Annotated in this window: 56 protein-coding genes and 1 pseudogene (1 of these 57 cut by a window edge); 17 read left to right on the top strand and 40 right to left on the bottom strand. The window is 75.2% G+C overall.

Going from position 1 to position 55864, the window contains the following annotated elements; all coding sequences use genetic code 11:
* The 8 genes from dprA to trmD form a co-directional block, all read right to left on the bottom strand.
* Window positions 1–514 carry the start of a DNA-processing protein DprA gene (gene dprA, locus QSK03_RS06010; protein ID WP_285649379.1) on the bottom strand. 701 nt of this gene lie to the left of the window's left edge, so the window shows 514 of its 1215 coding nt (coding positions 1–514); it begins with the start codon at window positions 512–514; the stop codon falls past the left edge of the window.
* Window positions 511–2088, bottom strand: coding sequence for a YifB family Mg chelatase-like AAA ATPase (locus QSK03_RS06005; protein WP_285649378.1), 1578 nt, complete (start codon window positions 2086–2088; stop codon window positions 511–513). Before QSK03_RS06005 ends, dprA begins: the two co-directional genes overlap by 4 nt.
* A 1-nt stretch (window position 2089) precedes the next feature.
* Window positions 2090–2488 carry a YraN family protein gene (locus QSK03_RS06000; protein ID WP_285649377.1) on the bottom strand — a complete coding sequence of 133 codons (399 nt, stop codon included), beginning with the start codon at window positions 2486–2488 and terminating at the stop codon, window positions 2090–2092.
* Window positions 2489–2652: 164 nt separating this feature from the next.
* A complete protein-coding gene (locus tag QSK03_RS05995; RefSeq protein ID WP_285649376.1) occupies window positions 2653–2973 on the bottom strand; it encodes a DUF2469 domain-containing protein in 321 nt (106 codons plus the stop codon).
* Window positions 2970–3776 carry a ribonuclease HII gene (locus QSK03_RS05990; protein WP_285650052.1) on the bottom strand — a complete coding sequence of 269 codons (807 nt, stop codon included), beginning with the start codon at window positions 3774–3776 and terminating at the stop codon, window positions 2970–2972. The genes QSK03_RS05995 and QSK03_RS05990 overlap by 4 nt, the downstream gene beginning before the upstream one ends.
* Before the next feature lie 95 nt (window positions 3777–3871).
* Window positions 3872–4861, bottom strand: coding sequence for a signal peptidase I (gene lepB, locus QSK03_RS05985; RefSeq protein WP_285650050.1), 990 nt, complete (start codon window positions 4859–4861; stop codon window positions 3872–3874).
* A gap of 1169 nt (window positions 4862–6030) precedes the next feature.
* Window positions 6031–6390: a 50S ribosomal protein L19 gene (gene rplS, locus QSK03_RS05980; protein WP_133824914.1), complete on the bottom strand. Its 360-nt coding sequence runs from the start codon at window positions 6388–6390 to the stop codon at window positions 6031–6033.
* 174 nt (window positions 6391–6564) lie between these two features.
* Window positions 6565–7332 carry a tRNA (guanosine(37)-N1)-methyltransferase TrmD gene (gene trmD, locus QSK03_RS05975; RefSeq protein WP_285649375.1) on the bottom strand — a complete coding sequence of 256 codons (768 nt, stop codon included), beginning with the start codon at window positions 7330–7332 and terminating at the stop codon, window positions 6565–6567.
* Window positions 7333–7376: 44 nt separating this feature from the next.
* Between trmD and QSK03_RS05970 the strand changes: the two genes are divergently transcribed.
* Window positions 7377–8099 (top strand): MgtC/SapB family protein, encoded by a 723-nt coding sequence (locus QSK03_RS05970; protein WP_285649374.1) that lies wholly within the window; start codon window positions 7377–7379, stop codon window positions 8097–8099.
* A gap of 3 nt (window positions 8100–8102) precedes the next feature.
* Here the strand turns inward: QSK03_RS05970 and rimM are convergent, their stop codons facing one another.
* The 6 genes and pseudogenes from rimM to QSK03_RS05940 all read right to left on the bottom strand — a co-directional run bounded on the left by rimM (window position 8103) and on the right by QSK03_RS05940 (window position 12627).
* Complete coding sequence (gene rimM, locus QSK03_RS05965; RefSeq protein WP_285649373.1) at window positions 8103–8639, bottom strand: ribosome maturation factor RimM; 537 nt, start codon at window positions 8637–8639, stop codon at window positions 8103–8105.
* A 17-nt stretch (window positions 8640–8656) separates the two neighbouring features.
* Entirely contained in the window at window positions 8657–8896 is a 240-nt protein-coding gene (locus QSK03_RS05960; RefSeq protein ID WP_133824910.1) for an RNA-binding protein, read from the bottom strand.
* Between the two features lie 20 nt (window positions 8897–8916).
* A pseudogene (gene rpsP / locus QSK03_RS05955) lies at window positions 8917–9249 on the bottom strand (30S ribosomal protein S16); the annotation flags it as partial.
* A gap of 146 nt (window positions 9250–9395) precedes the next feature.
* Window positions 9396–10148, bottom strand: a complete 753-nt coding sequence (locus QSK03_RS05950) for a LamB/YcsF family protein (RefSeq protein WP_285649372.1) — start codon at window positions 10146–10148, stop codon at window positions 9396–9398.
* Between the two features lie 85 nt (window positions 10149–10233).
* Window positions 10234–11367, bottom strand: a complete 1134-nt coding sequence (locus QSK03_RS05945) for an amidohydrolase family protein (protein ID WP_285649371.1) — start codon at window positions 11365–11367, stop codon at window positions 10234–10236.
* Between the two features lie 42 nt (window positions 11368–11409).
* Entirely contained in the window at window positions 11410–12627 is a 1218-nt protein-coding gene (locus QSK03_RS05940) for an FAD-dependent monooxygenase (protein WP_285649370.1), read from the bottom strand.
* 114 nt (window positions 12628–12741) lie between these two features.
* Between QSK03_RS05940 and QSK03_RS05935 the strand changes: the two genes are divergently transcribed.
* Window positions 12742–13200, top strand: coding sequence for a MarR family winged helix-turn-helix transcriptional regulator (locus QSK03_RS05935; RefSeq protein WP_285649369.1), 459 nt, complete (start codon window positions 12742–12744; stop codon window positions 13198–13200).
* Entirely contained in the window at window positions 13197–13589 is a 393-nt protein-coding gene (locus QSK03_RS05930) for an MmcQ/YjbR family DNA-binding protein (protein ID WP_285649368.1), read from the top strand. Before QSK03_RS05935 ends, QSK03_RS05930 begins: the two co-directional genes overlap by 4 nt.
* On the opposite strand, the gene ffh is transcribed toward QSK03_RS05930, so the two are convergent.
* From ffh to smc, 8 genes are all read right to left on the bottom strand, one after another.
* The gene (gene ffh / locus QSK03_RS05925) at window positions 13590–15209 is read right to left on the bottom strand and encodes a signal recognition particle protein (RefSeq protein ID WP_285649367.1); all 1620 of its coding nucleotides are present in this window, start codon (window positions 15207–15209) and stop codon (window positions 13590–13592) included. It lies immediately after the preceding gene.
* A 155-nt stretch (window positions 15210–15364) separates the two neighbouring features.
* Window positions 15365–17836: a [protein-PII] uridylyltransferase gene (locus QSK03_RS05920; RefSeq protein WP_285649366.1), complete on the bottom strand. Its 2472-nt coding sequence runs from the start codon at window positions 17834–17836 to the stop codon at window positions 15365–15367.
* Window positions 17837–17944: 108 nt separating this feature from the next.
* Window positions 17945–18283, bottom strand: coding sequence for a P-II family nitrogen regulator (locus QSK03_RS05915; RefSeq protein ID WP_133824904.1), 339 nt, complete (start codon window positions 18281–18283; stop codon window positions 17945–17947).
* Window positions 18280–19581 (bottom strand): ammonium transporter, encoded by a 1302-nt coding sequence (locus QSK03_RS05910; RefSeq protein ID WP_285650049.1) that lies wholly within the window; start codon window positions 19579–19581, stop codon window positions 18280–18282. The genes QSK03_RS05915 and QSK03_RS05910 overlap by 4 nt, the downstream gene beginning before the upstream one ends.
* 300 nt (window positions 19582–19881) lie before the next feature.
* A complete protein-coding gene (locus QSK03_RS05905; RefSeq protein ID WP_285649359.1) occupies window positions 19882–20253 on the bottom strand; it encodes a VOC family protein in 372 nt (123 codons plus the stop codon).
* Between the two features lie 32 nt (window positions 20254–20285).
* On the bottom strand, window positions 20286–22109 hold the full coding sequence (ftsY, locus tag QSK03_RS05900) for a signal recognition particle-docking protein FtsY (protein ID WP_285649357.1): 1824 nt from the start codon (window positions 22107–22109) through the stop codon (window positions 20286–20288).
* A gap of 148 nt (window positions 22110–22257) precedes the next feature.
* Window positions 22258–22923, bottom strand: coding sequence for a hypothetical protein (locus tag QSK03_RS05895; protein ID WP_285649356.1), 666 nt, complete (start codon window positions 22921–22923; stop codon window positions 22258–22260).
* A 144-nt stretch (window positions 22924–23067) separates the two neighbouring features.
* Window positions 23068–26787: a chromosome segregation protein SMC gene (gene smc, locus QSK03_RS05890; protein ID WP_285649354.1), complete on the bottom strand. Its 3720-nt coding sequence runs from the start codon at window positions 26785–26787 to the stop codon at window positions 23068–23070.
* 139 nt (window positions 26788–26926) lie between these two features.
* Here smc and QSK03_RS05885 point away from each other — a divergent pair, with 139 nt between their 5' ends.
* Window positions 26927–27373, top strand: a complete 447-nt coding sequence (locus QSK03_RS05885) for an SRPBCC family protein (RefSeq protein ID WP_285649350.1) — start codon at window positions 26927–26929, stop codon at window positions 27371–27373.
* 87 nt (window positions 27374–27460) lie between these two features.
* Window positions 27461–27685, top strand: coding sequence for a hypothetical protein (locus QSK03_RS05880; RefSeq protein ID WP_285649348.1), 225 nt, complete (start codon window positions 27461–27463; stop codon window positions 27683–27685).
* Window positions 27686–27706: 21 nt separating this feature from the next.
* Here the strand turns inward: QSK03_RS05880 and QSK03_RS05875 are convergent, their stop codons facing one another.
* Window positions 27707–28246, bottom strand: coding sequence for a helix-turn-helix domain-containing protein (locus tag QSK03_RS05875; RefSeq protein WP_285649346.1), 540 nt, complete (start codon window positions 28244–28246; stop codon window positions 27707–27709).
* Between the two features lie 176 nt (window positions 28247–28422).
* Between QSK03_RS05875 and QSK03_RS05870 the strand changes: the two genes are divergently transcribed.
* Window positions 28423–28914: a DUF1059 domain-containing protein gene (locus QSK03_RS05870; protein WP_285649344.1), complete on the top strand. Its 492-nt coding sequence runs from the start codon at window positions 28423–28425 to the stop codon at window positions 28912–28914.
* A gap of 54 nt (window positions 28915–28968) precedes the next feature.
* Here QSK03_RS05870 and mutM read toward each other — a convergent pair whose 3' ends face one another.
* The 6 genes from mutM to coaD all read right to left on the bottom strand — a co-directional run bounded on the left by mutM (window position 28969) and on the right by coaD (window position 32827).
* Window positions 28969–29838, bottom strand: coding sequence for a bifunctional DNA-formamidopyrimidine glycosylase/DNA-(apurinic or apyrimidinic site) lyase (mutM, locus tag QSK03_RS05865; RefSeq protein WP_285649342.1), 870 nt, complete (start codon window positions 29836–29838; stop codon window positions 28969–28971).
* The gene (rnc, locus tag QSK03_RS05860) at window positions 29831–30610 is read right to left on the bottom strand and encodes a ribonuclease III (RefSeq protein WP_285649340.1); all 780 of its coding nucleotides are present in this window, start codon (window positions 30608–30610) and stop codon (window positions 29831–29833) included. Before rnc ends, mutM begins: the two co-directional genes overlap by 8 nt.
* A gap of 25 nt (window positions 30611–30635) precedes the next feature.
* Window positions 30636–30818, bottom strand: a complete 183-nt coding sequence (gene rpmF / locus QSK03_RS05855; protein WP_285649338.1) for a 50S ribosomal protein L32 — start codon at window positions 30816–30818, stop codon at window positions 30636–30638.
* Between the two features lie 15 nt (window positions 30819–30833).
* Window positions 30834–31418, bottom strand: a complete 585-nt coding sequence (locus QSK03_RS05850) for a YceD family protein (protein WP_285649336.1) — start codon at window positions 31416–31418, stop codon at window positions 30834–30836.
* A 66-nt stretch (window positions 31419–31484) separates the two neighbouring features.
* The gene (locus tag QSK03_RS05845) at window positions 31485–32258 is read right to left on the bottom strand and encodes a DivIVA domain-containing protein (RefSeq protein ID WP_285649334.1); all 774 of its coding nucleotides are present in this window, start codon (window positions 32256–32258) and stop codon (window positions 31485–31487) included.
* Window positions 32259–32353: 95 nt separating this feature from the next.
* The gene (coaD, locus tag QSK03_RS05840) at window positions 32354–32827 is read right to left on the bottom strand and encodes a pantetheine-phosphate adenylyltransferase (protein WP_285649332.1); all 474 of its coding nucleotides are present in this window, start codon (window positions 32825–32827) and stop codon (window positions 32354–32356) included.
* A gap of 36 nt (window positions 32828–32863) precedes the next feature.
* On the opposite strand from coaD, the gene QSK03_RS05835 reads away from it, so the two are divergent.
* The 3 genes from QSK03_RS05835 to QSK03_RS05825 all read left to right on the top strand — a co-directional run bounded on the left by QSK03_RS05835 (window position 32864) and on the right by QSK03_RS05825 (window position 34948).
* The gene (locus QSK03_RS05835) at window positions 32864–33526 is read left to right on the top strand and encodes a GNAT family N-acetyltransferase (protein WP_285649330.1); all 663 of its coding nucleotides are present in this window, start codon (window positions 32864–32866) and stop codon (window positions 33524–33526) included.
* 220 nt (window positions 33527–33746) lie between these two features.
* Window positions 33747–34730: a hypothetical protein gene (locus QSK03_RS05830; RefSeq protein ID WP_285649328.1), complete on the top strand. Its 984-nt coding sequence runs from the start codon at window positions 33747–33749 to the stop codon at window positions 34728–34730.
* The gene (locus tag QSK03_RS05825; RefSeq protein ID WP_285649326.1) at window positions 34727–34948 is read left to right on the top strand and encodes a hypothetical protein; all 222 of its coding nucleotides are present in this window, start codon (window positions 34727–34729) and stop codon (window positions 34946–34948) included. Before QSK03_RS05830 ends, QSK03_RS05825 begins: the two co-directional genes overlap by 4 nt.
* Window positions 34949–35001: 53 nt before the next feature.
* On the opposite strand, the gene QSK03_RS05820 is transcribed toward QSK03_RS05825, so the two are convergent.
* From QSK03_RS05820 to QSK03_RS05805, 4 genes are all read right to left on the bottom strand, one after another.
* Window positions 35002–35490, bottom strand: a complete 489-nt coding sequence (locus QSK03_RS05820; RefSeq protein WP_285649323.1) for a hypothetical protein — start codon at window positions 35488–35490, stop codon at window positions 35002–35004.
* 283 nt (window positions 35491–35773) lie between these two features.
* The gene (locus QSK03_RS05815) at window positions 35774–36178 is read right to left on the bottom strand and encodes a hypothetical protein (protein WP_285649321.1); all 405 of its coding nucleotides are present in this window, start codon (window positions 36176–36178) and stop codon (window positions 35774–35776) included.
* 182 nt (window positions 36179–36360) lie between these two features.
* The gene (gene rsmD, locus QSK03_RS05810; protein ID WP_285649319.1) at window positions 36361–36897 is read right to left on the bottom strand and encodes a 16S rRNA (guanine(966)-N(2))-methyltransferase RsmD; all 537 of its coding nucleotides are present in this window, start codon (window positions 36895–36897) and stop codon (window positions 36361–36363) included.
* On the bottom strand, window positions 36897–40274 hold the full coding sequence (locus QSK03_RS05805; protein ID WP_285649317.1) for a pyruvate carboxylase: 3378 nt from the start codon (window positions 40272–40274) through the stop codon (window positions 36897–36899). The genes rsmD and QSK03_RS05805 overlap by 1 nt, the downstream gene beginning before the upstream one ends.
* Window positions 40275–40460: 186 nt before the next feature.
* Here QSK03_RS05805 and QSK03_RS05800 point away from each other — a divergent pair, with 186 nt between their 5' ends.
* Window positions 40461–41195 (top strand): hypothetical protein, encoded by a 735-nt coding sequence (locus tag QSK03_RS05800; protein ID WP_285649315.1) that lies wholly within the window; start codon window positions 40461–40463, stop codon window positions 41193–41195.
* A 97-nt stretch (window positions 41196–41292) separates the two neighbouring features.
* On the opposite strand, the gene QSK03_RS05795 is transcribed toward QSK03_RS05800, so the two are convergent.
* The 3 genes from QSK03_RS05795 to recG form a co-directional block, all read right to left on the bottom strand.
* Window positions 41293–42078, bottom strand: a complete 786-nt coding sequence (locus QSK03_RS05795; protein ID WP_285649313.1) for an alpha/beta fold hydrolase — start codon at window positions 42076–42078, stop codon at window positions 41293–41295.
* Window positions 42079–42429: 351 nt separating this feature from the next.
* On the bottom strand, window positions 42430–43374 hold the full coding sequence (locus QSK03_RS05790) for a C40 family peptidase (protein ID WP_285649311.1): 945 nt from the start codon (window positions 43372–43374) through the stop codon (window positions 42430–42432).
* Window positions 43375–43785: 411 nt separating this feature from the next.
* Entirely contained in the window at window positions 43786–46026 is a 2241-nt protein-coding gene (recG, locus tag QSK03_RS05785) for an ATP-dependent DNA helicase RecG (RefSeq protein ID WP_285650046.1), read from the bottom strand.
* Window positions 46027–46199: 173 nt separating this feature from the next.
* Between recG and rpmB the strand changes: the two genes are divergently transcribed.
* Complete coding sequence (rpmB, locus tag QSK03_RS05780) at window positions 46200–46388, top strand: 50S ribosomal protein L28 (RefSeq protein ID WP_116706373.1); 189 nt, start codon at window positions 46200–46202, stop codon at window positions 46386–46388.
* Here the strand turns inward: rpmB and QSK03_RS05775 are convergent.
* Window positions 46385–47320 (bottom strand): Sco1979 family transcriptional regulator, encoded by a 936-nt coding sequence (locus QSK03_RS05775; RefSeq protein WP_285649306.1) that lies wholly within the window; start codon window positions 47318–47320, stop codon window positions 46385–46387. The two genes, rpmB and QSK03_RS05775, sit on opposite strands and share 4 nt — an antisense overlap.
* 149 nt (window positions 47321–47469) lie before the next feature.
* On the bottom strand, window positions 47470–47712 hold the full coding sequence (locus QSK03_RS05770) for a DUF397 domain-containing protein (protein ID WP_285649304.1): 243 nt from the start codon (window positions 47710–47712) through the stop codon (window positions 47470–47472).
* A gap of 176 nt (window positions 47713–47888) precedes the next feature.
* On the opposite strand from QSK03_RS05770, the gene QSK03_RS05765 reads away from it, so the two are divergent.
* The gene (locus tag QSK03_RS05765) at window positions 47889–48275 is read left to right on the top strand and encodes a hypothetical protein (RefSeq protein ID WP_285649302.1); all 387 of its coding nucleotides are present in this window, start codon (window positions 47889–47891) and stop codon (window positions 48273–48275) included.
* 6 nt (window positions 48276–48281) lie between these two features.
* Here the strand turns inward: QSK03_RS05765 and QSK03_RS05760 are convergent, their stop codons facing one another.
* A complete protein-coding gene (locus tag QSK03_RS05760; RefSeq protein WP_285649300.1) occupies window positions 48282–48962 on the bottom strand; it encodes a uracil-DNA glycosylase in 681 nt (226 codons plus the stop codon).
* A 526-nt stretch (window positions 48963–49488) separates the two neighbouring features.
* Between QSK03_RS05760 and QSK03_RS05755 the strand changes: the two genes are divergently transcribed.
* The 4 genes from QSK03_RS05755 to QSK03_RS05740 are packed head-to-tail and all read left to right on the top strand — an operon-like array spanning window position 49489 to window position 54227.
* Window positions 49489–50244 carry an HAD family hydrolase gene (locus tag QSK03_RS05755; protein WP_285649298.1) on the top strand — a complete coding sequence of 252 codons (756 nt, stop codon included), beginning with the start codon at window positions 49489–49491 and terminating at the stop codon, window positions 50242–50244.
* A gap of 4 nt (window positions 50245–50248) precedes the next feature.
* Window positions 50249–51700 carry an FAD-binding oxidoreductase gene (locus tag QSK03_RS05750; protein WP_285649296.1) on the top strand — a complete coding sequence of 484 codons (1452 nt, stop codon included), beginning with the start codon at window positions 50249–50251 and terminating at the stop codon, window positions 51698–51700.
* The gene (locus QSK03_RS05745; protein ID WP_285649294.1) at window positions 51697–52833 is read left to right on the top strand and encodes an FAD-binding oxidoreductase; all 1137 of its coding nucleotides are present in this window, start codon (window positions 51697–51699) and stop codon (window positions 52831–52833) included. Before QSK03_RS05750 ends, QSK03_RS05745 begins: the two co-directional genes overlap by 4 nt.
* The gene (locus QSK03_RS05740) at window positions 52830–54227 is read left to right on the top strand and encodes a (Fe-S)-binding protein (protein WP_285649292.1); all 1398 of its coding nucleotides are present in this window, start codon (window positions 52830–52832) and stop codon (window positions 54225–54227) included. Before QSK03_RS05745 ends, QSK03_RS05740 begins: the two co-directional genes overlap by 4 nt.
* 41 nt (window positions 54228–54268) lie before the next feature.
* Here the strand turns inward: QSK03_RS05740 and QSK03_RS05735 are convergent, their stop codons facing one another.
* Window positions 54269–55207 carry a helix-turn-helix transcriptional regulator gene (locus tag QSK03_RS05735; RefSeq protein WP_285649290.1) on the bottom strand — a complete coding sequence of 313 codons (939 nt, stop codon included), beginning with the start codon at window positions 55205–55207 and terminating at the stop codon, window positions 54269–54271.
* 87 nt (window positions 55208–55294) lie between these two features.
* Between QSK03_RS05735 and QSK03_RS05730 the strand changes: the two genes are divergently transcribed.
* Window positions 55295–55711: a VOC family protein gene (locus QSK03_RS05730; RefSeq protein ID WP_285649288.1), complete on the top strand. Its 417-nt coding sequence runs from the start codon at window positions 55295–55297 to the stop codon at window positions 55709–55711.
* Window positions 55712–55864: the final 153 nt, after the last annotated feature.

Below are 55864 nucleotides of genomic sequence, written 5' to 3'. Positions count from 1 at the left end.
CCCAGTCGCGGGCGACCCACAGCCCGTACTCGCTCGCCGCGCGGGCCCCCACGAGCGCGACCCGGCCGCGCGGGGCGTCGTCGAGCCGTCCGGGTCCGCGGGCCCACAGCGCCAGCGGCTCGGCGGGTCCCTCGCGGGCCGGCGCGCCCTCCATCCCGCCGCCGCCGTCCGGCCCCGCGACGAGCCCCAGGCCCGCGAGCGCGACGGCGGGCCACTCCGGGTCCTCGGGGACGATCAGCCGGCCGCCACGGGCCCGGAGCAGCGTCAGGTCGGCCTCGGCGCGGTCGGTGTCGCGCCGGGCCGCGGTCTCGCGGGCGACCGCAGGCGGCAGGGCACCCGGCCCGTCCGTCGCACCCGCCCGCACCCGCCGTGCCGCGGTGACCGGCCCGACCTCGGCGACCCAGGCCGCGAGGGCCGCGGCGGGCGGCTCGGCCACCCGGGACAGGTAGGCGCGAGCCAGCAGGACCTCGCGGTCGACCGGCGAGGCGTCCACGGGCGCGGGGCCCGCGCTCACGCCGCCTCCTCGTCGGGACCGCCGGAGCCGTCGGGGTCACCCGAGGACACGAACCCCTTGAACCCGACGGCCTCGACGATGTCGGCGCGCTCGGGCCCGACCGCGCCCCGCAGGTCGGCGATGGTCCACGCGACCCGCAGTGCACGGTCCGCACCCCGGGCCGTCATCGCGCCGGTGCGCAGCTGGCGCTCGAGCACCTCCCCGGCGTCGCGGGGCAGGCGACCGCGGCGGCGCAGCTCCGGGCCCGGGACCTCGGCGTTGGTGCGCCATCCCGCCTCGCGCCATCGGTCCCGCGCCGCCGCCCGTGCCGCGAGGACGCGCGCCCGGACCGACGCCGTGTCCTCCGGGACCTCCTCGATGCTCTCGGTGTCACCGCCGTCCCACGAGAGCGCCTCGACCGCCCGCAGCGACACCTGCAGGTCGACGCGGTCGAGCATCGGCCCCGACAGCCGGTTCGTGTAGCGCCGCCTCTCGAGGCTGGAACAGGAGCAGTCGGTGGGCCGCGGCGGGGCGCAGGGGCAGGGGTTCGCCGCCATCACCAGCTGGAAGCGCGCCGGGTAGCGCACGACGCCGTCGGTGCGCGCCAGCCGGACCTCGCCCTCCTCGAGCGGCGTGCGCAGCATCTCGAGCACGTGCGGACCGAACTCGTAGATCTCGTCCAGGAAGAGCACCCCGCGGTGGGCCAGCGACACGGCGCCGGGCCGGGCCAGCCCGCTGCCGCCGCCGACGAGCGCGGCCGACGACACCGAGTGGTGCGGCGCGACGAACGGCGGCGCGGCGGGCAGCGCCTCCTGCGGGTCGATGACCCCGGCCAGCGACCGCACGGCAGCCACCTGGAGGGCGGCGTCGACGTCGAGGTCGGGCAGCAGGCCGGTCATCCGCCGGGCCAGCATCGTCTTGCCCGATCCCGGCGGCCCGACCATCAGCAGGTGGTGCCCGCCCGCCGCGGCCACCTCGACCGCCCGCCGCGCCGCCTGCTGACCCACGACGTCGGCGAGATCCTCGCGCGGGCCGCCGCCCGACGGACGCGCCGCGGCCCGCACGCCGAGCAGCCGTCCGCGCTCGCCCCGCAGCCACGCCAGCACGTCCGCGAGGTGCTCGGCGCCCAGGACCTCCATCCCCTCGACCAGACCCGCCTCGATCGCGGCCCCAGCGGGGACGATCGCGCGTTCGACACCGAGCCGGCGCGCCGCGAGCAGCGCCGGCAGCACGCCGCGGACCGCCCGCACCCGGCCGTCGAGCGCGAGCTCGCCGAGCAGCACGACGTCCCGCAGGGCGGCCACGGGCACCGACTTCGCCGCGGCCAGCACCGAGCACGCGAGCGCGACGTCGTACCCGCTGCCCTGCTTGGGCAGGGTCGCCGGGGAGAGCGCGAGCGTGATCCGCCGGGCCGGCCACGTCTCGCCGGAGTTGACCACGGCGGCCCGGACACGGTCGCGCGACTCGGCGAGGGCGGCGTCGGGCAGCCCGACCAGCGACACGGCGGGCAGGCCCTGCCCGATGTCGGCCTCGATCTCGACGACCTCGCCGTCGACCCCGCGCAGCCCGATCGACCACGCGCACGCGAGGGCCACGTCAGAACGCCCCCTCGTAGTGCTCGACGCGGGCCTCGGCGCCACGGACGAGGAGCACGGCGACGACGTCGAAGCGCACCTCGTCGAACCCCGACCCGCCGGCCGCGTGCCGGTCGGCGAGCCAGCGCTGCGCCAGGCGCCGGATCCGGGCGGCCTTCTCGTGGGTGACGGCCTCGGCCGAGCCGAACCCGATGCCCGAGCGGGTCTTGACCTCCACGACCACGAGGCGCTCGCCGTCGGCGGCGACGACGTCGAGCTCGCCCTCGCGGCAGCGCCAGTTGCGGTCGAGCACCACCAGGCCGCGCGCCGTGAGGTGGGCGGCGGCCACGTCCTCGCCGCGCTGCCCGAGCAGGCGCCGATCGTCGGGCGGCCGTCCCGGTGTGTCCCGCGTGGTGACCATGCCCAGCCCCTCGTCCCCGCCGCCGGGCGGTCCGGCGGCGGCTCCGAGCGTGGCGGGGACGGGGACCGGGGCTCCAGCAGCGATGTCGCGCCTGGGGACAACCGGACGGGCTGGGGACGGAGCGATGCCGTGGTGGCGGCCGCGCACAGCCGGCCGGGGCAGCGTCAGCCGCTGAACGGGCCCTCGTCGAGGCGGAGGTCGGGCTTCTCCAGCTCCTCGACGTTCACGTCCTTGAACGTCACGACGCGGACGTTCTTGACGAAGCGCGCGGGTCGGTACATGTCCCAGACCCAGGCGTCGGCCATGGTGACCTCGAAGTAGACCTCGCCGTCGGCGTTGCGCACCGCGACGTCCACCGAGTTCGCCAGGTAGAAGCGCCGCTCGGTCTCCACGACGTAGGAGAACTGGGCGACGATGTCGCGGTACTCGCGGTAGAGCGACAGCTCCATGTCGGTCTCGTACTTCTCGAGATCCTCCGCGCTCATCGCTCTCCCCCCTCCGGCGCGTCCCCCGGGTACTCCTCGGGGCCGAGCGCCGCCTCCAGGTCCACCAGCTCGTCGGCCTCCCCGCTCTCCGCGGACGCCTCGTCGACGGTCACGGCTCCATTGTGGCGCACGCCGGCCACCGTCCCGTCCAGGCTCCGGCCCCGCGCCGCCGCGGCGACGTTGACGAAGCTGAAGCGGTGGTCCTCGCTGGGCCCGTGCTCGGTGAGCGCTGCGTTGTGCGTCGGCGTGCAGTAGCCCTTGTGGAGGTCGAAGCCGTACTCCGGACGCTTCTGGTGGAGGTCGGCCATCAGGTGGTCCCGGGTGGTCTTCGCCAGCACCGACGCCGCCGCCACGCACGCGGCGGCGAGGTCGCCCTTGGGCACCGCCAGGGCCGGCACGCCGAAGCCCGACACCGGGAACCCGTCCGTGAGGACGTAGCCGGGACGCACGTCGAGGCGGGCGACGGCGCGGCGCATCCCGTCGATGTTGGCCGCGTGCACGCCCCGGCGGTCGACCTCGGGCGGGTCGACGAGCACGACGTGCCAGTCGAGCGCGCGCCGCCGGATGATCGTCGCGAAGCGCTCCCGCTCGTCGTGGGTGAGCAGCTTCGAGTCGGTCAGGCCCTCGAAACGCTTGGCGTCCCCCGGCCGCAGGATGCAGGCCGCGACCGCCAGCGGGCCGGCACACGCCCCGCGCCCGGCCTCGTCGACACCGACGACCGGACCGAGCCCGTGGCGCTCCAGCGCCGACTGCAGCGCCCAGCTCTCGGTGCTGCGGCGCACGATCGCCCGCGGCGGCTGCACGCCGGTGCGCGGCGGCAGCGGAGCCCGCCGACGGGCGGGGCGCCGCCCCGTCGGCCGGCCGCTGCCGCGCCGACGACCCGCGTCGTGTCCGGCCGTCACCGGCCGGTCTGGTCGGGCCGTGGCGGACCGTCGCGGTCACCGGGGCCGAGCGGATCCGGGTCGTCCGGGGCCCGCGAGCCGCCGTGGTAGGCCGACCAGCGACGTCGCAGGCGTCGGGACCCCCCGACGAGCGGGACCCCGACGAGCACACCCGCCGCCAGCGGGGCACCCGAGGTCCACGCCGGGGCGCCGAGCGCGGACGGCTGGGCCTGCGGGTCGGTGTCGGGCACACCACCCCACCGGCCGACGGGCAGCACGATGACGCGCGCCTTGCCGATGACGTCGGTGACCCCGATCGGTCCGTGCACGCGGGCGTCCGCGGAGTTGTTGCGGTTGTCGCCCATGACCCACAGCTGGCCGTCGGGCACCCGCACGGGCGCGAAGTCGGCCTGCGTCCGGCCCAGGTTGGGCTGGTAGTAGATGTACGGCTCGTTGAGCGGGCGGCCGTCGACGGTCACCCGGTTCTGCGCGTCGCAGCAGGCGACGGTCTGGCCACCGGTCGCGATGACGCGCTTGACGAAGTCCTTCTCGTTCGGCGGCGCGAGACCGACCAGCGACAGCCCGCTCTGCAGGCCGCGGACCAGCGCGTTGCCCGAGGGCTCCTCGCCCGAGACCTCGTCGTTGGCGCCCCAGGAGGGCGGGCCGCGGAACACGACGACATCGCCCGGCGACGGGCCCGAGAACCGGTAGGTGATCTTGTCGACGGCGACGCGGTCGTTGGCGCAGCCGTTGCACCCGTGCAGCGTGCGCTCCATCGACGCCGACGGGATCACGTAGATCCGCGCCAGGAACGTCTGGATGACGAACGTCAGCACCACCGCGACGACGATGAGCAACGGCAGCTCGCGCCAGAACGAGCCCTTGCGCTTCTTCTTCTTGGTCGTCCGCCCGGGGCCGCTGCTCCCGTGGCGCCCGGACCGACCCGGACCGCTCTCGGGCTCGTCGCCGTCCTCCGGGCCGTCCCCGTCGTGGCCGGCGTCCGCCAGACCCCGCCGGTGCCGCCCGGGGCTCGCTCCGGCGGTCTGGGTGACGGTCGTGGTGGCCGTGCTGCCGGTGGTCGCGGGATCCCGCGGCTTGGGGGGCCGGGAGGCGAAGCCGTCGGCGCCCGCGAGGCCGCTGTCGGACGCGCTCCCCGTGGCGGACGAGGACGAGTCGGCGTCCCCGCCGGGGCTGGGACCACCCGCGGCCGCCGGCCCCGCGGGGCCGGACGGGCGCGCCGGACCCGCCTGACCCGGACCGCCGGGACCGCCGGGACCGCCCGGACCGCCCTGACCGCCCTGACCGCCCTGGCCGCCCTGGCCGTAGGGCGCCGCGCCGTTCGCGCCGCCGGGCGCCGCGCCGTTCATGCCGCCGGGGCCCGCACCGTTCGCGCCGTTCATGCCGCCGGGCGCCGCACCGTTCACGCCGCCGGGGCCCGCGCCGTTCGCCGCCCCACTGTGCGGGGGAGGACCCTGCGGCGGCGGGTACGGCACGCCCGCGGGCGGGCCGGGCGGTCGGGGACCGCCCTGAGCCGGAGCCGCCGGGACGCCGCTGGGAGCCCCCCACGGCGGGCCGGAGGGAGCCCGCGACGGCTCGTCCGGCCGCGAGGGCCCGCCCGGCTCGGGAGCGCCGTACCTCGGGCCCGGTGCGCCGGGGGCGGCCCGGCGCCCGTCGTCCGGACCGGTGCCGTACCCGTTGCTCGGACCGTGTCCGCCGCCGTAGCCGGGGTCGTAGCCGCCGCCCAGGCCGGTCCCGTGACCCGCTCCGTGGCCGCCACCGGACCCGCTGCCGCCGTAGCCGTTGCTCTCGGAGAAGGAGGATCCGGCGGAGTACTCGCCCGACAGCCCCGACGTCTCGTAGCTCGGCCCGCCGTACGGGGGCAGGTCGGGGGTGCCGTAGCCGTCGCCCGGCGCGTCCGATCCCGACCAGCCGGAGGCGCCGTAGGGCGCCTGCCCGCCGCGGGTGGGCGCCGGGATGTCGCCGTAGGGGTCGTCCGGACCCTGGTCGTCGTCCGGTCGCGCGTGGGCCGGCGCACGCCCGCCGTAGCCGTCGACACCGCCCGGGCCCGACCGGCCGTCACGGCTCGGATCGGTGCCCGCGCCGGAACTCCGGTACGGGGGCACGGAGGGCTCCTGGGGGCGCACGCGCTTCAGGTTAGGAGACCGGGGCCGTCGGCTCAGGAAGCCGGCGTGGTCTCGCGCTTCTCGCGAATCTTCGCGGCCTTGCCCCGACGCTCACGGAGGTAGTAGAGCTTGGCGCGTCGGACGTCACCGCGCGTGACGACCTCGATCTCCGCGATGTTCGGGGAGTGCACCGGGAAGGTGCGCTCCACCCCGACGCCGAAGGAGACCTTGCGGACGGTGAACGTCTCGCGCAGGCCGCCACCGTGGCGGCGGATCACGACACCCTGGAAGACCTGTACACGAGAGCGTGAACCCTCGATGACCCGGACGTGCACCTTCACGGTGTCCCCGGCACGGAAGTCCGGGATGTCGGAGCGCAGCGACTTGGCGTCGAGCTCGTCCAGGGCGTTCATCGTCAGCGTCCTCGCGGTCTCACGGGCCGGCGCGACGGACCCCGCGGGGCGGGCGTCCGTGTGCTGCCGACCGGGATGGCTTCTCGGGCAGCGGACCGGCGCTCACCGACCCCGATCGGGCCGTGCGCCGTCCGCGGCAACCTCCCCAGTCTGCCATGCCGCCCGTCGCGCTCCTCAGGGCGGGTCGTACCCGCTCGCCGCGAGCACCTCGCGGTCGCGGGCGTCGAAGGCGCGCGGCCCGTGGCGGGCGAGCAGCGCGTCGAGGAGGTCGGGCCGCACGGCGGCGGTGCGCTCCAGCGAGCGGTCCCGGCGCCACCGCGCGACGGCGGCGTGGTTGCCGCCCCGGAGCACCTCGGGGACGTCGCGCGCGCGCCAGGTCTCGGGGCGCGTGTACGCGGGCGCCTCCAACAGGCCGTCCGAGAAGCTGTCCAGCTCCGCCGACTCCGGGTTCCCGAGCACGCCCGGCACCAGGCGCGAGACCGCCTCGACGACGACGAGCGCGGCCACCTCCCCGCCCGCGAGCACGTAGTCGCCGAGCGAGACCTCCTCGACGGGCATCCGGGTCGCGGCGTCGTCGAGCACCCGGGCGTCGATGCCCTCGTAGCGTCCGCACGCGATCACCAGCCACGGCTCCCCCGCCCACCCGGCGACGCGCGCCTGGGTCAGCGGCGCCCCCGCCGGGGTCGGCACGAGCAGCCGCGGGGAGCCCTCCCCCGACCCGGTGACCTCGTCGAGCGCCGCCCCCCACACCGGTGCCGTCATGAGCATCCCCGGGCCGCCGCCGTAGGGTGCATCGTCCACGGCCTTGTGGACCCCGCTGGCCCATCGCCGCAGGTCGTGGACGCGCACGTCGAGCAGGCCGGCCCGCCGCGCCCGGCCGACGAGGGCCTCGTCGAGCGGCGCGAGGTAGCCCGGGAAGATCGTGACGACGTCGATGCGCATCGGGCACGATCCTGCCCCGGCCGGACGCGAAGGGGGTGGCGAGGGTGGAGCAGTTCCTGTCCTACCCGCAGGAGTGGCGCCTGCTCGCGCCCCTGGGCCTCGCGCTCGTGCTGTGCACCCTCATCGGCCTCGAGCGCGAGCGTGCCGCGAAGAGCGCCGGCCTGCGCACCCACACGCTCGTCGGCGTCGGGTCGGCGGCGTTCATGCTCATCTCGAAGTACGGCTTCTCCGACCTGCTCGGGATGGAGCACATCTCCCTCGACCCCTCGCGCGTCGCGGCGCAGATCGTGTCCGGGATCGGGTTCATCGGGGGCGGGCTGATCTTCGTGCGCCGCGACGCCGTCCGCGGGCTCACCACGGCGGCGACGGTCTGGGCGGCCGCCGCGGTCGGCACCGCGTGCGGTGCGGGCCTGCCGCTGCTCGCCGTCGCCGGGACCGCCGTGCACTACCTCGTCACCCGCGGGTACCGCCCGCTCGCGCGCCTCGTCACGGAGTCCTCGACGATCCCGCGGGACGTCACGATCTCCTACCACGACGGCCGGGGTGTGCTCCGCGCGGTGCTCACGGTGTGCACCGAGCGGGGGTTCGCCGTCGCCGGCATGCACGTCGACCGCGAGGACGGTGGGGCTCCTGACGACCCGGCCGGGACGCGCACCGCCTCGGTGACGCTCTCGCTGACCGGGCACGGGGGGCTGGACACGCTGTCCGGTGAGCTCTCCGAACTGCCCGGTGTGCTGGCGGTGGGCGTGCCGACCGAGGAGGAGTGAGCCCTACCCGTCGTCGGCGGAGCCGTCGAGGAGCCCCTCGGGCGGGTCGAGGACGAGCCGGCCGCCGGGGACGTCGACCTCGGTGACGATCGCGGCCACGAACGGCACGAGCGCCTCCTCGGCATCCGGGCGCTCGATCGCCAGCAGTTCCCCGCCGGCGCCGTGCAGGACCGCGGTGACGGTGCCGACGGTCGTGCCGTCGGCGAGCACCGCCGTGAGCCCCTCGAGCTGGTGGTCGTGGAACTCGTCGGGGTCGTCGGGGTCGTCGTCCAGCGCGGGGGCGGTGAGCTCGGCGCTGCGCAGTGCCTCGGCACCGTCACGGTCGCCGACCCCTTCGACGGTCACGAGCAGGCGGTCACCGTGACGGCGCGCGGCGACCACGGTGACCCGGGAGTGCCGCGAGCCCCGCACCGACAGCACCGTGCCCGGGGCGAACCGGGCCTCGACGTTGTCGGTACGGGGCTCGACGACGAGCTCTCCGCGCAGGCCGTGGGCCTTGAGGACCCGACCGACGATGCGGTCGTCGGACGGCGCGGTCACGGTGTCGACGCTCGGGGTCAGCGGTCGGTGTCGACCACGTCGACGCGCACGCCGCGCCCGCCGATGCCGCCCACGACCGTGCGCAGGGCGGTGGCCGTGCGGCCGTTGCGGCCGATCACCTTCCCGAGGTCGTCGGGGTGCACCCGGACCTCGAGCGTGCGGCCACGGCGGTTGGTGACGAGGTCGACCGCGACCTCGTCGGGGTGGGCGACGATGCCGCGCACGAGGTGCTCGAGCGCCTCGGCGAGCTCGCTCACTCCGCGGAGCCGGAAACCTTGGCCAGCTCCTCGTTGAAGCGGGCCTGCTTGTCGACCTTCTCCGGCTGCGGCTTCAGCTTGCCCTCGGCGCCCGGGAGGCCCTTGAACTTCTGCCAGTCGCCGGTGACCTTGAGCAGGCCGTGCACCGGCTCGGTGGGGATCGCGCCGACCCCGAGCCAGTACTGCGCGCGCTCCGAGTCGATCTTGATGACGCTCGGGTCGCTCTTCGGGTGGTACTCGCCGATCGTCTCGATGACGCGACCGTCGCGACGGTTCTTCGCGTCGGCGATGACGACGCGGTAGTGCGGCTCGCGGATCTTGCCGATGCGGGCGAGCTTGATCTTGACAGCCACTGCTGGGGAACTCCTCGGTCGATGCGTTCGGGGCCGCCCCGCCGAGGAGGAACCTCCGGGACGGCGTGCCCGCTCGTGCGCGGTCGTGGCTCCGCGCCCCGGGAGGGCGCGGTCACGGCAGCTCGTCGATTGTGCCAGACGGCAGGTCAGGCGAACGGCGCCAGGGTGACGCCGGCGTCGCGCAGGGCCTCGGCCACGCGGCGCGCCGAGGCCACCGCGCCGGGGCTGTCGCCGTGCAGGCACAGGGAGGCGGCCCGGGTGGGGATCTCGGTGCCGTCGACCGCCACGACGACGCCGTCGGTGGCGAGACGGCGAGCGCGCTCGACGACGGCGTCGGCGTCCGGGAGCAGGGCCCCGGGCTCGCGGCGCGGCACGAGGGTGCCCTCCGGGGTGTAGCCGCGGTCGCCGAACGCCTCGGCGTGGGTGGTGAGCCCGGCCTCCTGCGCGCGGGCGAGGAACCGCGAGCCCGGCAGCCCCAGCACCGGCAGCCCCGCGAGACCCGCGGCCTCGACCACGGCGCCGGCCTGGGCGTCGTGGTGCACGACGGCGTTGTAGAGGGCGCCGTGGGGCTTGAGGTAGGCCACCTCTCCCCCGGCCGCGCGGGCGAACTCACGCAGCGCGCCGACCTGGTAGAGCAGGTCCGCGGCGAGCTCGGTCGGGTCGGCGTCGACGAAGCGGCGGCCGAACCCGGCGAGGTCGCGGTACGACACCTGGGCGCCGATCGTCACACCGCGCTCCACGGCGCGCTCGCAGACGCGGCGCATGGTCGCGGGATCGCCCGCGTGGAAGCCGCACGCCACGTTCGCCGAGGTCACGACGTCGAGCAGGGCGTCGTCGTCGGTGAGCGCCCAGATGCCGAAGCCCTCGGCGAGGTCGGCGTTGAGGTCGAGGGTCGCCACGGCGCCCACCCTAGGACCGGCCGGGTCGGCGATGCTGCTCAGCGCCGTGACCTTCGTGGTGGGCGTGTCCCTCGCGTCGATCACCTCACCGCTGATCTCTCGCGCCGGCTGCCCGCGCGGACCTGAGCCACGACAGCGCGGTGCCCGCCCGCAGGACCAGCGACGGGCGCCGCAGCACGTCGAGGTCGGCGCGCGGGTCGTCGTCGACGACGATCAGGTCGGCGGGCGCGCCGTCGGTCAGCCCCGGCCGGCGCAACCAGTCACGGGCCGCGCCGCAGGCCGCCGCCACGGCGCGCGCGGGCCCGAGACCGACGTCCGCCAGCGCCGCGATCTCGTCGACGATGCGCCCGTGCTCGACGCCGCCGCCGGCGTCGGTGCCCGCGAAGACCGGGACGCCGGCCTCGATCGCCGCGGCGATCGTCCGGGGCGCGCGGGCGTGGAGCTCCCGCATGTGGGCGCCGTAGCGCGGGAACTTGTCGCCGGCCGCCTCGGCGAACAGCGGGAAGTTGTCGAGATTGATCATCGTCGGGACGAGGACCGTGCCCCGCTCGGCCATCATCGCGATCGTGTCGTCGGTCAGGCCGGTGCCGTGCTCGATCCCGTCGATCCCGGCGCCGATGAGCCCGGGCAGCGCGTCCTCGCCGAAGACGTGGGCGGTGACCCGCGCCCCCACCGCGTGCGCCGCGTCGATCGCGGCGCGCAGGACGTCCTCGGGCCAGAGCGGGGCGAGGTCGCCGGCGCCGCGCTCGATCCAGTCGCCGACGAGCTTCACCCACGGGTTCGCGCGTGCCTGTTCGGCGACCGCGGCCGGGAGCTCGTCGGGCTCGACGTCGACCGGCAGTCCGCGGATGTAGCGCTTCGGGCGCGCGAGGTGGCGCCCGGCGCGGACGATCTCGGGCATGCGCGGGTCGTCGTCGAGCGGGCGGGTGTCGATCGGGCTGCCGCAGTCGCGCAGCAGCAGCGCGCCGGCGGCGGCGTCGGTGTGGCCCTGCTCGCGCGCCTCCTCGAGCTCGGCCGGCCCGTCGGCCCCGATGCCGACGTGACAGTGGGCGTCGACGAGGCCCGGCAGGATCCAGGCGCCGTCGGCGACGGTCTGCGCGTCGGGCACCGGGTCGAGGCTGACGCGCCCGTCGGTGGTGACCCACAGCTCGCCGACGTGCTCGCCCTCCGCGGTGCCGTCGAGCAGCACGCCGCGCAGGTGCAGCGGGGGTTGCGACATGCCGCGGAGGGTAGCGACGACCCGCCCGCGTCGCCGCCGGCCTCAGGCCGCGCCGTCGACGGCTCCGGGGTACACCGGCAGCTCGAGAGCGGTCGCGGCCCGGTCGACCGCGTCGCCGGTGGGGATCCGGGTCCGGTCGGGCTCCCGCAGCGCCGCGTCACGACGGGCGACGTCGGACTCCGTGCGCGGGACGATCACGCTGCGCCCGCCGTCGGCCAGCGCCTGGTTCTGCGCCACGAAGTCGCGCAGGCGGCGCTCGTAGCGCGCGAAGCCCTCGCGATACGTCGGCGCCGCGGCCAGCTCGCCCGCGAGCACGTACCCGCCCACCAGCGCCAGACTCGAGCCCTGGCCGGACAGGAACGACGGCGCGTGGGCCGCGTCCCCGACCAGCCCGACCCGGCCGGTCGACCACCGCGGCATGTGAATCTGGCTGACGACGTCGAAGAACACGTCGTCGGCCTCCTGCATCGCGGCGACCAGGCGCGGCACCTCCCAGACGTCGTCGCCGGCGAACCGCGCGGCCACCAGCTCGCGCTGCGCGCGGGGATCGCGGAACGCATCGAGCGGCGGGTCGTCGCGGGTGAAGCTGAGGAACCCGTGCACCTGGTCGGTGCCGCCCACCGCGTAGATCACCGCCGCCCGCCCGGGGACGCTCCAGATCACGCCCTCGTGGTCGAGCCCGAACTCGTTCGGCATGGTCCACCCGGCGAAGCAGTAGCCGAGGTAGCGGTGGAACTGCTCCTCCGGACCGAAGGCGAGCGCGCGGGTGTGCGAGTGCAGCCCGTCGGCCCCGACGACGAGGTCGAACCGGCGCCGCTCCCCGCTCACGAACGTCACGTCGACCCCGTCGCCGTCGTCGTGGAGCGTCGCGATCGTGTCGCCGAAGCGGAAGTCGACGTCGTCCTGCACGGCGGCGTGGAGCACCTCGGTGAGGGCGCCCCGGGGCAGCTCGACGTCCCCGCCGGTGCCGCCCGACACCGACTCGGGCGACACGGCGCCCACGGCCGATCCGTCGGCGTCGAGGAACGTGATCCGCCGCGAGTCGACGTGGGCGGCGCGGACGGCGGGCAGCAGGCCCATCCGGTCGACGACCCCGAGAGCGGCGCCGCGGATGTCGATGGGGTAGCCGCCGCCGCGCACGGCCCCGGCCTTCTCGACGACGGTGACCTCGAAGCCCCGCCGGTGCAGCCAGTAGGCCAGTGTCGGCCCGGCGATGCTCGCGCCCGAGACGAGGACGCGTCGGAACGGTGCTGTGGTCATGCTGCGCTCCTTTACCTACCTTTGGTATCTTTCTCGGGACCGACGACGGCCGTCTGGACGCCGTCGACCCGACCAACAATATACCTAACGTAGGTATCTGTCGAAGGAGGCGTGGTGCCCTCCGAGTCCGACCTGCTCGGCGAGCTGCTCCCGCGGCTCACCCAGCTCTCGGCCGTGCTCACCCGCAGCCGGGTCGTCGACGACGCCCAGAAGGCGGCGGGCGCCTCGATCGACCGCCCGGGCATCGGGATCCTGACCGCGCTGCGGCTCGCCGGGCGCCCGATGCGCATCGGGGAGATCGCCGAGCGCCAGCAGGTCGCCGGCCCGCACGTCACCCGGACCGTCGCGGGTCTCGAGCAGCGCGGCATGGTCCACCGGGTCACCGACCCCGACGACCTGCGCGCCCGCCTCGTCGAGCTCACCGACGAGGGGGCGGCCGCCGCCGACCGCTACGTACAGACCGTCTTCGGGTTCTTCGCCGACGTGCTCGGGGACTGGTCCGACGACGACCGCCGGATGCTCGGGGCCCTGCTGTCGCGTCTCGTCGACGACATCACCGCGAGGCTCGCGTGAGCACTATCGACGACGTCCACGCCCTCGCCGCCGCGATGCCGCACGTCACCACGGTCGAGGGCCCGAAGGGCAACACCGTCTACCAGGTCGGCGGGAAGTCGTTCGTGTTCTTCCGGACGCCCCAGCCCGACGCGCGCGACCCCGACACCGGCGAGAAGTACCCCGACGTGATCATGTTCTGGGTCGAGTCGGAGGAGGACAAGGACGCGCTCGTCCACGACACGTCCACGCCGTTCTTCACGACACCGCGCTTCGACGGGCACCTCTCGGTGCTGCTCCGGGCGGCCCACCTCGATCGGCTCAGCCGCGAGGAGCTGACCGAGATCGTGCAGGACGCCTGGCTCGCGCGGGCGTCGCACCGCCGGCGGGAGAGGTGGCTGAACGGCTGACTACTTGCGCTTCTTCTTGTTGCCCTTCTTGCCACCGCCGTTGCCGCGCGAGCCACCGCCGCCGCTGGTGCCCGGGAAGGTCAGCGCGCCCGGGTCGAAGCCGGCCGGCAGCTCGTTCATGCCCGCGAGCGCCGGCGGGAGCTGGTTGAGGCCCGGGGTCTGGTAGCTGCCCACCGAGCGCTCCTGGGTGCGCTCGCCGGTGGACTCCTGCGCGATGCCCGCGATCGCCGGCATCGACTTCGGCCCCTTGCGGGCCCTGGTGGCGGCCTTCGCGGCCTGGCGCTTGCCCTTGCGGCCCCCGCCCATGCCCGGCAGACCGAACTGGCCGGCCATCGACTTCATCATCTTGCGGGCCTCGAAGAACCGCTCGACGAGCTGGTTGACGTCGGAGACGCCGACGCCGGAGCCGTTCGCGATCCGCAGGCGGCGGGACCCGTTGATGATCTTCGGGTCGTCGCGCTCGGCGGGGGTCATGCCGCGGATGATCGCCTGGACGCGGTCGAGGTGCTTCTCGTCGAGGCCCGCGAGCTGGTCCTTCATCTGCGCGGCGCCCGGCAGCATGCCGAGCACGTTGGCGATCGGGCCCATCTTGCGGACGGCCATCATCTGCTCGAGGAAGTCCTCGAGGGTCAGCTCGCCCTCGGACATCTTCTGGGCGGCCTTCTCGGCCTGCCCCTCCTCGAAGGCCTGCTCGGCCTGCTCGATGAGGGTCAGGACGTCGCCCATCCCGAGGATGCGCGAGGCCATGCGGTCGGGGTGGAACACGTCGAACTCGTCGAGCTTCTCGCCGTTGGAGGCGAAGAGGATCGGCTCGCCGGTGACCTCGCGGACCGAGAGCGCCGCCCCGCCGCGCGCGTCGCCGTCGAGCTTGGTGAGCACCACGCCGGAGAAGCCGACGCCGTCGCGGAACGCCTCGGCCGTGGTGACGGCGTCCTGGCCGACCATGGCATCGAGGACGAACAGCGTCTCGTCGGGCGTCACCGCGTCGCGGATGTCCGCGGCCTGGCGCATCAGCTCCTCGTCGACGCCGAGGCGGCCGGCGGTGTCGACGACGAGCACGTCGTACTGGCGGGACTTCGCGTCCGCGACCGCGCGGCGGGCGACATCGACCGGGTCGCCCACGCCGTTGCCGGGCTCGGGGGCGAAGACCTCGACACCGGCGCGCTCGCCGACGATCTGGAGCTGGTTGACGGCGTTCGGGCGCTGGAGGTCGCAGGCCGCGAGCATGGGCGTGTGCCCCTGGCTCTTGAGCCAGTGCGCGAGCTTGCCGGCCAGCGTCGTCTTCCCGGAGCCCTGCAGGCCCGCCAGCATGATCACCGTCGGCGGGTTCTTGGCGAAGCGCAGCCGGCGGGTCTCGCCACCGAGGATGCCGACGAGCTCCTCGTTGACGATCTTGACGACCTGCTGCGCCGGGTTCAGCGCCTCGGAGACCTCGGCGCCGCGGGCACGCTCCTTGACCTGCTTGACGAACCCGCGCACCACGGGCAGCGCGACGTCGGCCTCGAGCAGCGCGATCCGGATCTCACGACACGTCGTGTCGATGTCGGTCTCGGAGAGTCGCCCCTTGCCGCGCAGGTCGGACAGGACCGACGTGAGGCGGTCGGACAGGGTGTCGAACACGGCGCTCGCACTCCTCGGGTCTCGCTGGCGGCGCAGGGAAGCCTCGACGTCGCGGTCAGCGCCGTCGGGGACGAACCCCCAGCCTAACGGGCGCGTCCCGGCAGCCCCGGCGTGAGCCCGGCGTCAGCCCGTGCCAGCCCGCGTCAGCTCGGTTGTCAGCTCGGTGCGGTGGGCTCCGGCGCGGCGTAGCCGCCCGCCGCCGCGGCCAGCACGACCTCCTCGACCTCGCGGCGGCGCTCCGGGTCGGGCCCGGAGTGCTCGGCGGTCTCCAGACAGAAGGCGTCGAGCACCGAGCTGCCCAGGGTCGACACCCGTGCCCAGCGGACGTCCAGCCCCTCGCCCTCGAGCGCGGCGGCCACCCGGTGCAGGAGGCCGATCCGGTCGGTGGTGCGCAGCTCGAGGACGACGGCACCGGTGGCCTCGTCGTCGAACCACACCACGCGGCTGGGCGCGGGCGGCGGGCCCGGGCGGTCGTAGTCGCGCTCCTTCGCCTCCAGGCGGGCGGGCAGGTCGAGCGACCCGCGCAGCACCCGCACGAGGTCCTCGCGCAGCAGCGACGCCTCGGGCAGGCGCCCGAAGCGCGGGGACACCGTGAACGCGTCGACGGCGACGCCGTCGTGCTCGCCGAGGTCGGCGGTGTGGACCTGCAGCGAGTGCAGCGCCAGTACCCCGGCCGCGCGGGAGAGCAGGCCCGGCCGGTCGGGGGCCGCGACGGTCATCGTGATCGTCGTCAGCTCGCCCTCGCCGTGGATCGACACCTCGGGCCGCCCGCTCTCGGCGACGGCCTTCGCGAGCGCGAGCGCGTCCTCGGACAGGGGCGACGGTCCGGGGACCGGGCCGCCGGACATGACGACGCGGCAGCGGCGTACCAGGTCGCCCATGAGCGTCGCCCGCCACGGCGTCCAGACGCCCGGCCCGGTGCCCAGGGAGTCGGCCTCGGCGAGCGCGTGGAGCAGCTCGAGCAGCACCGGGTCGGCGTCGAGCGTCTCGACGACGCGCTCCACGGTCGCCGGGTCCTCCGGGTCGCGGCGGGACGCGGTGTGGGGCAGCAGCAGGTGGTGACGCACCATCGCGGCGAGGAGGTCGACGTCGGCGGGCCAGAGCCCGAGACGCCGGCCGATGTTGCCGGCGAGGCGCTCGCCCACCACGGAGTGGTCCTCCTCGCGCCCCTTGCCGATGTCGTGCACCAGGGCGCCGAGCAGCAGCAGGTCGGGCCGGGCGACGCGGGTGGTCAGCTCGGCCGCCCGACGGGTGACCTCGATGAGGTGGCGGTCCACGGTCCAGACGTGCTGGCGGTCGCGGGGCGGCAGGTCGCGGACCGCGCCCCACTCGGGGAAGAGCCGCCCCCACAGGCCGGTGCGGTCGAGGGACTCGATTACGTCGACCATGCCCTCGCCGGCACCCAGGAGGGCGAGCAGCTCGGACAGCGCCGCCCGCGGCCACGGCTCCCGCAGCTCGGGCGCTGCCTCGGCCAGACGGTGCAGGGTGCTGGCGGAGATCGGCAGCCGGGTGCGCGCCGCCGCGGCGGCGAGGCGCAGCACCAGCGCCGGGTCCCGCGAGACCTGCGCCTCGCGGGCGAGCACGACCTCGCCCCCGTGCTCCACGACGCCGTCGTCGAGGGGCCGGCGCGCCGGGGTGCGGCGCAGCGCGGCCAGGCCCCGGCGGGGCAGCGCGGCCCGCGCCGAGCGCAGGGCGGTGTCGGTGGCGAAGACGACGGTGCGCGCGGCGCCGGAGAGGGCACGCGCGAGGTCGAAACGGTCGGTGACGCCGAGCTCGCCCGCGGCGGCGGCGACCACCTCGTGGGCGTCCTCGGCCTGCAGCACGTCGCGGGCGCGGCCGGCGCGGCGGTGCAGCTCGACGCGCAGGTCGAGCATGAGGCGGCGGGCGTCCTGGACGTCGACGGTCGGTCGGTCGACCAGCTGCGCCGCGGACAGCGCGTCGAGCAGCTGGATGTCGCGCAGGCCCCCGTGGCCGTTCTTGAGGTCGGGCTCGATGCGGTGGGCGACCTCGCCGGACCGCTCCCACCGGGTCTCGGTGGCGGCGACGAGGTCGTCGAAGCGGTTGCGGATGCCGGCGCGCCACGCCTGGCGGGCGGTCGCGGCCAGACGTTCGGCCAGCTCGGGGTCGCCGGCCAGGAAGCGGACCTCGAGCAGGCCCAGGGCCACGCGCAGGTCGGTGGTGGCCACCTCGATCGCCTCGCCGACCGTCCGGACCGAGTGGTCGAGCCCGACCCCGGCGTCCCAGAGCGGGTACCAGAGCGCGTCGGCCATGCGGGAGATCTGCTCGCGTCCGCCCCGGCGGCTGCGCCCGTCGTGGATCAGGACCAGGTCCAGGTCCGAGTACGGGGCCAGTTCGCGGCGACCGAGCGCGCCGACGGCGACCAGCGCCGAGCCCTCGCCGACGCCGACGGCGGCGGCGCGGGACGACAGCCAGAAGTCGTGCAGCTCGACCAGCGCCTCCCGCAGCGCGGCCGGCCCGAGCCGCCGCGCCCCTGCCGGCGGGTCGAGCAGCGCACCCCGCGCGCGGACGAGGTCGGCCGCGTCACCGCGGGCGCCGTGGGCGTTGCCCCGCCCGTCGCCCGGGCCCGCCGGCCCCTCCCCCGGCGCCGCGCTCGCCTCCGTGGCCATCCGTCCCCCACGTCCTCTCCGGCACGTCACGACGACGGCCTTCTCCCGGCCCGTGTGACGACGGCGCCGGGCTCCCGAGGGAACCCGGCGCCGTCGTCGTCGCGGTGACTACAGGGCGTCGGCCCCGCGCTCACCGGTGCGCACGCGCACCACGGTCTCGACGGGGGTCACCCAGACCTTGCCGTCACCGATCTTGCCGGTGCGGGCGGTCTCGGCGATCGCGTCGACGACCTTCTCCGCCGCGGTGTCGTCGGTGACGACCTCGATGCGGACCTTCGGCACGAAGTCCACGGAGTACTCCGCACCCCGGTAGACCTCGGTGTGGCCCTTCTGGCGGCCGTAGCCCTGGACCTCGCTCACGGTCATGCCCAGGACCCCGAGCTGCTCGAGGGCGCCCTTGACGTCCTCCAACACGAACGGCTTGATGATCGCGGTCACCATCTTCACGGTGCGGAACCCTCCCTCGGGGTGGCGGCGACGCGGTCGCCGGCGGCGGAGGACTCGAACACCGAGCTGCTGGCGCCACCGATACGCAGACCGGAGTAGTCGTACCCGGACTCCGCGTGCTGGGACTCGTCGATACCGGAGCTCTCGTCCTCGTCAGTGACACGGAAGCCCATCGTGGCCTTGATGATAAGGGCCAGAATGGCGGTGACCACGAACGAGTAGATCATGACGGAGAACGCCGCGATGGCCTGGATGCCCAGCTGGCTGAAGCCACCGCCGTAGAACAGGCCGTCGGCGCTGGACGAGTTGAGCGACGTGGTGCCGAAGAACCCGATCAGGAGCGTCCCGACGAGGCCGCCGACGAGGTGGACAGCGACCACGTCGAGCGAGTCGTCGAAGCCGAGGCGGAACTTGATGGACACGCAGAGCGCGCACACCGCACCGGCGATGACGCCGACCGCGAGGGCACCGACCGGGTTGACGTACGCACACGCCGGAGTGATCGCCACGAGGCCGGCGACGGCGCCGGACGCCGCTCCCAGGGTGGTCGGCTTGCCGTCCCGCGCCTGCTCGACGATCAGCCAGCCGATGGTCGCGGCACACGTCGCGAGCATCGTGTTGGTGAAGGCGATCCCCGCGACGTCGTTGGCACCCAGAGCGGAGCCGGCGTTGAACCCGAACCAGCCGAACCACAGCAGGCTCGCGCCGAGGAGCACGAACGGGATGCTGTGCGGACGGCCCGGGTCGCGCGGCCAGCCGCGGCGCTTGCCGATGACCAGCGCCAGGGCGAGGCCCGCCGCACCGGCGTTGATGTGGACCGCGGTCCCGCCGGCGAAGTCGAGCGCGCCGAGCTGGTTGGCGATCCAGCCGCCCGTCTCGGCGGAGTTGCCGCCGTCGAAGTCGAAGACCCAGTGGGCGACCGGGAAGTAGACGATCGTGGCCCAGAGCGCGACGAACACGCTCCAGCTCCAGAACTTGACGCGGTCGGGGATCGCGCCGGAGATGAGCGCCGGCGTGATGACGGCGAACATCAGCTGGAACATCGCGAACGCGTAGAGCGGGATGTAGTCCGGGTCGGCCCCCGTCGGGTCCGTCGGGAAGTTGCCCAGCCCGAGGTACTGGAAGTTCCCGATCAGCCCGCCGAACGAGTCGTTACCGAAGGCGAGCGAGAAGCCGTACAGACACCACAGCACCCCGACGATCGCCAGGCACATGAAGTTCATCATGAGCATGTTGAGGACGCTGCGGGAGCGGACCATGCCGCCGTAGAAGAAGGCGAGCCCTGGGGTCATCAGCATCACCAGCGCGGCGCTGGTGAGCACCCAGGCGGTACTGCCCGAATTGATCGTTGGTGGCACGGTCCTTCGTCCCTCCTGACACGTACGCGGTCACTGGGACAGAAGGATGCGGAGGACGTGTTTCGTCCACCCACGCCGCACGTTTCACTGCAGTTAACAGCCCCCGGGCGCACATGACGGTCGTGTTTCACGGGCCGACAATCGGGAGCGTTACCGCCCTGCGGGAGACGTACGTCATGACTCTGCGCTATCAGCGGGTCCTCGAACGGGCACGACCGGGCCCGTTCGGACCACACGCTCTCACGCGGACCCCGCGGCCCGCACGAGGCAGAACGGGTTGCCGTCGGGGTCGAGGTAGACCCGGAACGTCTCGCCCGGCTGGTGCTCGCTCTTCCGCGCGCCGGCGGCGAGGACCGCTGCCTCGCCGGCGTCGAGATCGTCGACCTCGAGGTCCAGGTGCATCTGCAGCGCGCCCTCCTCCGGCCACGCGGGCGCGCGGCGTGACGGCGCGAGCTGGAACGCCAGCGTCGGGCCGCCGTCCCCCTCGAGCTCGACCCAGTCGGGCTCCGTCGACCCCACCGCCACGCCGAGGACCTCGGCGTAGAAGCGCGCGAGGGCGAGCGGGTCGGGGGTGTCGACGGCGGTCAGCTGCAGGCGGGCGATGCCGGTCATGGGGCGCAGGCTAGGGCCGCCCCCCGACAGCCCTACTTCAGCAGCGCGTCGACGAACGCCCCGGGCTCGAACGGCGCGAGGTCGTCGGGGCCCTCGCCGAGGCCGACGAGCTTGACCGGGACGCCCAGTTCGCGCTGCACCTGGAACACGATTCCGCCCTTGGCGGTGCCGTCGAGCTTGGTGAGCACGACGCCGGTGACGTCGACGACCTCGCTGAACACCCGGGCCTGGGTCAGCCCGTTCTGCCCGGTGGTGGCGTCGAGGACGAGGAGGACCTCGTCGACCTCGGCCTGGCGCTCGACGACCCGCTTGACCTTGCCCAGCTCGTCCATCAGCCCGGTCTTGGTGTGCAGCCGGCCGGCGGTGTCGAGCAGGACGGCGTCGACCCCGGCGTCGGTGCCGCGCTTCACGGCGTCGAACGCGACGCTCGCGGGGTCGGCGCCCTCCTTGCCGCGCACGGTCTCCGCGCCCGCGCGCTCACCCCACGTCGAGAGCTGCTCGGCCGCGGCGGCCCGGAAGGTGTCCGCGGCGCCGAGGAGCACCACGAAGCCGTCGGCGACGAGGACCCGGGCGAGCTTGCCGGTGGTCGTGGTCTTGCCGGTGCCGTTGACCCCGGCCACCAGCACCACCGCGGGCCGCCCGTCGTGCGACAGCGCCCGCACCGAGCGCTCCATCTGCGGCCCGAGCTCCTCGACCAGCACCTCGCGGAGCAGGTCCCGCGCCTGCTCCGGGGTGCGGATCCCCCGTGACGCGATCCGCTCGCGGAGCTTGCCGACGACCTGCTGCGTCGTCGACGAGCCGAGGTCGGCCATCAGCAGCGTGTCCTCGACCTCCTCCCACGAGTCCTCGTCGAGGTCGCCGGCGCCGAGCAGGCCGAGCAGGCCCTGGCCGAGCGTCGACCGGGAACGGCCCAGCCGGCTGCGGAGACGCTCGAGCCGGCCCTCGGTCGGCGCGATCTCCTCCGTCGGCGCGCCGGGCGCCACGGGCGTGTCGGTCACCGTGGCGGCGGACTCCGTGGCGGCGGACTCCGTGGCGGGGGTGGGCGTCTCCGGCGCGGCGGGGGCCTCGGGCTCGGCGGTCGGCGCGCTCGCGGCGGCGGGACGTGCGTCGGTCGTCGGCTCGACGGGCTCGACGGGCTCGACGGGCTCGACGGGCTCGACGGGCTCGGCGGTCGGCGTGCTCGCGTCGGCGGCGGGCTCGCCGGCGGCCTCCGGCGGCGCCGTGGCCTGGGGACCGGCGGCGACCTGGGGCCCGGCGGTCGTGCCGGGGCCCGCGGTGTCCGGCTCCGGCTCCGGCTCGGGCGTCGGCTCCGCCTCGGGCGTCAGCTCCGGCCCCGGCTCCGGCTCCGGCTCCGGCCCCGGTTCGGGTTCGGGTTCGGGTTCGGGCGTCGGCTGCGGCGCCGCCGTCGGCTCGGGCGCCGGGGTGGGTTCGGCGGGGGCAGCAGCCGGGGGCCCGTCGGCGGCCCCGGGCGGCGCGGTGCCCTGGGGCCCGGCGATCTCCGGGCGCTCCGCGGGCGTCTCGGGCTCGGGTGTCGGCTCGGGCTCCGGCTCCGGGCGCCGGGGCGGCGCGGCCGTCGCACCGCCCGTGCCCGCGCTGAAGGCGAACCCGCCGCCGGCCTGGTAGGAGCCCTTCGTCGGCTTGGCCGGCTCCTCCGGCTCGGGCTCGGCGAGCGAGACCTGCCGGCGCCGGCGCAGGTAGAGCCCGACGCCCAGCACGATGAGCAGGACGACGATCACCGCGACCACGACGATCGTGGCGATCAGCCCGGTCGAGAGGGTCCCCGACCCGGCCGCCGCGAGCGGGGCGTCCGTGGCGGGGAGGTCGAGCGGGGAGGTCAGCAGGGAGCTCCGGGACACGGCGGCCAGTGTCCCAGCAGTGCGCGGGCCGGGCGCGCGGCCGGGGTGACGAGATCAGGAGGGCGCTGTCCACCCGACAAGGACGACCCGGGTGCACGGCGCGCTCCTGATCACGCGCGCCGCCCGGGCGATCCGCGCGTCCCGGAGATCAGGAGAGCGCCGTCCACCCCAGCAGCACGACCGCCAGGACCACGAGCGCGAGCGCCACTGCGCCGCCCAGCGCCAGGAGCAGGGCGCAGAGGGAGAAGCCCGCGGTCCGCTGGCGATCGGGGCCCAGCGAGCCGGCGAGGCGGGGCAGGGCGGGCGCGCGGTAGAAGACCTCGACGGTGTTGCCCGCGCAGACCGGCACCGCGTCGGCGACGTGCCCCCAGGAGCGACGGCCGGTGCGGCCGTGCTCGACCTCGATCTCCACGAGGTGGCGCCCGGCGGGCAGGTCGATGGGGGTCCGGCCCCAGGCGAAGCGCCAGGGCAGCCCGTCCACGCTCACCGCGACCTTCCGCGCACCGAGGTAGGGCGTCAGGCGGCAGTAGGAGCTGTCGATGACGAGGCGTCCGGCGTCCGGCTCGGCGAGGGCGGGCACCGCGGCGCGCTGCGGGACCACCGACCGCTGCCGGATCGCGGTCCGGGGCGGGCTGACGGTCAGCGCGACCAGGGGCCCGGACGGGGTGCCGGAGCCGACGCGGGCGTGCCGGCCGGTCGATCCCGCCGCGGCGGTGGCCAGCGCCACGGATGACGTCTCCACGGTGCGGACCGCGTCGCCCGGGCAGGCGTGGGACGGGGAGGCGTGGGCCGGTCCGTGTCGCACCGCCGTCATGTCTGCTCCCCCCGGTCCCTCGCAGCGCTCTGACCAGCACGGTAGAGCGGCCGCCAACGGCTCGGGAGGCCACGACAGCGTCGTCCTGGCCCCCCGATCCGGGCCGTCGTGATACTCAGCGCAACGTAGCAGTACGCAGAGTGATCACGTTGGGGTGGTCTCCGCGAAGGGTCCCGGCGCGTCGGCACCCCGGAGGCGCTGCGATATGACAGCGGTGATGCCGTCGCCGCGCATGCTCACGCCGTAGAGGGCGTCGGCGATCTCCATCGTCGGCTTCTGGTGCGTGATGATGACGAGCTGCGAGCTGCGGCGCAGATCGGCGAGCAGGCCGATGAGGCGGCGGAGGTTGGCGTCGTCGAGGGCGGCCTCGACCTCGTCGAGCACGTAGAACGGCGACGGGCGGGCCCGGAAGATCGCCACGAGCATCGCCACGGCGGTCAGGGACTTCTCCCCGCCCGAGAGCAGCGAGAGGCGCTTGACCTTCTTGCCGGGCGGGCGGGCCTCGACCTCGACGCCGGTGGCCAGCAGGTCGTCGGGGTCGGTGAGCACGAGCCGTCCGTCGCCGCCGGGGAAGAGCACCGGGAACACGGCCTCGAACTCGCGGGCCACGTCGGCGAACGCCGTCGCGAAGACCTCGAGGATCGTCGCGTCGACCTGCGAGACGACCTCGAGGAGGTCCTTGCGGCTGTTCTTCACGTCCTCGAGCTGGGTGGAGAGGAACCGGTAGCGCTCCTCGAGCGCGGCGTACTCCTCGAGCGCGAGGGGGTTGACCTTGCCGAGCGTCCCGAGCTCCTTCTCCGCCCGGGCGGCCCGGCGCTCCTGCGTCGCGCGGTCGTAGGCCTCGGGCGGCGGCATGACGACCTGCTCGCCGCGCTCGCGGGCCGCCTCGACCTCGGCCACCTCGCCGGCCGGCGGCGGGATGCCGACGTCCGGCCCGTACTCGGCGACGAGGTCCTCCAGCCCGATGCCGAAGCGCTCGCCGATCCCCGCCTCCATCTGCTGGAGCCGGGTGCGTTGCTCGGCGCGCACGACCTCGTCGCGGTGCACCGTGTCGGTGAGGCGCTCCAGCGAGGCCTGGAGCTCGCGCTGCCGCTCGCGGGCGGTGTCGAGCTCGCCGGCCCGGGCCGTGCGCACCGCCGCCGCCGCGTCGCGGGCCTCGGCGGCGCGGGCCAGGGAGCCCTCCAGGCGGGAGAGCGCGTCGCGTCCGTGGCGGACCGCCTCCTCGGTGAGCGCCGCCGCCCGGGCCCGTTGCGCCGCGCGTTCCTCGGCCCGGGCACGCGCCTCGCGCTCGCCCTCGGCCCGGCGCCGCAGGCCCTCGGCGCGCCCGGCGACCGCACGCAGCCGCTCCTCGGCGGTGCGCAGGGCGAGGCGGGCGTCGACCTCCGCGGCGCGCGCCGCGGTCAGGGCCGCCGACGCCTGGTCGCGGGCGGCGGCGTGCTCGTCGGTGTCGTCGCCCGCGGCGTCGTCGGCTGCCTGGTCCTGGGCCATGGCGAGGCGCTCGGTGAGGTCGTCGAGCTCGGCGCGCCGCTCGTCGCGAGTCTGCTCGACCGCCGCCCGGCGCGCGGTGAGCCGCTCGGCCTCGGCCTCGGCGCCCCGCACGGTCTCCCCGAGGCGCCCGAGCCGCCGGGCGGCCTCGGCGCGGGCGGCGTCGTCGGCGGCCCGCCGCGCGTCGGCGGCCCGGCGCGCCTCGGCGTCGGCACGCCGGCGGTCGTCGCGGACCTGGCGGGCGACCCCTACCTCGGCCCGGGCGGCCGACTCGGCCTCGCGCGCGGTCCCGAGGGCGGCGTCGGCCTCGCGGAGGTGCCGCTCGGCGGCGGCCAGCCGGTCGCCGGCCTCGTCGGCGGCGGCCTGCATCTCGAGGAAGCTCTGGTTGCCCGACGGGCCGCCGGACGCCCAGTCGGCGCCGAGCAGGTCGCCGGCGCGGGTCACCGCCCGCAGGTGCGGGTGGTCCCGGACGACGGCGCGGGCGGCGGCGAGGTCGTCGACGACGACGATCCCGGCGAGCACCCGGGCCACCGCGCCCGCGAGGCCGGCGGGCACCTGCACGAGGTCGGCGGCCCAGCGCGCGCCGGGCGGGGGCGCGTCCGGCGGCGGCTCGGCCTCGGCTCCCCCGCCCACCAGCAGCCCGGCGCGCCCGCCCTCGGAGGCGTGCAGCTCGGCCAGCGCGTCGGCGGCGTCGTCCGGGCCGCGCACGGCGACCGCGTCGGCCGCGGGGCCGAGCGCGGCGGTCACGGCGTCCTCGTCGCCCGCCGTGACCCGCACCAGGGCAGTGACCGACCCCATGATCCCCGGCACGCGGTCGGTGGCAGCGAGCAGCGCGCCGGCGCCGTCGCGGCGCGTGAGCCCGAGGGCGAGGGCATCGGTGCGCGCCTGCCAGTGCGCCCTGTCGCGCTCGGCGTCGCGGTGGGCCGCGCCCGCCGCGTCGACCCCGCTGCGGGCGGCCTCGTGGCGCTCGACGGCGGCGTCGAGAGCGGCCTCGGGGTCGATGTCCCCGTCGCCGGCCGCGTGCTCCTCGACCGGTGTGTCCTCGGCCGTCGCCTCGATCGGCCCGCTCCCCTCCTCCTCGGCAACGAGCTCCTCGCGCGCGGTGGTGGCGCGCTCGCGGGCCTCGGTGAGCGAGGCGTCGATCTGCTCGAGCTCCTCGGTCGACGACGCGAGCCGTCCGCGCAACGTCTCGACCTGCCCGGCGAGGCGGGCGACGCCCTCGCGGCGGTCGGCGGCGGCGCGCGTCGCGGCCGCGAGGCGCCGCTCGGCGGTGGTCAGCGCGTCCTCGGCGCCCTCGCGGCTCTCGGCGTGCCCCTCGAGCACGGCGCGGGCCTCGGCCACCTCGGCGTCCAGCGTGGCCTCGTGCCCCTCGGCCTCGTCGGCCTGGCGCCGGAGGTCGGCGGGGTCCGGGCCGGTGGGCGCCTCCTCGGGTGTCGCGACGTGGCGGTGGCGCTCGGCGGCCAGCGCGACGGTGCCCCGCAGACGCTCCTGCAGGGCGGAGAGCCGATACCAGCCCTCCTGGGCGCGCGTGTGCGCCGGCGTCGCGGCCTCGACCGCCGCCTCCAGCGACGTCACCTGCGCCCCGACCTCGGCCAGCGCGCGCTCGGCCTCGTCGCGGCGCCGCCGCGCCTCGTCCTCGTCGGCCTGCTCGCGGGAGATCGTCGACCGCAGCGTGACGAGGTCGTCGGCGGCGAGGCGCAGGCGGGCGTCCCGCAGGTCGGCCTGGATGGTCTGCGCCCGGCGGGCGATCTCGGCCTGGCGTCCGAGGGGCTTGAGCTGGCGGCGCAGCTCGGTGGTGAGGTCGGACAGGCGCGTGAGGTTGGCCTGCATCGCCTCGAGCTTGCGGAGCGCCTTCTCCTTGCGCTTGCGGTGCTTGAGGACCCCGGCGGCCTCCTCGATGAAGGCCCGCCGCTCCTCGGGGCGCGACTGCAGGATCGTGTCGAGCTGGCCCTGGCCGACGAGGACGTGCAGCTCGCGGCCGATGCCCGAGTCGGAGAGCAGCTCCTGGACGTCGAGCAGCCGGCAGCTGCTGCCGTTGATCTCGTACTCGCCGGCGCCGGAGCGGAACACCCGCCGTGTGATCGACACCTCGGCGTAGGAGATGGGCAGGGCGCCGTCGGCGTTGTCGATGGTCAGCGTGACCTCGGCCCGGCCCAGCGGGGCGCGCCCCGACGTGCCGGCGAAGATGACGTCCTCCATCTTGCCGCCGCGCAGCGCCTTGGCTCCCTGCTCGCCGAGGACCCAGCTGATCGCGTCGACGACGTTGGACTTCCCGGAGCCGTTGGGACCGACCACGCAGGTGATGCCCGGCTCGAAGCGCAGCGTCGTCGACGACGCGAAGGACTTGAAGCCCTTCAGCGTGAGGCTCTTCAGGTGCACGCCCGGTCCTCCTCCCCCGCCCCGGGTGGGAGATGACGCTACGCGAGAGCCGAAACGTCGACGGGATCGGTCGAGCGCGTGCGTCGTGTCGCACCGACGGGCCCGTTTCGGTCCGGTCACGGGCCGTCAACCCCCCACCATGGCTACAGCGACGCATTACCTCGAGATCAACGCCCCGGCGGCGCAGTGCTACCAGTGGTGGCGGCCGCTGACCCACCTGCCGCAGATCCTCGACGACGTGCAGTCGGTGGAACCGAAGAGCGGCCAGGCCGGCATCACGCACTGGGTGGTCGACGGCCCGCTCGGCAGGCCGGTCGAGTGGGACGCGAAGATCATCGACGAGGAGACCGACCGCAAGATCGCGTGGAAGTCGCTCGAGGAGAGCAACAACCACGTCGAGACGGGCGGCGCGGTGCGCTTCGACCCGCACGGCGACAGCACCGGCGTCGAGGTCAGCCTCCACGTCGAGACCCCCGGCGGCGCGGCCGGTGACGCGGTGGCGAAGCTCTTCGCCGACCCGCAGAAGAAGATCGAGAAGGCGCTCCAGGAGTTCAAGGACCTCATGGAGTCCGCGCCGCGCAACTGAGCGTTCCCACCGTGCAGGCCCCGCACCCGTCGCGGTGCGGGGCCTGACGTGTTCCCGGGGGCGTCACCGCCGCCGTAACCTGGCGGCATGACCGAGCCGGAGGACCCGAGCGGCTGGACCGAGGACGGCGTGCCGACCTTCGAGCACGTCCGCGAGACCATCGAGCGCCGGGCGTCGACGGCGATGGGCGCCGAGGAGCTGGCGAACGAGAGCGCCGCCGGGCAGGCCCGCGCCGAGCGCGAGGCGAAGCACGACGCCGCCGCACGGGACAAGCTCGAGGAGATCCGCCGCGCGGTCCGCGGCGAGGGCTGACGGCGAGGGCAGGCTCGATGGCTAGCTCGACGAGAGCCGGACGACCGCCGACGTGCGGTCGTGCACGCCGAGGGCGGCGTAGGCGTTCTCGAGGTGCTTGCCGACGGTCCGGCGGCTGATGCCCAGCTCGTGGGCGATCGCGGCGTCGGTGGCGCCGCGTGCGACGCGGGCGACCACCGCGAGCTCGCGCGTGGTCAGACGCCGTGGCGCCGGTCCGTGCGCGGCGCGCCAGAGCGCGTCGGCGAGGTGGGGGCGGACGAGCCGCAGGAGGGCGAGGTCGCGGTCGCCGAACTCGCGGTCGCCCCGGCGCAGCGCGACGCACGCCTCGGCCCCCTCGCGGTGGATGACCAGCGTCGCCCGGTGTCCCGCTCCCGACGCCCCGCGCCGCGCCCACGCCAGCGGCCGGCCGTCGAAGCCCGTGGCCGCGAGGCTGTCGCCGCCGACGAGGGAGGCGAGGCCCGGCCAGACACCCCGGTCGAGGTCGGCGGCGGTGCGCACGGCGGCCGCCGCCGCGGCGAGGTCGAGCGCCACGGTGAGGACACGGTCGGCGGTCAGCGGCACGCGTTCCTCCTCGGAGGACCGGCGGGTCACCGAGTGTCGACCTCTCCGGCGTCACTGACCAGCGTCGACCGGGCCGTTGTCACCCGGACGGTCTACGGAGTCCTCCGTATCGAACACGGAGACCGCACGGGCCTTCACTGGAGGACCGCCATCCGCCCGACGCCGAGGAGGCCGCCGTGCCGCGCAAGATGCTGGACTGCCGCGAGGTCCCGAGCGACACCGACTGCACGCTCACCCTGACCGGCGAGGAGGGCGAGGTCCTCGACGCCGGCACCGCCCACGCGGTCGCGGTGCACGGGCACACCGACGGCACGGAGCTGCGCGACGGGCTCCGCGCGGCCCTGCGCGACGCCCCCCAGGCGACCGGGCCGGGCTCGTTCGTGCAGATCATCGAGTTCCGCACGCAGGCCTACGACGAGATGGACGCGCTCATCGACGGCTGGGCGTCCGAGATCGGCGCGGACCGCACGGCGGAGTGGATGGTCATGAGCCGCGACCGCGACCGCCCCGACACCTACCTCGAGGTCGTCGAGTTCCCCAGCGCCGACGCCGCCCAGAAGAACTCCGACAGCCCCGTGACCAGCGCCTTCGCCGGCAAGATGACGGCACTCTGCGACGGCCCGGTCACCTTCCGGAACCTCGACGTGATCCGCGCGGAGACGCCGTAGTCCGTATGTGAGCGAAATTCCCGGCCATAACCGGGAATTTCGCTCACATAGGAGTCACGGGTGGCGGCGGCGCGGGCGGGGCTGGCAGGTCGGGCACCAGTACGACGAGCGGTTCATGAACGGGGCCCGCCGCACCGGCGTCCCGCACCGCGGGCACGGGCGGTCCTCCTGCCCGTACACCGCCAGCGCCCGGTCGAAGTAGCCCGCGTCGCCGTTGACGTCGACGTAGAGCGCGTCGAACGACGTGCCGCCGGCCTCCAGCGCCTCGCCCATGACCTCGGTCGCCGCCGCCAGCAGCCGCCGGCCCTCGGGGCGGGTCAGCGTCGCGGTCGGGCGCTCGTAGTGCAGCTTCGCGCGCCACAGCGACTCGTCGGCGTAGATGTTGCCGATCCCCGAGACCAGCGTCTGGTCCAGCAGCGCGCGCTTGACGCCGGTGCGGCGTCGCCGCAGGCCACCGACCGCGGCCTCGGCGTCGAACGCGGGATCCATCGGGTCGCGTCCGATGTGCGCGACCGGCACGGGCAGGGCGTCGGGACCGGTCACGTCGACGACCGTCAGCCCGCCGAACGTGCGCTGGTCGACGAACCGCAGCTCCGGACCGTCGTCGTCGAACCGCACCCGGATCCGCAGGTGCAGCTCGTCGAGGCGCTCGGCGGGCTGCACGAGCAGCTGCCCGCTCATGCCCAGGTGCGCGAGCAGAGCGGCCTCGGGCCCGTCCTCGCCCAGCTCGGCCCACAGGTACTTCCCGCGCCGGCGCACCGCGCGCAGCACCTGGCCGGACAGCCGCTCGCCGAACTCGACGGCCCCGCCGTCCTGGCGGCGCACCGACCGCGGGTGGAGGACCTGCACGGACGTCACCCGGCGGCCGGTGACGTGGTCGGCGAGCCCCCGCCGGACGACCTCGACCTCGGGGAGCTCAGGCACTACCCGACGGTCCGGCTCCGCTGCGCTGCGCGTCCTGGCCCGCGGCAGAGCCGTCCGAGCCGTCGAGGTACTGGTAGGCCGAGCGCGCCGCCTTCTGCTCGGCCTCCTTCTTCGTGCGCCCGACCCCCGTGCCGCGCTCCTCGCCCGCGACGACGACGGTCGCCGTGAACTCCTTGAGGTGGTCCGGGCCCTCCTCCTCCATCCGGTACTCGGGCACGCCGAGGTCGGAGGCGGCCGTGAGCTCCTGGAGGCTGGTCTTCCAGTCGAGCCCGGCGCCGAGGAGCGGCGCGGTGCGCAGCAGCTCGCCGAACAGGCGCTCGACGAGCGACCGCGAGGTCTCGATGCCGTGCTGGAGGTGGACCGCGCCGAGGACGGCCTCGACGGCGTCGCCGAGGATGCTCGGCTTGTCGCGCCCGCCGGTGAGCTCCTCGCCGCGCCCGAGGTACAGGCGGTCGCCGAGGCCCAGCTCGCGGGCGACGCCGGCGAGGGCGTGCATGTTGACGACGCTCGCGCGCAGCTTCGCGAGCTGCCCTTCCGGCAGGTCGGGGTGCTCGCGGTAGAGCCGCTCGGTGACGATGATGCCCAGCACCGCGTCGCCCAGGAACTCCAGGCGCTCGTTGGTGGGCAGCCCGCCGTGCTCGTACGCGTAGGAGCGGTGGGTGAGGGCGAGCTCGACCAGCTCGGGTTCGAGATCGACCTGCAGGACGTCCCCGAGCGTCGGCTCGGTGGGGGGCTGGGCCTGCTGGGCCTGCTGGGCGCTCGTCGCCGTCATGCCACCGTCACGTCCGGACGGGGCGTCAGGCTGGGGTGACGGCCCGGCGGCCGGCGTACTGGCCGCAGTGCGGGCAGGCGACGTGCGGCGGCTTCGGCTTCGCGCAGGCCTTGTTCTGGCACGCCACCAGCTGCGGCACGGACGCCTTCCACTGCGAGCGGCGGGCGTGGGTGTTCGCGCGCGACATCCGGCGCTTCGGGACGGCCACGGTGTTTCCTTCTCCCTAGTTCTCGGTGCGGCCGGTGCCGCCGTACTTCTCCTGCAGCGCGGCCCAGCGAGGATCGATTGTCTCACGAGCCTCCCCGGCCGGGACGAAGGCCCATGCCTCGGGGTCGGGCGACTCCGGACCCGGGCAGTCCTCGCGGCACAGCGGGGTGACCGGCAGCTCCAGCAGCACCGCGTCGCGCACGGCCGGCTCGAGGTCGATGCGCTCGTCGACGATGCGGCTGACCTCGCCCTCCTCGGCCGTCTCGTCGGTGACCGAGTCGGGGTAGGCGTAGAGCTCGGTGAGGTCGACGTCGACGTGGTCGGTGAACGGCTCGAGGCACCGGGAGCACTCGCCCGCGACGTCCGCCTCGACGGTGCCGGAGGCCAGCACGCCCTCCATCACCGACTCCAGGCGCAGGTCGAGGTGGATCGGCGCCCCGACGGGCACGCCGACCATCTCGAGGCCGAAGCCCTCGGGTGCCGGCACGTCGCGGCGCAGCGTCTTCATCTGGCCGGGACGGCGCAGGAGCTCGCGCGCGACGTCGACCGCCCACGGGCTGGTGGCGTCGACCTGGGACTCGGGGTTCTTCTTCTCGCTCATCTCGCCGCTCGGTGACGGGGTGCGGCCGCAGAGCACGGCCCGACGGGCCAGTCTACGCGAGCGGGATCAGGCGCCGAGCCGCTCGCTCAGTCGCTCGCTCCAGCGCGGGCGGCGGCCCTCGCGGCCGTCCTCGCGCGGGTCGTGCTCGTCGTCCTCCCGCGACCGCGGCGGCCCGGCCGCGGACGGCCCGTTGGGCGCGCTCATCCGCAGCTGGTGGCGGTGGCGCCCGACGGTGTCGAGCACGGACTCGAGGGTCTCGGAGAAGTCCGCGAGCGTGCCGTCGACGTAGTGGTCGCACTCGGCCCGGCGCCGCTCGGCCTCGTCGGTGGCGGCGTCGACGATGCGCTCGGCCTCGGTGTGGGCGGCGCGGGTGACCTCGTGGGCCTCCACGAGACGGGCCTGCTCGGCGCGTCCGTCGGCGACGGAGCGCTCGTAGTGCTGGCGGCCGGCCTCCACCATCCGCTCGGACTCGGCCTCGGCGCGCTCGGTGAGCTCGGCGTACTCGCGGCGGCCGCGCCCCACGGTGCGCTCGGCCTCGTGCTCGGCCTCGGCGATCATCTGCTGGGCCTGCTCGCGGGCCTCGGCCAGCAGCCGGTCGGCCTCGGCCCGCGCGTCGGCGCGGGCCTTCTCGGCCTCGTCGGTCGCGTCGGCGACCAGCTTGTCACGGTGGTCGAGGACGTCCTGGGCGTCGTCCAGCTCGCCGGGGATGGCCTCGCGCACGTCGTCGAGCAGCTCGAGCACATCGCCGCGCGGGACGACGCAGCTGGTCGTCATCGGCAACCCGCGAGCCTCTTCGCAGAGGGTCACGAGCTCGTCGAGCGCCTCGAACACGCGGTACACGCCGATCAGTGTGCCGCCGCCGCGCGTGGGCCTCGGGGATTGCGCGCGTCCGTCGGCGTGTCGCGAGCCCGTGGGGCCGGACCCTTCGGACGGCCCTAGCCGATCCGGGCCTGCAGGCGCCGGTGGACCTCCGGGTGCAGGAACGCGCTGACGTCGCCGCCTCCGCGGGCGACCTCCTTGACCAGCGAGCTGGAGACGAAGGAGTACCGCGGGTCGGTGATGAGGAAGGTCGTGTCGACGCCGGTCTGGTGGCGGTTCATCTGCGCCATGGGCTCCTCGAACCCGTAGTCGACGGCCGTGCGCAGGCCCTTGACCAGGGTCGCGGCGCCGATCGAGGTGCAGTAGTCCACGACGAGGCCGGAGAACGCGTCGGTGCGGACGTTGTCGACGCCCTCGAGCGCGGTGGCCAGCAGGTCGCGGCGCTCGTCGACGGTGAACAGGCCCTGCTTGTTCGGGTTGACGGCGACGGCCACGACCACCTCGTCGAACAGCGCGGCCGCCCGCCTCACGACGTCGACGTGCCCGAGCGTGACGGGGTCGAACGAGCCGGGGCAGACCGCGATCGCCATGGCGCCTGATCATTCCAGAGCGGGACCATCACCGGCGTGGACGCCGACCTCCTGCGCTCCGACCTCGCCGCGCTCTACCCCCAGTTCGGGCTGCGGGTGGCCCACGCGGGCACGGTGCTCGTCGCGCCCACCGACGAGGAGCTGCTGGAGCTCGCCGAGATCGTCGGCGAGCCCGGCGGGATCGTCGAGCCGGGTCGCGAGGGCGAGCTGCTGGGGTGGCCGTCCGACACGGGTCGCGACGCGGCCCGGCGGTTCGTCGAGTGGGCCTGGCGGCTGCGCGAGGCGCCGGGCGCCGCGCGCTGGCGGGCGCCGCTCGCCGTCCTCGACGGGGGCCGCGCGCTCGGGCTGGCGGTGCTGGCCCACGAGCTCGACGACCCCGCGGGCACCGTCCGCACCTCCTCCTGGCTCGCCCGCGCCGACCAGGGTCGCGGCCTCGGTCGGCGCGTCCGCCTGATGCTGCTGGAGCTGGCGTTCGGCCACCTCCACGCGACCCGCGCGGTCACCGGCGCCGCCGAGGGCAACGGCGCCTCCCGCCGCGTCACGGCCCGCTGCGGCTACCGGGAGACGCACCGGGAGACCGGCGCCGACGGGGTCGTCGAGGTGCACGCGGCGATCACCCCCGCGGCCTGGCGGAAGCGCCGCCTGACCGACGTCGACGTCGAGGGCGTCGACGCGTTCCTGGCGGCGCTGGACGGCTGAGGCTGTGCGAGCGATGCGGCTTTCCTGGCGTGTGACGCCAGGATCGCCACAGCGTCGCGGCGCGACACGCCGGCGCGCCCCTGCCCCGTGTCGCCCGCCCATCGGACGCGGTCGGACGCGTCGACGCGCGGCAGGAGGCCGCGCACCAGCGGCTGACCGGAGCCGTTTCCCCGCCGAGCTCGGGCGGCCACCCTCCTCCGATCCCCGCGAAGGAGGCCCCATGGCCACAGGAGAAGCCCGGCGCCGCAACGGCGGCCACGTCCGGAGCGGCGCGGAGGGCGGCTCCCGGCGCCGTGCCGAGGACGGCGACGAGACGCCCCGCGCCCGACGTTCCCCCGAGCAGCGCTCCACGGCGCAGCGCGGCGGCGGCGAGGCCGCCTCCCGCCCGGACGTCTACCTCGACGTCCCGAAGCTCGAGGTGGACCACATCGGGCTGAAGGTCGAGGACCTGCGGGCGAAGGTCTCCCTGCAGGCCGAGGTGCTCGACCTGCTCAAGCTCAACGTCGGCGTCGACGCCCAGCTGGGCTCGGTGGAGCTGGAGATCGACGGCGTCTCGGCCGAGGCGACGCTGAAGGTCCGCCTCGACGAGGTCGCGGCGATCATCGACAGGGTCCTGACCACCATCGATCGCAACCCCGCGATCCTCGAGACGATCGCGCGGACCGCGCAGGACGCCGTGCGCGAGGTCGGGTCGGGCGTCGGCGAGGCGGTCGGCGAGGTCGGGAGCGCGGCCGGCTCGGCGGTGGAGGAGCTCGGCGGACAGGCCGGGTCGGCGGTCGGCGAGCTCGGGACCTCCGTCGGTGACGCGGCCGGCGAGCTCGGCGGCTCCGTCGGTGACGCGGCCGGTGATGCCGTCGACGCGGTCGGCAGCGTCGGTGAGACCGCGGCGGACGCCGCCGCAGGCGAGGTGGGGAGCGCGGCGGGTGACGTGGCCGGTGAGGTCGCCGCGACGGCGGACGAGACGGCGTCCGTTACCGGCGACGGGTCCAGCGGGTCCGGCGGGTCCGGGGGCGCGTCGGGGAACGCAGCACCGAAGGGCGCCCGTCGACGCCGGTCCGCCCCGAAGGCCTCCGGGGACGACGAGGGCACCGGTGGGTCGACCGGTGGGTCGACCGGCGACTCCTCCGGCGACTCCGCGCCGAAGGGCACCTCACGCCGCAGCTCGTCCACCCGCCCCCGACCGGCGCGGCGGGCGACCGGGTGAGCGACGACCGCGCGCCCGACGTCGAGGTCCGCGCCGCGGTGCGCGCCCGGCGCCTGCGCTTCCACGCCGAACCGCAGGTCCGCATCGACGCCACCCGTCACGGGAGCCGGCGGACGAACCTCCCGGACGAGGTGGCGCCCCACGTGACCCACGAGGACGTCCGGATCGACGCGGCGATCCTGTCCTGGCTCGAGGCGCCCGGCGACGACCCGTCCTGAGTGCCGCCCGGACCGGTGTCCCCGGCCGGTGACCCACCACCCGCCGACAGCGATCAGCCGCGTGATGCGGCCTTCGTCCGCCGGCCCCGCCGCCGCGGCTTCTCCGCCGCGGCCTCGGCCCTGTCGTCCGCGGGCTCCTTGTCGTCGAGCTCGCTCTCCGCGGGCTCGTCGTCCTCGGGTTCGTCCTCGATGTCGTCGTCCTCGAGCTCGTCCTCGAGCTCGTCCTCGACCTCGTCGTCGAGCTCGTCGTCCTCGGCCTCGTCGTCGAGTTCGTCGTCCTCGGCCTCGCCCTCCGCGAGATCGTCCTCGACGTCGTCGGCGACGAGGTCGTCGTCCACGACCTCGTCCCGAGGCCCGTCGTCGCGCCCCTCGTCCACGAGCTCGTCGTCGAGATCGTCGTCGAGCTCGTTGGCGGGCGGAGCGTCCGCGTCTCGCCCGTGCGGCGACTCGCTCTCGGTCGTGATGTCGATCCGCACGGTGCGGCCACCGATGACGATCGTCCCGTGGAGGTCGATGGACTCGAGGCCGAGCGGTTCGGTCATGGGTGCTGGTCCTTCCCGGGGCATCCGGACGCCGGCGTCCGGTCGGTGCGCGGTCCGGTCGGGTGATCGATCCGCCGCGCGGGAGCCCGATATTCCCTGGTCACGGTCGTTCGACGCCGCGCGTCGGGACGTCCGGGCGAAGTGGCTCCGACCGGCCCATCCGGTGCGCCCCACCACCGCACCGTGATCCGCCCACCGTCACGCCGGCGTCCGTCCGTCCGCCGCGCGGCGCCGGCGTGGCCCGACCCAAGGCGGACGTCGGCGGCGCGGGCGCCGTCCGCGATCAGGCGAGGACGACGAGGACGTAGGTCCACCACACCGCGCAGGACCCGCCCCACACCGTCCACGCCGCGTACGCCCAGCCGTGCCCGCCGCCGCGACGGGCCAGCACGAGCCCGGTGATCGCCAGCGCCGCGCCGAGGACGACGGCCGCAGGCGAGACCACGAGGTTCAGCCACCAGGCCGTCACCGAGCAGTCCGGGGAGCCCGACCCCCACGCCCAGCCGTGGCGCGTGCAGTCGTCGGCCATCAGCAGACCCACGATCATCGCGAGCAGCGCGCCGACGCCGCCGAGCCCGAGGATCACGCCGAGCGCGGTGATCGCGTGCGCCCGGACGGCCCGCTCGCGGCGGTCCGCGCGGACGACCGGGTACGGGGGCTGCCACAGAGGTGCCGGCTGGGCGTTCATCGAGGGCCTCCGAGGGATCGGGTGCTCCTCAGACGCTCCCCGCGGCCCGGGATGTTCCGTCCCGGCGTGTCGCGGCAGCGAGGATGTGGCGATCCTGGCGTCAGACGCCAGCAACGCCGCATTGCTCGAACACACCCCGGCCCCGCACCCACGCCCATCATCGGCAGGCGCGCGCCGGGGGCTCAGGTGGCGGTCGCGAGGTGGAGCGTCGTCTCGCCGTAGGTCCGCGGGTCCTCGGGCTCGAGGCCGTCGGGCCACACGGGGGCCGGGGAGCGGGTGTCGCGCTCCAGGACGACGACGCCGCCGGCGCGCACCCAGCGCGGCAGGAGGGCGAGGACGTCGTCGACGGGGTCGGCGTAGGGCGGGTCGACGAAGACGAGGTCGACCGGGCCCGGAGTCTTCCGGAGGTAGGCCAGCACCGCCGAGCGCCGGACGAGCGCCCCGTGCACCCCGGCCACGCCGACGTTGCTCTGGATGACCGCGCACGCCCGCGGGTCGCGTTCCACCAGGATCGCCGTGGACGCCCCCCGCGACAGCGCCTCGATGCCGAGCGCCCCGGAGCCGGCGAAGAGGTCGAGCACCTCGGCGTCCTCGATCGCCCCCCGCGCCTCCAGGGCCGAGAACACCGCCTCGCGGACGCGGTCGGCCGTCGGGCGGGTGCCCGTCGGCGGCACGCTGATCGTCCGCCCACCGGCCACGCCGCCGATGATGCGGGTCATCAGCTCAGCACCACGACCAGGTCGCCGCCCTCGACCTGCTGCACCGACCCGATGGCGACCCGCTCGACCGTCCCGGCCTTGGGCGCGGTGATCGAGGCCTCCATCTTCATGGCCTCGATCGTGGCGACGGTGGCCCCGGCCTCGACGCGGTCACCCTCGCCGACCTGCAGCGTCACGACCCCCGCGAACGGCGCCGGGACGTGGTCGGCGTTGCCGCGGTCGGCCTTCTCGGCGGCCTTGACGTCGGTGTCGACGGCCCGGTCGCGGACCTGCAGCGGGCGCAGCTGGCCGTTGAGCGACATCAGCACGGTGCGCATGCCGCGCTCGTCGGGCTCGGAGATCGCCTCGAGCTCGATGAGCAGCTGGACACCGGTGTCGATGTCGACGGCGTACTCCCGCTCGGGCTCCAGCCCGTAGAAGAACTCCTGGCTGCGCAGCACCGAGGTGTCGCCGTAGGCGTGGCGGTGCTCGCGGAAGTCCTTGGTCGGACCGGGGAAGAGCAGGTCGTTGAGCGTCGGGGCACGGTCGGACTCGAGGCCCTTGCGGTCGTCGTCGGTGAGCTCCGCGAGGCCCGGGCGTTCCGTGCGGCCCTCGAGGGCCCGTGTGCGCAGCGGCTCGGGCCAGCCGCCAGGCGGGTCGCCCAGCTCGCCGCGCAGGAAGCCGATCACCGAATCGGGGATGTCGAACTTCGAGGGCTCCGCCTCGAACGCCGCCGGGTCGACGCCGGCCCCGACGAAGTGCAGGGCGAGGTCGCCGACGACCTTCGACGACGGCGTCACCTTCACCAGGTGCCCGAGCATCCGGTCGGCCGCGGCGTAGGCGTCCTCGACCTGCTCGAAGCGGTCGCCGAGCCCCAGCGCGACGGCCTGCTGGCGCAGGTTCGACAGCTGCCCGCCCGGGATCTCGTGGGTGTAGACGCGGCCGGTCGGCGACGCGAGGCCGGCCTCGAACGGCGCGTAGACCTTGCGCACCAGCTCCCAGTACGGCTCGAGCGCGTTGACCGCGTCGAGCGAGAGACCCGTCGGCCGCGCCGAGTGGTCGGTGGCGGCGACCAACGCGGACAACGAGGGCTGCGAGGTCGTCCCGGCCATCGAGGCGACCGCTGCGTCGACGGCGTCGACCCCGGCGTCGATCGCCGCGGTCAGTGTCGCGAGCTGACCGCCCGCGGTGTCGTGGGTGTGCAGGTGCACCGGCAGGTCGAAGCGCTCCCGCAGGGCGGTGACGAGCGTGCGCGCGGCCGGCGGGCGCAGCAGGCCCGCCATGTCCTTGATCGCGAGCACGTGCGCCCCGGCCTCGACGATCTGCTCGGCGAGCCGGAAGTAGTAGTCGAGGGTGTAGAGGTCCTCGGCCGGGTTCATCAGGTCGCTCGTGTAGCAGAGCGCGACCTCGGCGACGGCGCCGCCCGAGGCCCGCACCGCGTCGATCGCCGGCCGCATCTGCCCGACGTCGTTGAGCGCGTCGAAGATCCGGAAGATGTCGATGCCGACGCGGGCGGCCTCGGCGACGAACGCGTCGGTCACCTCGGTCGGATAGGGCGTGTAGCCGACGGTGTTCCGCCCGCGCAGCAGCATCTGCAGGCACAGGTTCGGCGCGGCTTCGCGCAGCCGGGCCAGGCGCTCCCACGGGTCCTCGGCGAGGAAGCGCAGGGCGACGTCGTACGTCGCGCCGCCCCAGCACTCGAGGGAGAGCAGCTCCGGGGTGGTGCGCGCGACGTACGGGGCGACGTCGAGCAGGTCGCGGGTGCGCACCCGCGTGGCCAGCAGCGACTGGTGCGCGTCGCGGAACGTGGTGTCGGTGACCGGCACCGTCGTCTGCGCCCGCAGCCACGACGCGAAGCCCTCGGGACCGAGCTCCGCGAGGCGCTGGCGCGACCCGTCCGGCGGCGCGACCGACAGGTCCGCCGCGGGCAGCTTGCCCCGCGGGTCGGCGAGCCGCGGCGGCTCCCCGTAGGGCTTGTTGACGGTGACGTCGGCGAGGTAGGTCATCAGGCGCGTGCCGCGGTCGGCGGGCGCGCGGGCGGCGAGCAGCTCGGGGTGCTCGGCGATGAAGCTCGTCGTCACCCGGCCCTCGCGGAAGTCCGGCTCGTCGAGCAGGGCCATGAGGAACGGGATGTTCGTCGCGACACCGCGGACGCGGAACTCCGCGAGCGCCCGGCGGGCCCGACGCACCGCGGTGGTGAAGTCCCGCCCGCGGCACGTGACCTTGACCAGCAGCGAGTCGAAGTGCGCGCTGATCTCCGCGCCGGCGTAGGCCGTGCCGCCGTCGAGCCGCACGCCCGAGCCCGAGGCCGAGCGGTAGGCCGAGATCATCCCGATGTCGGGGCGGAACTCGTTGGCCGGGTCCTCGGTGGTGATGCGGCACTGCACCGCGAACCCGTGCAGGGCCACCGAGTCCTGCGAGAGCTCGAGGTCGGCCAGCGTCGCCCCGGACGCGATGCGCATCTGGGCCGCGACGAGGTCGACGTCGGCGACCTCCTCGGTGACCGTGTGCTCCACCTGGATGCGCGGGTTCATCTCGATGAAGTGGTGGTTGCCCTCGCCGTCGAGCAGGAACTCGACGGTGCCGGCGTTCACGTAGCCGATCTGCTCGGCGAACTTCACGGCGTCCGCGCAGATCCGCTCGCGCGTCTCGCTCGAGAGGTGGGGCGCGGGGGCGATCTCGACGACCTTCTGGTGACGCCGCTGCACCGAGCAGTCGCGCTCGAAGAGGTGCATGACGTGGCCGTCGCCGTCGGCGAGGATCTGCACCTCGATGTGCCGCGGGTCGACGACGGCCTGCTCGAGGATCACCGTGGCGTCGCCGAAGGCGCTCGAGGCCTCGTTCATCGCCGCCTGCAGCGCGTCGCGCAGGCCGCCGGGCTCGTGCACCAGCCGCATGCCGCGCCCGCCGCCGCCCGCGACCGCCTTGACGAACACGGGGAACGACATCGACTCCGAGGCCGCGAGCAGCGTCTCGAGGTCGTCGGAGGGGTCGCTGGAGTCCAGCACCGGGACACCGGCGTCGCGCGCCGCGGCGACGGCGCGGTGCTTGTTGCCCGCCATCGCCAGCACGCGCGGCGGCGGGCCGATGAAGGTGATGCCGGCCTCCTGGCAGGCGGTGGCGAGGTGCGGGTTCTCCGAGAGGAAGCCGTAGCCGGGGTAGACGGCGTCCGCTCCGGACCGCCGCGCGGCGGCGACGATCTCCTCGACCGACAGGTAGGCGCGGACCGGGTGGCCGACCTCGCCGATCTGGTACGCCTCGTCGGCCTTGAGCCGGTGCTCGGAGTTGCGGTCCTCGTGCGGGAACACGGCCACGGTGGCCGCCCCGAGCTCGTAGGCGGCTCGGAAGGCCCGGATCGCGATCTCGCCACGGTTGGCGACGAGCACCTTGCGGAACATCGACGGACACCCTCCTGCCGGCACCACCCGGGACACGGGCCGGCGCAACCTACCGTGCTGATCGTTCTGGCCGGGAGACGCAGCGCAGCGGAGCTCGACCATCGACACGGCACCGTCACGACAGGCGACGCGTGCCATGACTGTGCGGTATCAAGGGAGGAGGACGCACCTGCCCAGGAGGACACCGTGGACCGACCGAGGCGTTCCGCCGCTCCCTGGCTGTTCGGTGTCGCGATCCTGCTGGCCCTGCTCTCGCCCGTGGTGTTCCTGGCGGTCTGGGTCGGTGCGGGCGACCTCGAGGGCCTCGGCGCCGCGCTGCTGGCCGCGGTCGCCGACCTCGTCGCCGCGGCCATCGCCGCGATCGTCGCCACGGTCATCGCCCTGCGCCGCGGCATCACCCGGGTGCGCACGGTCGTCCACGGCCACCCGCAGGGCCGGATGGGCCGCCTCGACGAGCACGACACCGCCCGCTGGCACCTCGCGAAGAAGCGCTTCGCCGCGCTCCAGGCCGAGTACGCCGCGTTCGAGGCCGACCGGATGGCCGTGGCCGCCCGCCCGGCGCTCGCGGACGTGACGGTGCCGGCCACCGCCCGCTTCGTGCAGGCGCTCTCCGACGCCGAGTTCCTCGCCACCGACACGGAGCCGAGCGGCCCGCGGCGCGCCGAGTTCTCCGCGGCGGTCGACCGTGCCGCCGCCGCGTGGAAGGACGCCCAGCGCGTCGCCGAGGGCCTGTCCCACGCAGCCCAGGCCCGCCGCGAGGGGTATCCGGGCGACGCGGCCGCACCGCACGAGACCCGCGCCGTCGACCCGGCGCCGCCGCGTGTCGCGACGCCGGGCTCGGAGTACACCCAGGCCGCCGAGGCCGTCCGCCGCGCCGCCGCCCGTGGTGCCCGCGACCTGCGCGACCGCCTCCGCGCCTGACCCGCCTGGTTGCCTGACCCTGCCTGGTGCAGCGAACGCCCTATCGGCGTGCTCAACAGGACGTTCGCTGCTTCTACGCGCCCGAAGTCCCCGTTGATCACGCGCCGCGCAGCGCGTCGGCGAACGCCGCCGGGCGCTCCACGAGCACGTAGTGCCCCGCCCCCGGGACCACGACGACGCGACGGCCGGGCGCGAGCGGCGTGACCGTCGCGGCCGCGAGGTCGGGCGCTCCCCCGGCGACGACGAGCACCGGCATCGCGAGCGGGCGGGGATCGGCGCGCTGAGCGGCGGCGTCGCGGTCGAGCGCCCGGTACCGGCCCATCGCGGCATCGAGGCGTCCCGGCGGCGCGTAGGCGGCGACCGCCTCGTCGAGGGGAAAGGCCGGCGTGCCGGTGAAGTCGGCGAGGAAGGCCCGCACCCGGCCGCGCTGGGCGGCCTCCACGGCGCCCGGCGGCGCGTGGCCGAAGGCCGCCAGGTGCGGCGGACCGAGCTCGGCGAGCCCGAAGCCGGGGACACCGCCGCCGGAGAGCACGAGGCGCGCGACCTGCTCCGGACGCTGCCGGGCCCAGGCCACGGCGGTCATCGCGCCGAGGTCGTGGCCGACGACGGTCGCGGGTGGCAGGCGCAGGGCGACGGCGAGCTCGGCCAGGTCGGCCGCGAGGTCCCGGGTCGCGTAGGCGTCGGTCCCGGGCGGCGCGAAGCCCGAGCAGCCCGCGCCGCGCAGGTCGGGCACGACCACCCGGTGGTCCCGCGCGAGGTCGGCGGCGACGGGCCGCCACGTCGCGGCAGTCTCCGGGAAGCCGTGGAGCAGCACCACCACCGGTGCACCGGACGGCCCGGCGAGCGTGACGTGCAGGGCCGTGCCGGACGTGGGCACGGTCACGGTCCGCCCGTCCGGTACCGCCGGCGGGCACCGCTCGGCTCCCGACGTCGCGCAACCGGCCGCGATCACGAGCAGAACGGCCGCAACGACTGCGCCGAACGGGCGCCTCACCACGCCGGCGGGTGCCCGTCGGTGCCGTCCGGCGGTCCGTGACACCCCCCGAGGATGCCGGTCACCGTACGAAACCGACCGACCACCCCGCTGTCGATGTTTGCGGGTAACGCCGTGGGGCACCCAGTGCGTAGTTCAGGCTTGGTGAGTGGGAGCTGGGGAGCCTCCGCACACCACATGGCCCGGGCCTGTCGTTCGGGGCGACGGGCCCGGGCCTTTCTCGTGCGTGGGGTTCTCGGCTCAGCCGAGGCGGCGGATGGTGTTCAGGTCGTCCATGCGCCGCGCGGTGTCCGAGATCTTGACGTCCTCGCCGGAGCGCGGAGCCTCGATCATCTTGCCGCCGCCGATGTAGATGCCGACGTGGCTGACCGGGCTGTTGAAGAAGATGAGGTCGCCCGGCTTCATGCTGTCCTGGGAGACCTCCTGGCCCTCCTGCGCCTGGGCGCGGGAGGTGCGCGGCAGGTCGATGCCGGCCTTCTCGAAGGCCCACTGCGTGAGGCCGGAGCAGTCGAACCCGTCCGGGGACGTACCGCCCCAGACGTACGGGACGCCGATCTGGCCGCGCGCCGCCGAGATCGCCTGCTGCGCCACGGACGAGCCGGCCGCGGAGGCCTGGCTGTCGGAGGACGAGGACTGGGTGCTGCGCGCCGACTGGCGCGGCTGGTCCTGCTGCTGCGTCTGGCGCGCGGCCGCGGCGCGGGAGTCCGGCGAGTCGTGCTTGATCGACTGCGCGGCACCGCCGCCGGAGTTCACGACCGGCATCACCGAGGAGGTGGCCGCCGAGGTGTCGTGCGCGGCCGGCGCGACCGCCAGGTTGGCGGACGCGAGCTGCGGGGAGATCGCGTGCTCGCCCGTGGCGGGCGCGTCCTCGCCACCGATCAGACCGTGCGTCGCCATGCCGCCGGCCGTCGCGACGGCGCCGAGCGCGGCCAGCGAGAGGCCCGCGGTGCGCGCGGCACGCGAGAGCGGGTGGCGGTGGGTGCCCTCGGGGCGCCCGGCGAGGCCCTCGAGACCGGCCGGGGCCTGCATGCCCTGGTGGCCGTGGCGGCCCTGGTCGCGGTACTCCGCGGGGACGACGCCCATGGAACCGGTGGTGGCGTCCTCGGGGGCGCGGTGACGTCCCGCGGGACGTGAGGTGGGGGCCTGCCCAGGCACCGAGCCGATCTCGGGAAGCACAGCCGTCATGCGCGATCTCCTCGCCCGCCGGGCGGCGCACGACGGACCGACGGCCGTGGGGACGGCCGGGGTCCGTGGGACGGCGAGCCGCTGGGGAGCTGCGGCGCGACGTCGGTCACCCGCCCCGTCCTGGGAGGTCGTGCGCTCCGGGGAGGCCGCCGGACGGGGAGTCGGACGTAGCGGCCGAGCGCGCCGCCGGGCATTGATGCCTGGCGACGACCAGAACGTAACCGATCCGTGACCCCAGGGCGCCACGCCACGCCGCGTCAGCGCGCTCGCCGGTCGTCGCACCGCGCTCATCGGCAGCCTCGCCGAAACCTGAACCGCTCGCCGCAACGATGGCCCGAATCGGTGACGACGAGCGGCCACGTTCACCAACCGTGGCGGTCCTGCGTCCGGACGAGGCCCTGGTCCGGGCCGCTACAACCGTTCGAGGAAGTCCGCGCGCTCGTCGCCCACCACCGAGCGCACGAGTGCGGCGAGACCCGGGTGACGGGCCAGCGACGGGTCGTCGGCCAGCACGGTGCGCGCCTCGTCACGCGCCTCGGCCACCAGCTCCTCGTGCTTGAGCACGGAGAGCATGTGCAGCCCCGACTGCCGTCCCGACTGCTGGGCGCCGAGCACGTCGCCCTCGTCGCGCACCTCGAGGTCGAGCCGCGAGACCTCGAAGCCGTCGGGCGTGGCGGCGAGCCGTTCGAGGCGCGTCAGCGCGGGCGAGCCCTCCGCGGCGTCGGTGACGAACAGGCACGACGACGCCGCCGCCCCGCGGCCCACCCGCCCGCGCAGCTGGTGCAGCTGGGAGACACCGAACCGGTCGGCGTCCAGGATGATCATCATGGTGGCGTTGGGGACGTCCACCCCCACCTCGATGACCGTGGTCGCGACCAGCACGTCGACCCGGCCCTCGCCGAACGCCCGCATCACCGCGTCCTTCTCGTCGGCCGGCATCCGGCCGTGCAGCATCTCGAGGCGCAGCCCGGACAGCGGCCCCTCCGCCAGCTGGGGCGCGACCTCGCCGACCGCCAGTGGCGGGCGCTCGGTCGGGTCGGCCGCCTCGTCGTCGTCCTCCTCGGGGGGCGCCTCGGGGTCGAGCAGGTCGCCCGCGAGGTGGTCGGGCAGGGGCTCCGCGGGCTCGGCCCCCTCGTCGCCGCCCTCCTCGCCGATGCGCGGGCAGACGACGTACACCTGGTGGCCCGCGGCGACCTCCTCGTGCACGCGCTCCCAGGCCCGCTCGAGCCAGCGTGGCCTGATCCGTGCGGGCACGGCGGTGGTGGCGATCGGCTGCCGCCCGGCGGGGAGCTCGTCGAGCGCGGAGGTGTCGAGGTCGCCGTAGAGCGTCAGCGCCACCGTGCGCGGGATCGGCGTGGCCGTCATGACGAGGACGTGCGGCGTGGTGGGTCCCGGGCGCGACCGCAGCTCGTCGCGCTGGTGGACGCCGAAGCGGTGCTGCTCGTCGACGACGACGAGCCCGAGGTCGGCGAAGGCGACACCCTGCTGGATGACCGCGTGGGTGCCGACGACGATGCCCGCCGACCCGGACTGGGCGTCGAGCAGCGCCTCCCGCCGGGCCTTCGCCCCCAGCGACCCGGTGAGCAGCGTGACCCGCGTCGCCCGGCCGTCCGGATCGGCACCGAGCTCGCCCGCCCGGCCCAGCGGACCGAGCATCGCCTGCAGCGAACGGGCGTGCTGCGCGGCGAGGACCTCGGTGGGCGCGAGAAGCACGGCCTGCCGCCCCGCGTCGACGACCTGCAGCATCGCCCGCAGCGCCACCACGGTCTTGCCCGAGCCGACGTCGCCCTGCAGCAGGCGGTTCAGCGGCTCGGTGCCCGCGAGGGCGTCGGCCAGCGACTCCCCCACCGCCCGCTGCGAGTCCGTGAGCGCGAACGGCAGGCGTGCGTCGAAGGCCGCGGCCAGGCCGTCGTCGCGCCGGGGGCACGCCGCGGCCGGACGGGTGGTGGCGCTCGCCCGGCGCCCGGCCATGGCGAGCTGGAGACCGAACGCCTCGTCCCACACGAGCCGCCGCCGCGCCGCCACCTGCTCCTCGCGGGTGTCGGGCAGGTGCACGCGATGCAGGGCGTCGCCGAGCGACATGAGGCCGTGGGAGGCGCGCAGCACCTCGGGCAGCGGGTCCCCGGGATCGTCGAACACGTCGAGCACCTGGCGGACCGCCATCATGATCGCCCAGGACCGCAGCTTGCGGGTGGCGGGATAGACGGGGATGAGGCCCGGCAGCTGGGCGCTGACCCCCGGGCCGAGCACGCTGAACTCCGGCGCGGCGAGCTGCCAGCCGCCCTTGTAGCGGCTCAGGTCGCCGGAGAACAGCGCCGTCGTGCCCGCCCCCAGGTCGCGCTCGCGATAGGGCTGGTTGAAGAACGTGCAGGTGAACCGCTGGGCGCCCACCGCGACCGTCGCCTCGACGATGTGGCCCTTGCGGTGGCGCATCCGCCGGCCCGTGACCTTCTCGACGGTGCCGAGCAGCGTCACGTGCTCGCCGGGACGGAACCGAGAGTCCTCGCGGTCGGAGGTGTGGGTGACCGTGGCGTGCTCGATGTAGCGGCGCGGGTAGTGCCGCAGGAGGTCGCCCACCGTGTGCAGCTCGAGCTGACGGGCGAGCGGCCGCGCGGTCTTGTCGCCCAGGGCCGTGAGCAGCGAGGTGTCCATACCGACCACGCGGTCGAGGATGTCATCCCGCACCGACAGCGGCCGTGCGCGACCTGCCCACGACCCCGGCACCCGGGGCGGCGACGGGGCTCGGTTACGCTGGAACCCGGTGCGCACCGCCGTGAGGCGTGGGTGCGCGAGCGGACATCACCAGCAAGTCGAGGAGTTCAGCCGTGAGTGCCGTCTGTGACGTGTGCGCGAAGGGCCCGGGTTTCGGGAAGTCGGTGTCGCACTCGCACGTGCGCACGAACCGCCGCTGGAACCCGAACGTGCAGGTCGTGCACACCCGCCTGGCCAACGGCAACCGCAAGCGGATGAACGTCTGCACGTCCTGCCTGAAGGCCGGCAAGGTCGCCCGCTAGCCGACCTCGGCCAGGTCCGCCCGGATCGCCTCCAGTGCGGTCCGGGTCTCCTCCGGCGCCAGCGCCTGGACGCAGAGCAGCTCCATCGTGGCGAGGTAGTCGTCCACGTCCGAGCGCTTGTCCAGGTAGAGCGCACTGGTCAGCTGCTCCAGATAGACGACGTCCGGCACCTCGGACTCGCGCGCGAACCGCAGGATGCTGAACGGCCCGCCCGCCCCGGCGTGCCCGCCGAGCTGGAACGGCACCATCTGGATCACCACGTGCCGCGCCTCGGCGGCCGCGATCAGGTGGTCGATCTGCTCGCGCATGACGTCCGCCCCGCCGGTCAGCCGGCGCAGGGCCGCCTCGTCGACCACCGCCCACAGCGTCGGCGGCTCGCCGGCGCCGGAGCCGTCGAGGACACGCTGGCGCCGCAGCCGGAACTCGACGCGCCGCTCCCGCTCGTCGTCGGCCATCGAGCCGTGGCCGAGCCCCGTGACGTGGCGGGCCATCGCCGCGGTCTGCAGCAGACCGGGCACGAACTGGGGCTCGTAGGTGCGGATCTGGGTCGCGGCCTGCTCGAGCCCGACGTAGGTCTCGAACCAGGGCGGCAGCAGGTCGGAGTACTGGTGCCACCAGCCGGGCGCGTTGGCCCGGCGCGCGAGCGCGATCAGCGTCTCCCGCTCGTCGCCGTCGTCGACGCCGTAGAGCGTCAGGAGGTCGACGACGTCGCGCTCCTTGAACCCGGTGCGCCCGTTCTCGAGCCGGCTGATCTTCGCGTGGGAGCCGCGGATGCGGTCGCCCGCCGCCTCGCGCGTCACGCCGGCGCGCTCCCGCAGCCCGCGTAGCTGCGCGCCGAGCATCATCCGCAGGACCGTCGGACCACCACCGGGGACGTCGCGGATGTCGCGGGGCCGCTCGGGCGCCGACTCCTCCGTACCGTTCGCCGCCACGGCGGCATCCGTCCCCGTGCGTTGCCCGGGTGGGACCACGCCGGAACCTCCACCGACCTCGCTCCACGGCGCGCACGGACGCGCCCGTCTGAGGTGACGACCCTAACAGTCGGCCCGACGGTGCCCGTGGTGGCGCGGGTGGTGTGGGGTCAGGCGCCCTCCGCCAGGAGATCGTCGAAGTCGCCGTCCTTGGCCCCCAGCAGGAAGGCCGTCATCTCCGCACGCGTGTAGACGAGCACCGGCCCGTCACGGTGGCGCGAGTTGCGTACGGCCACCCCGCCGTCGGGCAGCGGGGCGACCTCCACACAGTTGCCCTTGGGGTTGCTGCGGCGGCTCTTGCGCCACCGCACGGCGTCCGCGACGGCGATGCCGTCCTCCGTCGTCTCGTGCATGCGACCTCCCCCCGGTCGTGCAACGGCTCTCAGGCGGTGCAGATGTTCTTGCATCTGCACACTACGTCGGTCAGGATCGGACCCGTCGCCGACGTCGGGGAGAGCGACGAACGGAGGTCCACGTGAGCCAGCCGGGACGACCAGGAGCTCCGGGACGCGCTCCCGCGACGCTCCGCGTGTCCTCCCAGCGGCTCACCGAGGACGAGGCGCGCGCGGACGCCGCTGCGGCCCCCTCCCCCGTCGCCCCGGTCGCCACGGCCGTGCCGCCCACGTCGGCCGGGGTCGTCGCGCCCACCGGCCCGCTGCCCGTCGCGCACGGCGGCGACGGCTGGGGCCCGTGGCCGCCGGCGGGGGTGCCCGCCGTCCCCTCGTCCGCGCCGGTGCTCGCCCGCCCGTCGTTGCCGGTCGTGGCGCCGCGCCCACGCCGGCGGATCTCCGACCTCTGGCGCCTCGTGTTCGCCCGGCGCCGCGCGGGCCGGCACCGTCCGGAGACCACGCCGCCCGCGAGCTGGAGCATGTTCGCCCCGCAGCGCCGCCGCCGGTCGCGGTGGGGCCGGCGCTAGACCGTCCTAGGGCAGGCGCCAGTCGACCGGGTCGTCCCCGAGCTCGGTCAGGTGCTCGTCGACGCGGCTGAACGGGCGCGAGCCGAAGAACCCGCGGTCGGCGGACATCGGGCTCGGGTGCGCCGTCTCGACCGTCGGGACGTCCTCGCCGAGCAGCGGCTTGACCGTCTGCGCATCCCGGCCCCACAGCACCGCGACCAGCGGCTGGTCCGGCCGCGCGACCAGCGCCGCCACGGCCGCCTCGGTGACCTTCTCCCAGCCCTTGTTGCGGTGGGAGCCCGGGGCCCCCGGGGCGACGGTGAGCACCCTGTTGAGCAGCAGCACTCCGTTCGCGGCCCACGGCGAGAGGTCGCCGGAGCTCGGCGGCGGGTGGCCGAGGTCGCTCGAGTACTCGCGGAAGATGTTGATCAGGCTCTTGGGCAGCGGGCGCACGTCCGGGGCCACGGAGAAGGACAGCCCGACCGCGTGCCCGGGCGTGGGGTAGGGGTCCTGGCCCATGATCAGCACCCGGACCTGCTCGAAGGGCTGCTGGAACGCGCGCAGCACGTTGGCCCCGGCCGGGAGGTACGTGCGTCCCTCGGCGACCTCGGCGCGCAGGAAGTCGCCCATCGCCGCGACCGTGTCCGCGACCGGCTCGAGCGCCTCGGCCCAGCCGGCCACCATCGACTCGCTGAGGGGTCGGGCCACGGTGCGAGCCTCCGCTCCGGACGGGCTGACGGTCCCGGCGACGCTAGCGCGCGCTCGCGTCGTCGCCGCACCCCACCCGAACCCGCGTCCGGAGATCACGGGCGACGTCATCGACCCCGACGCCGTCCCGAGGTGCGTCACGACGCCCGTGATCTCCGTCAGGGCCAGCGTGCGGGCGAAGCAGAGGCTCGAGGGCTCGTCGCGGTCGACGCCGAAGCGCGGGATCGGCGCGTCGGCGTGGGCGCGCTCTCGGGTCGTCGTACGCGGCGACCCGGAACGTCGGCGCCGGGGTGGGAGCGAGGGCGTCCTTCGCTGCGTCGGAGGCAGCGAGGGACGCCCTCGCTCCACCCTCGGTGCTCGTCACGCGGCCCGGTCGATCAGCTCGCCCGCCCGGGCGCGACGCACGTCGGGCGCCGTCCCGGTGGTGGCGACCCGCCACGACGACCTCGGTCCGCACGGTGTCCCCGGCTGTGAGCTCCGGCGGCGACCTCCTGCGGCACCGGCGCGGAGATGTTGAGGTGTGGCGGTGACGTCGAGCCCGCACGTGGCGGTCTGCTGGGACGTCGACGGCACGCTGCTGCTCGGCGGGACGATCGGCACCGAGGTGCTCGGCGCCGCGTTCACGCAGGTCACCGGCCACCCCGCACGATTCGACGCGATCCGGATGGGCGGGCACACCGACTGGCTCATCGGCGAGGCGCTGCGGGATGCGCTGGACGCCGAGGACGCCGCGGCCGTCGCCGCCCGGGGCGACGCGTTCGGTCACGACATGATCGCCGCGGTGGCCGAGGGCTGGCGCCGGCGCGCCGGGGACCTCCCCGCCGTCGCGCACACGCTGCCCGGCGTCGACGCCACCGTCGCGGCGCTCGCCGGGCTGCCCGGCGTCGTGCAGACCCTGACCACCGGCAACGTCCGGGTCGGCGCCACCGCCAAGCTGACGGCGGTGGGCCTCGCCGACGGAGCCATCGACCTGGACCTCGGCGGGTACGGCGAGGGCCCGGGCGAGCGGGTCCGCGTGGTGGAGCAGGCCCGCGACGCCCTCGCCGCGCGCTACGGCGCCGCCCCGCCGATGGTCGTCGTCGGCGACACCCCGCGCGACGTCGAGGCCGCCCACCGGGCCGGGGCGGTCGCGGTGGCCGTCGCGACGGGGCGCTCGAGCGTCGAGGAGCTGCACGCGACGGGCGCCGAGCACGTCTTCGCCGACCTCGCCGACCCCGGCCGCCTGGTGGCGGTCGTGCGCTCCACGGGCGAGGATCGGTCACGCAGCGGAACGGGGAGGTAGCACCATGCTCGACGCCGCGATGGTTCGCGAGTTCACGGATCTCCTGTCCGACAACGGGGTGATCACCGACGAGGTCGGTCTGCGCAGCTACGAGTGCGACGGCCTGACCGGGTTCCGGCAGGTGCCCGCGCTGGTCGTGCTCCCGCGCGACGCCGAGGAGGTCGCCGGGGCGGTGAAGCTGTGCGCGAAGTACGGCATGCCGTTCGTCGCGCGCGGGGCGGGCACCGGGCTCTCCGGCGGCGCGATGCCCGTCGCGGACGGTGTCGTGATCTCGCTGCAGCGGCTGCGGCGGATCCTGGAGATCGACGTCGAGAACCGGCGCGCGGTGCTCGAGCCCGGGGTGTTCAACCTCGACATCTCGACCGCCGCCAAGCCCCACCGGCTGTACTACGCGCCCGACCCGTCGAGCCAGCAGGTGTGCACCATCGGCGGCAACGTCGCGGAGAACTCCGGCGGCGCGCACTGCCTGAAGTACGGGTTCACCACCAACCACGTGCTGGAGATGGAGGTCGTGCTCGCCGACGGGTCGATGATCACCCTCGGCGGGCCGACCGGCGAGCAGGCCGGGCCGGACCTGCGGGGGCTGTTCATCGGCTCCGAGGGCACGCTCGGCATCTGCACCAAGGTCACGGTGCGCCTGCTCCAGACGCCCGAGACGGTGCGCACGGTGCTGGCCGACTTCCCGTCGATCGAGGCCGCGGGCGACACCGTCGGCGACATCGTCGACGCGGCGATCATCCCGGCCGCGGTCGAGATGATGGACTCGCTGTCGATGGAGGCCTCGGAGGCCGCCACCGGCGCCGGGCTGACGGTGGACGCCCCGGCCGCGCTGATCATCGAGCTGGACGGGCCCGCGGACGAGGTCGACGCCGAGTTCGAGCACCTCACCGCGATCTGCGAGCGCCACGGCGCGACGCGGCTGCACGTGCCGACCGAGCTCGAGGAGCGCCAGAAGGTGTGGAAAGGGCGCAAGGCCGCGTTCGCCGCGGTCGGGCGGATCAGCCCCGACTACATCGTCCAGGACGGCGTCGTCCCGCGGACCCGGCTGGCCGAGGTGCTCACCCGCATCGCCGAGATGGGCCGCGACGCCGGGCTGCGCGTGGCCAACGTCTTCCACGCCGGCGACGGCAACCTGCACCCGCTGGTCCTGTACTCGGAGGCCGCCGGCGAGCACCACGCCGCCGAGCAGCTCTCCACCGAGATCGCCGAGTTGTGCGTCGAGCTCGGCGGGTCGCTCTCGGGCGAGCACGGTATCGGCACCGACAAGGCGTGCTCGATGCCGCGGATGTTCTCCGCCGACGACCTGGCCGTGATGCACCGCGTGCGGCTCGGGTTCGACCCGGACTCGCGGTGCAACCCCGGGAAGGTCTTCCCCACGCCCCGGCTCTGCGGCGAGAAGCCCGGCCCGTACCGACCGCACCCCCTGGAGGAAGCCGGAGTGATCGAGCGGCTGTGACCACCCTGACCCCGGGCTCGCTCGACGAGCTCCGCGACGCCGTCCTCGACCGCCCCGGCTCGGTCCGGGTCGCCGGCGCCGGCACGGCCGCCGACTGGGCCGGCACGCCCGCCCCGGCCGACACCGTGCTCTCCACCGCCGGGCTGACCGGGATCGTCACCCACAACCCCGGCGACATGACCGTGGAGGTGCGGGCCGGCACGCCGTTCGCGCAGCTCCAGGAGGAGCTCGGCGAGCACGGGCAGCGCGTCGCCGTCGACCCCGCCCGTGCCGCCGAGGGCGCCACGCTCGCGGGGCTCTTCGCGACCGCGGACTCCGGGCCGCGCGCGCTGCAGTACGGCTCGCTGCGCGACCTCGTCATCGGGGCGACGATCGTGCTCGCCGACGGCACGGTCGCCCGCTCCGGCGGCCACGTCATCAAGAACGTCGCGGGCTACGACCTCACCAAGATCCTGCACGGCGCGCACGGGACGATGGGCGTGCTCGCGCAGCTCGTCCTGCGCCTGCACCCGACCCCGCAGGCGACGGCCACGGTCGCCGTGCCGTGCGACCGCGCGGGGATGGCCGACCTCGCCCGCCGGGTGGCCGACACCCCGGTCGAGCCGACCGCGATCCAGTGGCACGCCGACCGCCTGCTCTCGCTCGTCGAGGGCTCCGAGCGCGGGGCCGTCTCGCGGGCGCAGCGGCTCGTCGACATCGTCGGCGGCGAGCTCCTGGCCCCCGACGACGCGACCGCGGCGTGGGACGCGCACGCCGCCGCGGTCCGCGCGCGCCCCGAGGGCCGCGCGGTGCTGCGCTTCGGCGTCATCCCGGCGGCGCTGCCGGGGGTGCTCGACGGGCTCGCGGACGCCGCCGAGGTCACCGTCTCCCCGCGCACCGGCGTCGCGACCGTGGCTCTGCCCGCCGACCCCGACGTCGTCGCCGCCGCGCACCGCCGGGTCGCCGACGCCGGCGGGACGTCCTCGCTGCGTCAGCGACCCGCCGGAGCCGAGCTGCCCGCGTTCGGGCCCGCGCCCGCGTCGGCCGCCCTGCTGCGCCACGTCGTCACGTCCCTCGACCCCGACCAGCGCTTCGGGCGCGGACGCCTGGCCCCCTGGGTGCCGCTGCCCGAGACCACCGGAGTGAGCGCATGACCACGCACCCCACCAGCGGCCCCACCCCCGACTTCTCCTCCGAGCGCGGCGAGAAGGCCGCACCGGAACGCGCCGACGTGCTCGGCGGCGGGTTCGGGTCCTTCGACGACCACCACCCGCCGGCGCAGGAGCTGCTCGACGACTGCGTGCACTGCGGCTTCTGCCTGCCCACCTGCCCCACGTACGCGCTGTGGGGCGAGGAGATGGACTCCCCGCGCGGGCGCATCTACCTCATGGAGATGGCGGAGAAGGGCGAGATCCCGCTCGAAGGGGCGTTCACCACCCACATCGACCGCTGCCTGGGCTGCATGGCGTGCGTGACGGCGTGCCCGTCGGGCGTGCAGTACGACCGCCTGCTCGAGGCCACGCGCCCGCAGATCGAGCGGAACGTCACGCGGTCGCGGGCCGACCGGCTGTTCCGCGAGGCGATCTTCGCGCTGTTCCCCTACACGCGGCGGCTGCGCGCGGCGTCGCTCGGCGGTGCGCTGTACCAGAAGCTGCGGCCGAAGAAGATGGACGCGCTGATGGCCCGGCTGCCGCAGCGGCTGGAACGGCTCGTCGCGATGGAGTCGCTGCTGCCGCCGGTGCGGGTGCGGGACGCCTTCGCGCGCATCCCGGCCCGCACGCCGGCGGTCGGCCCGCGCCGGGGTCGGGTCGGCCTGCTCACCGGCTGCGTGCAGGACGTGTTCTTCCACCCGGTCAACGAGGCGACCGTGCGCGTGCTCGCCGCCGAGGGCTGGGACGTCATCGCGCCGCGCGAGCAGACGTGCTGCGGGGCGCTCGGGCTGCACGCCGGCCGCGAGTCCGAGGCGATCGAGCGGGCGAAGAAGCTCATCGCGACCTTCGAGCGGGCGGAGGTGGACACGATCGCCACGAACGTCGCGGGCTGCGGCTCGTCGATGAAGGAGTACGGCGAGCTGCTCGCCGACGACCCGGCGTGGGCGTCGCGGGCGCAGGCCTTCGCGGCGAAGGTCCGGGACATCTCCGAGGTGGTCGACGAGACCCTCGCCGACCCGCGGGCGCGCCGGCACCCCCTCGAGGCGACCGTCGTCTACCACGACGCCTGTCACCTCGGGCACGCGCAGAAGATCCGGTCGGAGCCCCGGCGGGTGCTGCGCGCGATCCCGGGCGTCGAGCTGGTCGAGCTGCCCGAGGCGGAGATCTGCTGCGGGTCGGCGGGGATCTACAACATGCTCCAGCCGGAGGCCGCGGGCGCGCTCGGGAAGCGCAAGGCCGACAACATCCGCGGCACCGGCGCCGACGCGCTCGTCACCGCCAACCCGGGCTGCCTGCTGCAGATCCGGAAGTACCTGGGCGGCGAGCTGCCGATGCTCCACCCGATCCAGCTCGTCGACGCCTCCATCCGCGGCGTCCGGCCGCCGGAGATGGGCTGACCTATGTGAGCAGTTGGCGCCCCTCTAGGGGCGCCAACTGCTCACGGAGAACCGGTGGCGCGGGCGTAGCGGTCGGCGAGGGTGACGCAGGCGTCACGGAGCTCGGCGGGGGCGACGGCGGAGAGGTCGGCGCCGAGGGCGCCGAAGCGCGCGGCCAGGGCCACCCACGACCACGCCCCGGCCACCAGCCGGCAGTGGCTCGCGTCGATCTCCTCGACCAGCTCGTCGCGGACGTACGGGGCGAGCTCGGCCGCGGGTAGCGCGAGGACCGCCTCGCCGCGGCAGGGCCAGTCGCCCGCACCCTCGTTGCCGCGGAAGCGCCCGGCCACGAACGCCGCGACGTCCCCGCCGGGCACCTCGCGCGGGGCGAACCGCGGGCCGGTCGGGGTACGCGGGTCGATCCGGTCGACGCGGAAGGTGCGCCAGTCGACGCGGTCGAGATCCCAGGCGACGAGGTACCACCGGCCGCCGCGGGTCACGAGGTGGTGGGGCTCGGCGCGGCGCGGATCGTCGGAGTACCCGAAGCGCAGCACCTCGCGGGCCCGCACCGCGTCGCCCACCGCCGTGAGGACCGCCGGGTCGACGGTGGTCGACGGGCCCATCGCCGTGACCGGCAAGCCGTCGATCCGGTGCCGCAGGCGCGCAGGCATCACCTGGCGCACGGTGCCCAGGGCGCGGGCGGCCGCCTCCTCGACGCCGACCCCGCTCGTCGCCGCGATCCTCAGGCCCACGGCGAGCGCGACGGCCTGCTCGTCGTCGAAGAGCAGCGGCGGGAGGTCGGTGCCCGCGTCGAGGCGGTAGCCCCCGTCGGGACCTTTCGTGGCCCGGATGGGATAGCCGAGCTCGCGCAGCCGGTCGACGTCGCGGCGCACGGTGCGCGGGCTGACGTCGAGGCGCTCGGCCAGCAGCCCGCCGGGCCAGTCGCGGCGGGCCTGCAGCAACGACAGGAGCGCGAGCAGGCGGGCGGAGGTCTCGTGCACGTCATCCATTCTCCTCGAGAAGAGGCCAGAAGCTGGCCTCTTCCTCGACGAGCATGGTCCTCACCAGCCGACAAGAGGAGCCAGACCATGAGCGTGCAGACCGTCGTCCACCTGAACTTCCGCGGCGAGGCCCGGGAGGCGCTCGAGTTCTACGCGGGTGTGGCCGGGGCGGAGCCGACGATCGTCACCTACGAGGCTCTCGGCGCGGTCGCCGACCCGGCCGAGGCGAAGCAGGTGATGTGGGGCGAGGTCGCCGCGCCGGGCGGGTTCCACGTCATGGCGTTCGACGTCCCGTCGGCGCGGGCGTTCGACCGGGGCACCGAGTCGTTCTTCGTCTCGGTGCGCGCGCAGAGCGCGGAGGAGGTCACGGCGCTCTACGAGGGCCTCGCCCGGGGCGCCGAGGTGCGGACCCCGCTCGGCCCGGCGCCGTGGTCCCCGCTCTACGCCATGCTCACCGACCGCTTCGGCGTCACGTGGGTCATGGACGTCGCGGTGTCGTCCTGACCCATGTGAGCAGTTGGCGCCCTCATGAGGGCTGTCTAGTCCCATGAGTTCTGTCTCGGGTCGTGTCTCACCGTATGTGTCGCCTGATCATCGCCGAGGGTGTGCCCATGGCGGGGAAGCGGCAGGCCAGGATGCGACTGATGGACGCGATGC

The sequence above is a fragment of the Actinomycetospora sp. NBRC 106375 genome (genome assembly GCF_030269665.1).
In the GTDB taxonomy this organism is placed as follows: Bacteria; Actinomycetota; Actinomycetes; order Mycobacteriales; family Pseudonocardiaceae; genus Actinomycetospora.
This window is presented reverse-complemented; position numbering and strand designations above follow the sequence as displayed.

Excerpts from the sequence above, each read along its gene's own strand:
- QSK03_RS06000 (WP_285649377.1), bottom strand. The coding sequence starts at position 2,488 with ATGGTCACCACGCGGGACACACCGGGACGGCCGCCCGACGATCGGCGC.
- QSK03_RS05995 (WP_285649376.1), bottom strand. The coding sequence starts at position 2,973 with ATGAGCGCGGAGGATCTCGAGAAGTACGAGACCGACATGGAGCTGTCG.
- rplS (WP_133824914.1), bottom strand. The coding sequence starts at position 6,390 with ATGAACGCCCTGGACGAGCTCGACGCCAAGTCGCTGCGCTCCGACATC.
- trmD (WP_285649375.1), bottom strand. The coding sequence starts at position 7,332 with ATGCGCATCGACGTCGTCACGATCTTCCCGGGCTACCTCGCGCCGCTC.
- QSK03_RS05945 (WP_285649371.1), bottom strand. The coding sequence starts at position 11,367 with ATGTCGCAACCCCCGCTGCACCTGCGCGGCGTGCTGCTCGACGGCACC.
- QSK03_RS05940 (WP_285649370.1), bottom strand. The coding sequence starts at position 12,627 with ATGACCACAGCACCGTTCCGACGCGTCCTCGTCTCGGGCGCGAGCATC.
- QSK03_RS05920 (WP_285649366.1), bottom strand. The coding sequence starts at position 17,836 with ATGGCCACGGAGGCGAGCGCGGCGCCGGGGGAGGGGCCGGCGGGCCCG.
- QSK03_RS05910 (WP_285650049.1), bottom strand. The coding sequence starts at position 19,581 with ATGCTGATGACCCCAGGGCTCGCCTTCTTCTACGGCGGCATGGTCCGC.
- QSK03_RS05905 (WP_285649359.1), bottom strand. The coding sequence starts at position 20,253 with ATGACCGGCATCGCCCGCCTGCAGCTGACCGCCGTCGACACCCCCGAC.
- QSK03_RS05895 (WP_285649356.1), bottom strand. The coding sequence starts at position 22,923 with ATGACGGCGGTGCGACACGGACCGGCCCACGCCTCCCCGTCCCACGCC.
- QSK03_RS05885 (WP_285649350.1), top strand. The coding sequence starts at position 26,927 with ATGGCTACAGCGACGCATTACCTCGAGATCAACGCCCCGGCGGCGCAG.
- QSK03_RS05880 (WP_285649348.1), top strand. The coding sequence starts at position 27,461 with ATGACCGAGCCGGAGGACCCGAGCGGCTGGACCGAGGACGGCGTGCCG.
- rnc (WP_285649340.1), bottom strand. The coding sequence starts at position 30,610 with ATGACGGCGACGAGCGCCCAGCAGGCCCAGCAGGCCCAGCCCCCCACC.
- QSK03_RS05850 (WP_285649336.1), bottom strand. The coding sequence starts at position 31,418 with ATGAGCGAGAAGAAGAACCCCGAGTCCCAGGTCGACGCCACCAGCCCG.
- coaD (WP_285649332.1), bottom strand. The coding sequence starts at position 32,827 with ATGGCGATCGCGGTCTGCCCCGGCTCGTTCGACCCCGTCACGCTCGGG.
- QSK03_RS05830 (WP_285649328.1), top strand. The coding sequence starts at position 33,747 with ATGGCCACAGGAGAAGCCCGGCGCCGCAACGGCGGCCACGTCCGGAGC.
- QSK03_RS05820 (WP_285649323.1), bottom strand. The coding sequence starts at position 35,490 with ATGACCGAACCGCTCGGCCTCGAGTCCATCGACCTCCACGGGACGATC.
- QSK03_RS05815 (WP_285649321.1), bottom strand. The coding sequence starts at position 36,178 with ATGAACGCCCAGCCGGCACCTCTGTGGCAGCCCCCGTACCCGGTCGTC.
- rsmD (WP_285649319.1), bottom strand. The coding sequence starts at position 36,897 with ATGACCCGCATCATCGGCGGCGTGGCCGGTGGGCGGACGATCAGCGTG.
- QSK03_RS05805 (WP_285649317.1), bottom strand. The coding sequence starts at position 40,274 with ATGTTCCGCAAGGTGCTCGTCGCCAACCGTGGCGAGATCGCGATCCGG.
- QSK03_RS05790 (WP_285649311.1), bottom strand. The coding sequence starts at position 43,374 with ATGACGGCTGTGCTTCCCGAGATCGGCTCGGTGCCTGGGCAGGCCCCC.
- recG (WP_285650046.1), bottom strand. The coding sequence starts at position 46,026 with ATGGACACCTCGCTGCTCACGGCCCTGGGCGACAAGACCGCGCGGCCG.
- QSK03_RS05770 (WP_285649304.1), bottom strand. The coding sequence starts at position 47,712 with ATGCACGAGACGACGGAGGACGGCATCGCCGTCGCGGACGCCGTGCGG.
- QSK03_RS05750 (WP_285649296.1), top strand. The coding sequence starts at position 50,249 with ATGCTCGACGCCGCGATGGTTCGCGAGTTCACGGATCTCCTGTCCGAC.
- QSK03_RS05740 (WP_285649292.1), top strand. The coding sequence starts at position 52,830 with ATGACCACGCACCCCACCAGCGGCCCCACCCCCGACTTCTCCTCCGAG.
- QSK03_RS05730 (WP_285649288.1), top strand. The coding sequence starts at position 55,295 with ATGAGCGTGCAGACCGTCGTCCACCTGAACTTCCGCGGCGAGGCCCGG.